General features: G+C 31.2%; 48 protein-coding genes and 1 pseudogene. 21 read left to right on the top strand and 28 right to left on the bottom strand.

Annotated elements, in window-relative coordinates:
• Positions 1–77 precede the first annotated feature (77 nt).
• On the bottom strand, positions 78–2,039 hold the full coding sequence (locus G0Q09_RS08770; RefSeq protein ID WP_219034598.1) for a B12-binding domain-containing radical SAM protein: 1,962 nt from the start codon (positions 2,037–2,039) through the stop codon (positions 78–80).
• A 59-nt stretch (positions 2,040–2,098) separates the two neighbouring features.
• Entirely contained in the window at positions 2,099–3,049 is a 951-nt protein-coding gene (locus tag G0Q09_RS08765) for a M20/M25/M40 family metallo-hydrolase (protein ID WP_219034597.1), read from the bottom strand.
• 176 nt (positions 3,050–3,225) lie between these two features.
• On the opposite strand from G0Q09_RS08765, the gene G0Q09_RS08760 reads away from it, so the two are divergent.
• The 5 genes from G0Q09_RS08760 (at position 3,226) to G0Q09_RS08740 (ending at position 6,769) form a co-directional block, all read left to right on the top strand.
• Positions 3,226–3,834: an RNA polymerase sigma factor gene (locus G0Q09_RS08760; protein WP_038330645.1), complete on the top strand. Its 609-nt coding sequence runs from the start codon at positions 3,226–3,228 to the stop codon at positions 3,832–3,834.
• The gene (locus tag G0Q09_RS08755; RefSeq protein WP_219034596.1) at positions 3,827–4,654 is read left to right on the top strand and encodes a hypothetical protein; all 828 of its coding nucleotides are present in this window, start codon (positions 3,827–3,829) and stop codon (positions 4,652–4,654) included. The genes G0Q09_RS08760 and G0Q09_RS08755 overlap by 8 nt, the downstream gene beginning before the upstream one ends.
• Before the next feature lie 22 nt (positions 4,655–4,676).
• Positions 4,677–5,486 carry a DUF4097 family beta strand repeat-containing protein gene (locus G0Q09_RS08750; RefSeq protein ID WP_038330640.1) on the top strand — a complete coding sequence of 270 codons (810 nt, stop codon included), beginning with the start codon at positions 4,677–4,679 and terminating at the stop codon, positions 5,484–5,486.
• A complete protein-coding gene (locus G0Q09_RS08745) occupies positions 5,483–6,208 on the top strand; it encodes a hypothetical protein (protein ID WP_219034595.1) in 726 nt (241 codons plus the stop codon). The genes G0Q09_RS08750 and G0Q09_RS08745 overlap by 4 nt, the downstream gene beginning before the upstream one ends.
• A 96-nt stretch (positions 6,209–6,304) precedes the next feature.
• Positions 6,305–6,769, top strand: a complete 465-nt coding sequence (locus G0Q09_RS08740) for an OsmC family protein (RefSeq protein WP_219034594.1) — start codon at positions 6,305–6,307, stop codon at positions 6,767–6,769.
• A gap of 41 nt (positions 6,770–6,810) precedes the next feature.
• Here G0Q09_RS08740 and uvrA read toward each other — a convergent pair whose 3' ends face one another.
• Together uvrA and G0Q09_RS08730 are read right to left on the bottom strand one after the other, a co-directional pair.
• Positions 6,811–9,612: an excinuclease ABC subunit UvrA gene (uvrA, locus tag G0Q09_RS08735; protein WP_125350351.1), complete on the bottom strand. Its 2,802-nt coding sequence runs from the start codon at positions 9,610–9,612 to the stop codon at positions 6,811–6,813.
• 151 nt (positions 9,613–9,763) lie between these two features.
• On the bottom strand, positions 9,764–10,102 hold the full coding sequence (locus tag G0Q09_RS08730) for a hypothetical protein (protein ID WP_219034593.1): 339 nt from the start codon (positions 10,100–10,102) through the stop codon (positions 9,764–9,766).
• 158 nt (positions 10,103–10,260) lie between these two features.
• Between G0Q09_RS08730 and G0Q09_RS08725 the strand changes: the two genes are divergently transcribed.
• Positions 10,261–11,235: a bile acid:sodium symporter family protein gene (locus G0Q09_RS08725; protein ID WP_115002064.1), complete on the top strand. Its 975-nt coding sequence runs from the start codon at positions 10,261–10,263 to the stop codon at positions 11,233–11,235.
• Positions 11,216–12,307, top strand: coding sequence for a DUF3810 family protein (locus G0Q09_RS08720; RefSeq protein WP_219034592.1), 1,092 nt, complete (start codon positions 11,216–11,218; stop codon positions 12,305–12,307). The genes G0Q09_RS08725 and G0Q09_RS08720 overlap by 20 nt, the downstream gene beginning before the upstream one ends.
• Before the next feature lie 33 nt (positions 12,308–12,340).
• Here G0Q09_RS08720 and G0Q09_RS08715 read toward each other — a convergent pair whose 3' ends face one another.
• On the bottom strand, positions 12,341–13,009 hold the full coding sequence (locus G0Q09_RS08715) for a head GIN domain-containing protein (protein WP_125350349.1): 669 nt from the start codon (positions 13,007–13,009) through the stop codon (positions 12,341–12,343).
• Between the two features lie 88 nt (positions 13,010–13,097).
• Positions 13,098–14,339, bottom strand: a complete 1,242-nt coding sequence (pepT, locus tag G0Q09_RS08710) for a peptidase T (protein ID WP_115000674.1) — start codon at positions 14,337–14,339, stop codon at positions 13,098–13,100.
• A 64-nt stretch (positions 14,340–14,403) separates the two neighbouring features.
• On the opposite strand from pepT, the gene G0Q09_RS08705 reads away from it, so the two are divergent.
• Both G0Q09_RS08705 and G0Q09_RS08700 read left to right on the top strand, forming a co-directional pair.
• Positions 14,404–15,270, top strand: coding sequence for a hydroxymethylglutaryl-CoA lyase-like TIM-barrel protein (locus tag G0Q09_RS08705; protein WP_115000675.1), 867 nt, complete (start codon positions 14,404–14,406; stop codon positions 15,268–15,270).
• Between the two features lie 136 nt (positions 15,271–15,406).
• A complete protein-coding gene (locus G0Q09_RS08700) occupies positions 15,407–16,777 on the top strand; it encodes a peptidylprolyl isomerase (protein ID WP_257468139.1) in 1,371 nt (456 codons plus the stop codon).
• A gap of 59 nt (positions 16,778–16,836) precedes the next feature.
• Here G0Q09_RS08700 and G0Q09_RS08695 read toward each other — a convergent pair whose 3' ends face one another.
• Complete coding sequence (locus tag G0Q09_RS08695) at positions 16,837–17,379, bottom strand: lipocalin family protein (RefSeq protein ID WP_219034590.1); 543 nt, start codon at positions 17,377–17,379, stop codon at positions 16,837–16,839.
• Positions 17,380–17,504: 125 nt separating this feature from the next.
• On the opposite strand from G0Q09_RS08695, the gene G0Q09_RS08690 reads away from it, so the two are divergent.
• From G0Q09_RS08690 to G0Q09_RS08675, 4 genes are read left to right on the top strand one after another with little or no spacing between them, the layout of a single operon-like run.
• The gene (locus G0Q09_RS08690; RefSeq protein WP_219034589.1) at positions 17,505–17,777 is read left to right on the top strand and encodes a DUF2089 family protein; all 273 of its coding nucleotides are present in this window, start codon (positions 17,505–17,507) and stop codon (positions 17,775–17,777) included.
• Complete coding sequence (locus G0Q09_RS08685) at positions 17,770–18,249, top strand: PH domain-containing protein (protein ID WP_219034588.1); 480 nt, start codon at positions 17,770–17,772, stop codon at positions 18,247–18,249. The genes G0Q09_RS08690 and G0Q09_RS08685 overlap by 8 nt, the downstream gene beginning before the upstream one ends.
• On the top strand, positions 18,230–18,826 hold the full coding sequence (locus G0Q09_RS08680) for a hypothetical protein (RefSeq protein WP_219034587.1): 597 nt from the start codon (positions 18,230–18,232) through the stop codon (positions 18,824–18,826). Before G0Q09_RS08685 ends, G0Q09_RS08680 begins: the two co-directional genes overlap by 20 nt.
• Positions 18,823–19,749, top strand: coding sequence for an alpha/beta hydrolase family protein (locus tag G0Q09_RS08675; protein ID WP_219034586.1), 927 nt, complete (start codon positions 18,823–18,825; stop codon positions 19,747–19,749). Before G0Q09_RS08680 ends, G0Q09_RS08675 begins: the two co-directional genes overlap by 4 nt.
• Before the next feature lie 373 nt (positions 19,750–20,122).
• Here the strand turns inward: G0Q09_RS08675 and G0Q09_RS08670 are convergent, their stop codons facing one another.
• The 12 genes and pseudogenes from G0Q09_RS08670 to G0Q09_RS08615 form a co-directional block, all read right to left on the bottom strand.
• A complete protein-coding gene (locus G0Q09_RS08670; RefSeq protein WP_219034585.1) occupies positions 20,123–20,974 on the bottom strand; it encodes a carboxylesterase family protein in 852 nt (283 codons plus the stop codon).
• A gap of 103 nt (positions 20,975–21,077) precedes the next feature.
• Positions 21,078–22,532: a glycoside hydrolase family 30 protein gene (locus G0Q09_RS08665; protein ID WP_219034584.1), complete on the bottom strand. Its 1,455-nt coding sequence runs from the start codon at positions 22,530–22,532 to the stop codon at positions 21,078–21,080.
• 5 nt (positions 22,533–22,537) lie between these two features.
• Entirely contained in the window at positions 22,538–22,894 is a 357-nt protein-coding gene (locus G0Q09_RS08660) for an endonuclease/exonuclease/phosphatase family protein (RefSeq protein WP_349676192.1), read from the bottom strand.
• 29 nt (positions 22,895–22,923) lie between these two features.
• Positions 22,924–23,376 (bottom strand): endonuclease/exonuclease/phosphatase family protein, encoded by a 453-nt coding sequence (locus G0Q09_RS08655; RefSeq protein ID WP_219034582.1) that lies wholly within the window; start codon positions 23,374–23,376, stop codon positions 22,924–22,926.
• 93 nt (positions 23,377–23,469) lie between these two features.
• The gene (gene bglX, locus G0Q09_RS08650; protein WP_219034581.1) at positions 23,470–25,716 is read right to left on the bottom strand and encodes a beta-glucosidase BglX; all 2,247 of its coding nucleotides are present in this window, start codon (positions 25,714–25,716) and stop codon (positions 23,470–23,472) included.
• A 10-nt stretch (positions 25,717–25,726) separates the two neighbouring features.
• Positions 25,727–27,067, bottom strand: a complete 1,341-nt coding sequence (locus G0Q09_RS08645; protein WP_219034580.1) for a glucoamylase family protein — start codon at positions 27,065–27,067, stop codon at positions 25,727–25,729.
• Positions 27,067–28,503, bottom strand: a complete 1,437-nt coding sequence (locus G0Q09_RS08640) for a RagB/SusD family nutrient uptake outer membrane protein (RefSeq protein ID WP_219034579.1) — start codon at positions 28,501–28,503, stop codon at positions 27,067–27,069. The genes G0Q09_RS08645 and G0Q09_RS08640 overlap by 1 nt, the downstream gene beginning before the upstream one ends.
• An 18-nt stretch (positions 28,504–28,521) precedes the next feature.
• Positions 28,522–30,078, bottom strand: a pseudogene (locus G0Q09_RS08635) (SusC/RagA family TonB-linked outer membrane protein); the annotation flags it as partial.
• Positions 30,079–30,093: 15 nt separating this feature from the next.
• Complete coding sequence (locus tag G0Q09_RS08630) at positions 30,094–31,446, bottom strand: TonB-dependent receptor plug domain-containing protein (protein ID WP_219034578.1); 1,353 nt, start codon at positions 31,444–31,446, stop codon at positions 30,094–30,096.
• Between the two features lie 178 nt (positions 31,447–31,624).
• Positions 31,625–34,342: a helix-turn-helix and ligand-binding sensor domain-containing protein gene (locus G0Q09_RS08625; RefSeq protein ID WP_219034577.1), complete on the bottom strand. Its 2,718-nt coding sequence runs from the start codon at positions 34,340–34,342 to the stop codon at positions 31,625–31,627.
• A 60-nt stretch (positions 34,343–34,402) separates the two neighbouring features.
• Complete coding sequence (gene lipB / locus G0Q09_RS08620; RefSeq protein WP_219034576.1) at positions 34,403–35,116, bottom strand: lipoyl(octanoyl) transferase LipB; 714 nt, start codon at positions 35,114–35,116, stop codon at positions 34,403–34,405.
• Positions 35,117–35,162: 46 nt separating this feature from the next.
• Positions 35,163–36,017 carry a hypothetical protein gene (locus G0Q09_RS08615; RefSeq protein WP_219034575.1) on the bottom strand — a complete coding sequence of 285 codons (855 nt, stop codon included), beginning with the start codon at positions 36,015–36,017 and terminating at the stop codon, positions 35,163–35,165.
• 142 nt (positions 36,018–36,159) lie between these two features.
• On the opposite strand from G0Q09_RS08615, the gene G0Q09_RS08610 reads away from it, so the two are divergent.
• The 3 genes from G0Q09_RS08610 (at position 36,160) to G0Q09_RS08600 (ending at position 40,087) form a co-directional block, all read left to right on the top strand.
• On the top strand, positions 36,160–38,328 hold the full coding sequence (locus tag G0Q09_RS08610; RefSeq protein WP_181816304.1) for a S46 family peptidase: 2,169 nt from the start codon (positions 36,160–36,162) through the stop codon (positions 38,326–38,328).
• A 145-nt stretch (positions 38,329–38,473) separates the two neighbouring features.
• The gene (locus tag G0Q09_RS08605; protein WP_219034574.1) at positions 38,474–39,622 is read left to right on the top strand and encodes an AI-2E family transporter; all 1,149 of its coding nucleotides are present in this window, start codon (positions 38,474–38,476) and stop codon (positions 39,620–39,622) included.
• A 33-nt stretch (positions 39,623–39,655) separates the two neighbouring features.
• A complete protein-coding gene (locus tag G0Q09_RS08600; RefSeq protein ID WP_219034573.1) occupies positions 39,656–40,087 on the top strand; it encodes a hypothetical protein in 432 nt (143 codons plus the stop codon).
• Positions 40,088–40,198: 111 nt separating this feature from the next.
• Here G0Q09_RS08600 and G0Q09_RS08595 read toward each other — a convergent pair whose 3' ends face one another.
• The 4 genes from G0Q09_RS08595 to G0Q09_RS08580 all read right to left on the bottom strand — a co-directional run bounded on the left by G0Q09_RS08595 (position 40,199) and on the right by G0Q09_RS08580 (position 45,306).
• Entirely contained in the window at positions 40,199–40,774 is a 576-nt protein-coding gene (locus G0Q09_RS08595) for a phosphatase PAP2 family protein (protein ID WP_219034572.1), read from the bottom strand.
• Positions 40,774–41,328 carry a twin-arginine translocase TatA/TatE family subunit gene (locus tag G0Q09_RS08590; protein ID WP_236688155.1) on the bottom strand — a complete coding sequence of 185 codons (555 nt, stop codon included), beginning with the start codon at positions 41,326–41,328 and terminating at the stop codon, positions 40,774–40,776. The genes G0Q09_RS08595 and G0Q09_RS08590 overlap by 1 nt, the downstream gene beginning before the upstream one ends.
• Before the next feature lie 92 nt (positions 41,329–41,420).
• On the bottom strand, positions 41,421–44,336 hold the full coding sequence (gene secD / locus G0Q09_RS08585; RefSeq protein ID WP_219034571.1) for a protein translocase subunit SecD: 2,916 nt from the start codon (positions 44,334–44,336) through the stop codon (positions 41,421–41,423).
• 121 nt (positions 44,337–44,457) lie between these two features.
• The gene (locus tag G0Q09_RS08580; RefSeq protein ID WP_219034570.1) at positions 44,458–45,306 is read right to left on the bottom strand and encodes a DUF6929 family protein; all 849 of its coding nucleotides are present in this window, start codon (positions 45,304–45,306) and stop codon (positions 44,458–44,460) included.
• 123 nt (positions 45,307–45,429) lie between these two features.
• Between G0Q09_RS08580 and G0Q09_RS08575 the strand changes: the two genes are divergently transcribed.
• From G0Q09_RS08575 to mnmE, 5 genes are all read left to right on the top strand, one after another.
• A complete protein-coding gene (locus G0Q09_RS08575) occupies positions 45,430–46,647 on the top strand; it encodes an MDR family MFS transporter (protein ID WP_219034569.1) in 1,218 nt (405 codons plus the stop codon).
• 37 nt (positions 46,648–46,684) lie between these two features.
• Positions 46,685–47,251, top strand: a complete 567-nt coding sequence (locus G0Q09_RS08570; RefSeq protein ID WP_125350685.1) for a cob(I)yrinic acid a,c-diamide adenosyltransferase — start codon at positions 46,685–46,687, stop codon at positions 47,249–47,251.
• Positions 47,244–47,876: a thiamine diphosphokinase gene (locus tag G0Q09_RS08565; RefSeq protein ID WP_219034568.1), complete on the top strand. Its 633-nt coding sequence runs from the start codon at positions 47,244–47,246 to the stop codon at positions 47,874–47,876. Before G0Q09_RS08570 ends, G0Q09_RS08565 begins: the two co-directional genes overlap by 8 nt.
• 65 nt (positions 47,877–47,941) lie before the next feature.
• On the top strand, positions 47,942–48,676 hold the full coding sequence (locus tag G0Q09_RS08560) for an SIMPL domain-containing protein (protein ID WP_115000467.1): 735 nt from the start codon (positions 47,942–47,944) through the stop codon (positions 48,674–48,676).
• A gap of 461 nt (positions 48,677–49,137) precedes the next feature.
• Complete coding sequence (mnmE, locus tag G0Q09_RS08555) at positions 49,138–50,535, top strand: tRNA uridine-5-carboxymethylaminomethyl(34) synthesis GTPase MnmE (RefSeq protein ID WP_125350830.1); 1,398 nt, start codon at positions 49,138–49,140, stop codon at positions 50,533–50,535.
• Positions 50,536–50,608: 73 nt separating this feature from the next.
• On the opposite strand, the gene G0Q09_RS08550 is transcribed toward mnmE, so the two are convergent.
• The 5 genes from G0Q09_RS08550 to G0Q09_RS15200 form a co-directional block, all read right to left on the bottom strand.
• Positions 50,609–50,788, bottom strand: a complete 180-nt coding sequence (locus G0Q09_RS08550) for a hypothetical protein (RefSeq protein WP_115002051.1) — start codon at positions 50,786–50,788, stop codon at positions 50,609–50,611.
• A 275-nt stretch (positions 50,789–51,063) separates the two neighbouring features.
• Entirely contained in the window at positions 51,064–51,291 is a 228-nt protein-coding gene (locus G0Q09_RS08545; RefSeq protein ID WP_115000470.1) for a hypothetical protein, read from the bottom strand.
• The gene (locus tag G0Q09_RS08540; RefSeq protein WP_306822320.1) at positions 51,278–51,694 is read right to left on the bottom strand and encodes a DUF5675 family protein; all 417 of its coding nucleotides are present in this window, start codon (positions 51,692–51,694) and stop codon (positions 51,278–51,280) included. Before G0Q09_RS08540 ends, G0Q09_RS08545 begins: the two co-directional genes overlap by 14 nt.
• Positions 51,691–52,446 carry a hypothetical protein gene (locus G0Q09_RS08535; RefSeq protein WP_219034567.1) on the bottom strand — a complete coding sequence of 252 codons (756 nt, stop codon included), beginning with the start codon at positions 52,444–52,446 and terminating at the stop codon, positions 51,691–51,693. Before G0Q09_RS08535 ends, G0Q09_RS08540 begins: the two co-directional genes overlap by 4 nt.
• A gap of 132 nt (positions 52,447–52,578) precedes the next feature.
• Positions 52,579–52,860, bottom strand: coding sequence for a helix-turn-helix domain-containing protein (locus G0Q09_RS15200; RefSeq protein WP_371875735.1), 282 nt, complete (start codon positions 52,858–52,860; stop codon positions 52,579–52,581).
• Positions 52,861–53,042 lie beyond the last annotated feature (182 nt).

Here is a 53,042-nt window from a genome sequence, read left to right as displayed (position 1 = left end):
TATTGAAATATGGTAAGGTCAAAAATCCTAATGATTTTCCTACATTTCAAATTAATCAAAATAATAATACAATAATATTAAATAAAAACTCTACTTTTAAGTGTTCTTAACAAGGGGAAGATTACACCTCCTAACCAAACCACTTTTTGCGTTGGTTTATACGTTACAAAAGTTTCATTATTCAAAACTGTTTCGATATAATTTGGTTGAATTGACGTTCTCGGAACTTTAAAATCAAACCACTCATTCAGCGACAACTCAAAACCAACACCGTGCATATAATTAAACAATGATTTCTTTAATCCATACGAGAACTGATCATGAATTAAACCTGATTTTTCTTCGTGAATCATATCATTATTCGCAAAAGTTCCTAATTCAGTACTATGGTTAATTACTTCATATTTTTCTGGGTTCAACCCAACTGGGCTATGCGCTGTCATCGCAAATTGATGCCAAAATCCTGATTGAAGAATTCCTAATTCGAACATTTGACGCACCATTTCCAAACTATCAATCGTTTCTTGCTTTGTTTGTGTCGGAAAACCATACATCAAATACGCATGTACCATAATTCCGGCTTCGGTAAAATTTCGATTTACAACCGCAACTTGCTCCACTGTTACACCTTTATCAATCAATTTCAACAATCGATCCGAAGCGACTTCCAAACCTCCAGAAACCGCAATACAGCCCGAAGCTTTCAATAATCGACACAAATCATATGTAAAACTTTTCTCGAATCTTATATTTGTCCACCATGTTACAGTCAATTTTCTTCGAAGAATTTCTAACGCAACTTCTCGCATTAATGCTGGCGGAGCAGCTTCGTCCACAAAATGAAAACCTGTATTTTGAGTTGTTTCAATCAACTCTTCCATTCTATCCACAATTTGTTTTGCAGCAATTGGTTCATAAATTTTGATATAATCTAACGAAATATCGCAAAACGTACATTTCCCCCAATAACAACCATGCGCCATTGTCAGCTTATTCCAACGCCCATCACTCCACAAACGATGCATTGGATTAACCACTTCGATGACAGAAATATATTGATATAATTTGATATCCGTATAATCTGGTGTTCCCACTTCGCTAAATTTATAATCGCGAACAGTTTGATTATTGATATAAGAAACTTGATTATTTTGAAGTGTAAAAGTTCTTTTTAACTCTGAAACTTCAACTTCATTGTTGATATATTTTAACAATTGCTCAGTTGGTGCTTCACCATCATCTAATGTAATAAAATCGAAGAACTCAAATACTCGTGAATCGCTTAAAGAGCGCAATTCTGTATTTGGAAAACCTCCACCCATGTCCACAACAATTTCAGGATAATTTGCTTTAATATATTGCGCACAACGGAAAGCCGAATATAAATTTCCTGGAAAAGGAACCGAAAAACCAATCATTTTTGGAATCGTTTTCTGAATTAATTTCTCTAATTCCGAAAGTGTAATTTTATCAATATAAGTTGGGTCTTTCTGTAATTCTTGATACAATTCATCAAAAGAATTTGCCGATCTTCCTAAACGTTCAGCATAACGAGAAAAACCAAAATTTTCATCAACAGCTTCAATGATTAAATCCGATAAATCTTCTAAATATAGCGTTGCCAAATGCTTCGCTTTATCTTGAAAAGACATCGAACCAAAAGCCCATTCCAAATCTTCAACTTCTGCAAAACGAGAAGCTTCTGGTAAATATCCATCTTGAATAATTGAATCAGCTAAGGTCGAATTTTTTCCTTGTAAAAATCGGATAACAGGATCAATAGTTGCGATATATTCGTCGCTTAACATCACCATTCTTTTACTATTATCACCTAATTCAATCTCTTGATTTTGAATAAATTCAAATAAATCAATTAAACCTTTTCTTGAAAATAATTGTAAGATAACATCTAAACCTAAATCAGCTTGAAAAGTTGAATATGAAAGTGTGTTTAGAAATCCTTTTAAATAAACTGTTCCAGGATATGGTGTATTTAATTGCGTAAAAGGTGGTGTGATTAATAAAAGATCCGTTTTCAATCGTTGAAATTTGTTGCAAAAATACGGATTGAAAAAAAATAATTTTAGATTTTTATCAATTATTTTTCAGTTTTATCAGTGCTTCTAAACGGCATCGTTTCAATTTTGAAACTTCCTTCAATCACAGCTTTTTCGAGATTAAGAATTCCTTTCAACGATTCATAATCTACTTTATCTGCATCGTCAGTTGGTTTATGATAATCGTCGTGACCGCCTGTATGGAAAAATAAAACTGGAATATCTTTCTCATAAAACGAAGTTTGATCCGAACCGCCTCTACCTTCATAACCTGTATAAAATTTAACAAAATCAGTCGGATTAATTTCATTAAAAATTGTTTCGAAAGTTGGAGAAGTTCCATAACCTATAATTGAAACGCCAGATTCTTTGTTCAAACGACCAATCATATCCATGTTTAACATCCAATGCACTTTCGATAAATCATACGTTGGATGTTTCACAAAATAACGTGACCCTACCAAACCTAATTCCTCTGCACCAAAAGCAATGAATAGAAAATTAACAGGTTCTGTCATTTTATTTTTACTGTAAAATCTTGCCAATTCTAACAAACCAGCAACGCCAGAAGCGTTATCATCAGCACCATTGTGAATCATTCCATAACTATCTTTCGCCAAAGAACTTCCTTGCTTTCCTTCTCCCAAATGGTCGTAATGTGCACCAATCACAATCGTTTTCTCCGCTTTATTATCTAAAAAAGCAATCACATTTTTTGCAGAACGAATACTGTCAACAACTTTTACTTTTTTTACCTTCGCCTCAAATCCTTGAAAATATCCATCTTCTCCTAAAGGTTGAAGTTTATATTTTTTGAATTCTTTTGCAATATATTTTGCAGCTTTCAAATTTTCTTCACTTCCAGTTCCTCTTCCTTTCATTTTGTCATCAGCCAAAAAATAAACGTGTTTTTTAAGATTTTTGACTTCAATTTCTTGCGCAAAAGACTTGGCTCCTACAACCAAAGATAAGATGATAACTATTTTTTTCATATTCAATTTCGACTAACTATGTGTCTAACAAAAATAGAAAAATAATCAAGAATATAGATGAATAGGATAATTTTAGAAATTTAATTTTACTTATTATCACTGAAAATCAGGGTGAATAATTCAATAATTGTTAAATTTCAAAAACTTTTTTAAAAATTGATGCAACATTCAAAAACTTGCTGCGTCTATACAATAGAAACAACAATGAAACCTTGAAAATTTTGGAGAAAGAAAATTTTTCAATAAATGATAAACAACTATTAGATTGGTGCGAATCTGGTGTAGAGGCTGGCTATACTCAGCTCTATCATCGCTATTCGAAATCAGTTTACAATTCTGTTTATCGTTTGGTCACAGAAGTTTCTGATGCGGAAGATTTGACACAAGAAATTTTTATTTCACTTTTCTCTGATATTCAAAAGTTGAAAAACATCGAAAATTTGGGTGCTTGGTTCAGTAGAGTTGCGATTAATAAATCAATTTCACATTTACGAAAAAACAAAGTTTATTTTTCTGATGTTGCTGGAGCAAATATTATTGATGACAGCGAAGAAAGCATGGAAGAAAAACAAATGTTGGATGGTAAAATTGAAGAATTGCAACAAGCAATTGAAGAATTACCAACGGATACAAGAACAATTGTGAATCTATTTCTGTTCGAAGACATGCCGCAAGAAGACATTGCTCAACTTTTGGGATTGAGCCACAACACGGTGAGAAGTAAATATCATCGTGCAAAAAAGAAAATTTACGAAACCTTACAACAAACCGTTTGCAATGAATGATTCTTTAAAAAAACATATCGAAAAAAACAGAGAAGCCTTTGAAAACAAAGAACCTTCTGCAGAATTATGGAAAAGAATTCAGGCTGAGATTCCTAAACAGGAAGAAAAAACTTTGGTAATTGAACAGCCTAAGAAATGGAGAATTCAAAATTGGAGTATTGCTGCTTCTGCGCTTGTTTTATTGAGTGTTGGTGGATATTTTTTATTAAAAAATGATCAAGTAAATTCACCAAAAACAATTGAAATTGTAAAAGAAAAGCAGGTTAAAAAAGTAGAAGAAATTCAACCAGAAATTGTTCATCCAACTGAAATTAAAACTGAACAAAATAAAAAAGAAATTCAGTTTGTAACAATTCAGAAAGAGAAAAAAGTTGAAAAAATTGTTCAACCAAAAGAAGAACTAATTGGTATAGATGAAGCACTTAAAAATGAAATTTTAAGTTCATTAAATGATCAAGAATCAACAAGTAATCGTATTGATGCAATTGCAAAAATAACTGATTTACCAAGTATTGATCACAATTTGAAAGAGAGTTTATACCACTTAGCTTTAAATGACAACAATACAATTGTGCGACTAAATGCACTCGAAGCGCTTGCTTCAAAATTACCTAAATCGGACGTTTCAAAAGAGTTAACAGACATTTTTATGAAACAAGATGATCCGATGGTACAAATGGAATTAATAGGAATGATTGCGCATATCAATAACGATCAAATCGATTTGAAATTAACAAATAAATTACAAGAAATGGTGTTGGATCCTACAACAAAACCGTTTGTGAAAGACGAAGCGTACGCGGTTCTTTTTAGAAAATAATAATTAACAAAAAAATCAAAAAATGATAAGAAAAATATTTTTGGTAGCTGCATCTTTTATGATGATGTCTACGTACACTTTTGCACAAAATGAATCGAAAAGTGCGAATGAAGATAATTCGAAAACGTACAAATTAGCTGTAAGTAAAGGAAAAATGAACCTTGATCTTGGACGAGTAACAGTAGAAGGTTACAACGGAAACGAAATTGTTTTTTCTACAAAAACAAGATCGCGAGATAATGACGAAAGAGCAAAAGGATTGCGCTCGATCAACTCATTAGGACTTGAGGACAACACTGATTTAGGAATAAATGTTGTAGAAAAAAATGGTATAATCGAGGTAAAACAACTACAACAAATGACACCTCCAAATATCAAAATTTTAGTTCCAAAAGGTGTAACAATTTCATTTAATCATCAATCTCAATTTGGAAGTACCATTACATTCAAAAATATCGAAAACGAAGTTGAAGCAACTGCAAGTTACAACAATGTAGTGTTAGAAAATGTAACAGGACCTGCAACAATCAACACGATTTATGGTTCTATCGATGCTAAATTTAGTCAAAATGTAAAAGGTCCTTTGTCGCTTGTATCTATCTATGGTCACGTGGATGCTTCAATTCCGAAATCATCTAAAGCAAATGTAAAATTAACAACTTCGTTTGGTGATATTTTGATTGCACCTGAATTATCGTTAAAATTAGAAACAGTTGATAAATCATCTGAAATGATAAAAATTAACAATCAAGCAACAGGAACATTAAATGGCGGAGGAACAAGTTTCCTTTTCAGATCAGATTATAGTAAAATATATTTGAGAGCGTTATGAGAACAGTAATTTTATCTTTAGCAGTGGGCTTATTGACAAATTTATCAATCGCTCAAACAAAAATTCAGAAGAATTTCTCAGTTGAAAAAGGTCAAGAATTAACATTAAAATTTGATTATCCACAAATCGTTAAAATCACAACATGGAAACAAAACGAAGTGAGTATCTCTGGAAATGTTAATATCAATAATGGTAAAAATGACTCGAATTTCAACTTAACTGAAAGCAAAAACAGTCAAGGAAAAACCATCGAAGGTAAAGTTGTAAAACTAGAAGATATTCCACATCAGGTGACAGCGACTTTTGGTAGTGAGAAAAAACAATTTCAAACCAAAGAGGACTATCAAAAATATATTGATGCAAATGACATTAAATCCTCTTCGGTTTCTACAGGAGTACAAATGGATATTACATTGGAAATCAAAGTTCCTGAACATATGAAAACGACTATCGAGTCAACGTATGGAACAATTGAAGTCATCAATTTTGATGCACCGATTATTGCACAATCAACATATGGAAGTGTAGATGCAACAATGAATGCAAAACAAATTGGAGAAATAAAAGTGGAAACTTTTTTTGGGAAGATGTACACGAATCTAGATTTTGCAATCAAAACTATAAAATCAGATAATTTTCATTCTGTAATTGCAGCAAACGTAGGTAAACAGCCATTGCAAGAATTTTCTTCGAAATATGGAAATGTCTATTTAAGAAAGTAAATAGTAAATAAATTATAACATTTTTTGAAAACACAATTGAGGATTCTCAGTTGTGTTTTTCTTTTAGAAAAGATTATTTTTGATAAAAATTAAGCCTTGAATCATTTATTTAAAGTTGCCCTAAATTGGATTAAGAAAGAGCCTCAAACAGATTCTTCAACCAGAATTTATACAAAAAGTCATTACATTTCGATTGAAGGAAAACCTGATTTAGAAGTTTCTGCGGCGAAAACTTTCAAAGGTGATCCAAATTTATACAATCCAGAAGATTTGCTTTTGAGTAGTTTGACTTCTTGTCACATGATGTCGTATTTATATTGTTGTACACAACATAAAATCGAAGTAATTTCTTACCAAGATCATTCGGAGGCCACATTGCAAATAAATCCTGATGGAAGTGGAAAAATTATAAAAGTAGATTTATTTCCTGAAATCATTATTTCTAATTCATCACAAATCGAGTTGGCGCTTTCACTTCATAAAAAAGCAAACGAATTGTGTTTTATTGCGAATTCGTGCAATTTCCCTGTTTATCATCACCCAAAATGTAACGCAAAATAAAACCGAACTAAACTCGGTTTTAATAATTTATTTTATTTCTGTTATAATTTCTCTTTTAAGAATTGAGCTGTGTAGGACTCTTTTACTTTGACAATCTCTTCTGGCGTACCTTCGGCAACCAAATAACCGCCTTTCTTCCCTCCTTCTGGACCAAGATCAATCACCCAATCGGCAACTTTGATAATATCCATATTATGTTCGATTACAAAAACCGAATGTCCCAAATCAATCAAAGCACGTAATGCTTTAATCAACTTCTGAATATCATGGAAATGCAGACCTGTAGAAGGCTCATCAAAAATAAACAAGGTTTTATTTGTCGTTTCTCCTTTCGTCAAGAAAAAAGCCAGCTTCACACGTTGTGCCTCTCCACCAGAAAGCGTATTCGACGATTGCCCAAGTTTTACATAACCCAAACCAACATCTTGTAATGGTTTCAGCTTTTCGACAATTTTATTTTGCTGATGAGTTGCAAAAAAGTCAATTGCTTCATCAATTGTTAGATTTAAAATATCTGAAATCGATTTTCCTTCGAATTTAACTTCTAAGATTTCTTTCTTGAAACGTTCGCCATGGCAATCTTCACAAACCAGCTCTACATCAGCCATAAACTGCATTTCGATGGTAATTGTCCCTTCTCCTTTACATGCATCACAACGTCCGCCATCTACATTAAACGAAAAATGTTTTGGTTGAAATCCCATCACTTTACTTGCTTTCTGATTGGCAAATAAATTTCGGATATCATCGTAAGCTTTTACATACGTCACAGGATTAGAACGCGAAGATTTCCCGATTGGATTTTGATCGATTAACTCAATTCCTTCCAATTGTTTCAGATCTCCAACTAACTCATCAAAATCACCGATTTTATTTCCAAAAATCTCGAAATGACGCTGAACAGCTGGTGCTAAAATATCTTTCATTAAGGTAGATTTCCCTGAACCCGAAACACCTGTAATAACGGTTAATTCGTTCAGAGGAAATTTAACATCAATATTTTTTAGATTATTTTCTCTTGCTCCAATAATTTTCAAATAATTAGGAGATTTTAGACGTTTTTTAGGAACTTCAATTTCTAATTTTCCGTTCAAATATTTAGATGTTAATGTATCACCTTTTAATAATTCATCATAGGTTCCTTCAAAAACTACTTCACCTCCATTTGTTCCTGCTTCTGGACCAATATCGATGATATAATCAGCAGCTTTCATGATATCTTCATCATGCTCTACCACAATCACTGTATTGCCTAAATCGCGTAAACGATGTAAAATTGTAATAAATTTAGCTGTATCACGCGAATGTAAACCAATCGAAGGCTCGTCTAACACATACATCGAACCAACCAAACTACTTCCCAAAGAAGTTGCTAAATTGATACGTTGCGATTCTCCTCCAGACAACGTATTCGAAGCACGATTTAGCGTTAAATATTCTAAACCAACATCTAACAAAAACGTTAAACGCGACTTAATTTCGTATATAATTCGACCCGCAATTTGCTGATCATATTCGTTAAATGTAATACTTGTAAAGAAATCATTCAACTCATTCAAAGGTAAATCAACCAAATCATTAATCGATTTATCCGCAATTTTCACGTAATTCGTTTCCTTACGCAAACGCTTTCCTTTACAAGTTGGACAAGTTGTTTTACCACGATAACGAGACAACATTACACGATATTGAATTTTGTATGTATTCTCCTCAACCATTTTGAAAAAGCCGTCCAATCCTTCCCAGTCGTTATCTCCGTGCCACAAATAGTCTTTTTGCTCTTCGGATAATTCAAAATAAGGTTTATGAATTGGAAAATCTACTTTTTGAGAAAGTTTGATAAAATGATTTTTCCACTCGCCCATTTTCTCGCCTTTCCAAGCTACAACCGCATCTTCGTAGATTGACAACGATTTATTTGGAACGACAAGATTTTCCTCAACTCCAATTACTTTCCCGTAACCTTCGCAAGTTGGACAAGCTCCATAAGGATTATTGAAACTAAAGAAATGAATAGTTGGTTCATTAAAAATCAAACCATCTGATTCAAATTTATTTGAGAAATATTTTACCGTATTATCTTCTACATTTACAATCGCTATTTCTCCTTTTCCTTCGAAAAAAGCCGTCTCGATAGAATCTGCCAAACGATGATAAAAAGATTCTTCGTCCTCTGTTGGCAAAGCGATACGATCAATGACAAGATGAATATCATTTTCGGGTTGAGGTTCAAAATTAAATGAAATTAAATCTTCAATTTTCACTTGATTTCCATCGACACTCAAACGTGTAAACCCTTGCTGTTGAAGAATATTCAAATGTTCTGCAAACGAACGCTCTTCTGGCACAACCAATTTTATTTGAAGAATAAATTTAGTTTCAGCCACAAAAGTTTTTAGATAATCAATCGCATCCGTTACCGAATCTTTTTGAACTAATTCTCCTGTAATCGGTGAATATGTTTTTCCAATTCGTGCGTACAACAACTTTAGATAATCATAGACTTCTGTCGTTGTTCCAACTGTAGAACGCGGATTTGTAGAATTTACTTTTTGCTGAATCGCTATTGCTGGCGCTATTCCTTTGATATAATCAACTTGAGGCTTATCCAATTTTCCTAAAAACTGACGTGCATAAGACGATAAACTTTCGACATAACGACGCTGACCTTCCGCATACAACGTATCAAAAGCCAAAGTAGATTTCCCAGAACCAGACATCCCAGTAATCACGACTAATTTATTTTTTGGAATCGCTAAATCAATGTTTTTTAAGTTGTGCAATTTTGCACCTTTAATCAGAATAAATTCTTTCGGATCAAGTTGATTGATATCTTTTTTCATCTTGGCACAAAGTTAAGTTATTTTAGAAAGTTAAACTTAATCGCAACAAAAATTAGTCATAAAATATAACGTATAAAAAAGAACAGATTTAGTTAAAATATAAAAGCGCATCAACATGTTGACGCGCTTTTTTCAATAAAAAAATAAAAATTTATTCCTGAAATAATAAATAATTTTCTTCGTTTAACTCTTGATATCCAACATCGTACACATAATAAATTGTGCCATTTTTTGATTCATCTACATTTGTAATGTACTTAAAATCAAAGTTTCTCAAACTCAATTCGTTTTTATTTACCGAACGAGCTCCTTCTTCTAATAAAGTTTTTAAGATACGATTATTTTTTCTTAATCTGTTGTTAATATTTCGTACAATTTCTACTTTATCACGATTAAGATTATTATTATAAGAATTTCGACAAAAATCGTTACAAAACTTTTTGTCTTTTCGACCAAATAAAGTTTGGTTACATTGAAGACACGTATTCATAAGATAGATTTTAGGTTATTTAAATACAAATATAAAAAAAAGTTAATCAATTTACAAATACTTAACATTATACCCTTTTCTACTTTAAAACGAAAGTATTAAATATTTAGTAAATGTTTATCATCTTATTTATTATTTTTGTTTAAATTTTATTGATTTTGAAAATTCTAAATAAATTACCCGACCCTTTTATTCTGTTTTTATTCGTTGCCATTGTTGTCGCATATTTTTTCCCAGATATTAGTTTGTGGTCTTACAAGGATTTCAATCTGAATACAATAATTGATATTGGAGTTATCTTAGTATTCTTTTTTTATGGATTAAAACTTAATTGGAAAGAAGTTTTTAAAGATTTAGCAAATTGGAAAATGCATGTCTTGATTCAATCCATCACATTTATATTTTTTCCATTATTAGTCTTGTGTTTCTATCCTTTCATAAAAAATTACCCAATTTATTTTACTCTGTATGTCGCAATATTTTATTTAGCCGCGTTACCAAGTACAGTTTCTTCGTCAGTTGTAATGGTTTCTATTGCGAAAGGAAATATACCAAGTGCTATCTTTAACGCAAGTATTTCTGGACTAATAGGTATTGTTGTTACACCGCTTTGGATGAGTTTGTTTTTATCAAAAAGTAATGGTGAATTTGATTTATTAGGAACTTTTTTGGATTTAGTTCTTAAAATTATTTTACCTGTTTTTATCGGAGCTCTTCTTCAACCTTATTTAGGGTTCTTTTACAATAAATATAAAAAGCAATTCGGTAATTTAGATAAACTAACCATTGTACTTATTGTTTACAACAGTTTTAGTCATACTTTTTTGGATGGATTATTTACAAAATTAGGCGTTCTTCCGTTGTTGGCAGTTTTCATAATTGTAGTTGCGTTATTCTTTTTCTTTTTCAAACTTTCAAAATGGATTGGTAAGAAAATGAATTTTAATCGAGAAGATGATATCACAATTCAATTTTGTTCGACTAAAAAATCATTGGTTCATGGCTCGGTAATTGCAGCAGTTATTTTTACGGGAGATATCGGTATTTATTTGATTCCGGTTATGCTTTACCACACTTTTCAGTTAATTTATATCAGTTATATCGCTAATCAATATGCTAAAGAAGTTGAATAAAACTTATCGAAGTATCCTTATTTTTCTATTTCAAATTATTTTATTTTCGATACTATTTTCAATCGAAAGCGTTGATGATTTCATCGTCAATCATCTTACATTTCCAATTTCAGGATTTATTGCAAAAATTACGAATTCAGTTCATTTTCCTGTTGGAGAATTGTTTTATTTAATCATTGGAATAATCGGTTTTGTATTGATTTTTAAATTGATTCGAAGTTTTTTCAAATCGAAAGAAAAAGTTTCGCATTCAATTTATTGCATTATGATTTTTGTAAACTGTATCTATTTTATTTACACGTTTGCTTGGAGCGTGATGTACAAAAAACAAACGTTAACTATTGACAAAGAAAAAATCGTTATTCAACCTAAAATTCTGAAAGAAATCTATTGCTACGAACTTGATAAAGCAATATCAGCAAGAAATTTAATCGAACACAATGATTCAACAACAACGATAAAATTCAAATCTAATTTAAAAGATTATAATCAAGAATTTTTTGCTTTACAACACCAAGTAAATAATGTAAAATGGTTAAAAAATTATCGATTATTAAAAGATACACAATACAAATTATCTTGGATTTCGGAAATGCAAAATTATATGGGTATTTTGGGATACTATAACCCTTTTACGGCAGAAGCAAATCTGAACAGATACAATACAAATTTGAAACAACCTGCAACACTTTTCCACGAATATGGACACCAAATGGGATTTGCATCAGAAAGTGAAGCTAATTTTTTAGCTTATTATTTAGGTACAAAATCTAGAAATCCTGAAATTAATTATTCGTTTTATTATAAAAGTATTTATACGCTTTTAGGTGCTATTTACAAATCTGATCCGTATTTTGTGAAAATGGAATTGGATAATATGCATTCTAAAATAAAGCAAGACAGAAAAGCCGAATTAAAACATTATTTGAAATATGAAGGTGTTACGAGCGATACTTTTTCTGAGTTAAATAATCAGTTTTTGAAGGCTAATAATCAAGAAGGAACTATAAGTTATAGCAAATATGTCGAATTGATTTATTTGTTATATCAGACAAAAAAAGCAACGAATTAATCGTTGCTTTTATATTATTGTTAAAGTTCTAAATCATTTAAAATTAATTTTTCCACCAGCTAATTTTTTCTGATTACGTTGCGTTGGATTACCATAAATATCAATCACTCCTCCTGCTCTAGTTTTTGCATCTACAGATTTCTCCGCTCTCGCTTCTATTACTCCTCCTGCATTTGTTGTTAAACTTGCTGTATCAGAATTTAATGTTTTCGAATAATATTTCCCTCCAGAATTTGCAATTACAGTCTGAAATTCAGTATCACCAGTTAAAATTACTTCAGCACCAGAATTTATTTTGACTTCTAATTTTGATGTTTCGATTGGTAATTTGATAGATGAACCTTCGTTAGATGTCAAATACAATGCTTGTGATTTTACAACATCATCAGAATAAATGCGAGAACCTTGACTTGCCTGAATTTCGTATAATGATTTGTAATAAACCTTAACCGTTGCTTCTCCTCCTTGCATCAATTTGGTTCCTGTCATTTTCAATTTCAGTTCACCTTTGTTATTTTCAACTTGAACATCGCTCGCATTAACTCCATCTACTTTCACTAGGTTTTCGTTTGATGAAATTAATTCAACTGGAATTTTATCATAAACTTTTAAGATATTAAAATCTCCAACATTTATCTCTTCTTGCGCAAATGCAAAAGTTGAACAAAATATAGCGGCTGCTGATAATACGATATTTTTCATAAAAAAAGTTTTCTAATTTGATTTGAAATTACACAAAATTTAAACCAAAAAAGAAAACTTAAGTTATTTTTAAGATATATTGTAAGAATTATTTCGCTCCTTCAGCTGTTAATTCTGCAATACGTACAATAATTTCTGTTGCTTTTTCCATAGATTCTACCGGAACATATTCGTAAGGTCCGTGGAAATTATGACCTCCAGCAAAGATATTAGGACAAGGTAATCCCATAAAAGATAAACGAGCACCATCTGTACCTCCACGAATTGGTTTGATGTTTGGCGTAACTCCACAATCTTTCAAAGCTTGTTCAGCAATTTCAACAGATTGGAATTTCTCTTTTACTTTCTCAATCATATTAAAATATTGATCAGAAACTTCTGCTGTAATTACTTCATGATCAAAACGCTCTTGAATATCAGCAGCAATTTGTAAAAATAAAGCTTTACGCGCTTCATATTGCTCCATATCGTGATCACGGATAATGTAAACCATTTTTGCTTCAGATACATTTCCTGTAATTTTAGCTAAATGAAAGAATCCTTCGCGACCATCAGTTAATTCAGGAACTTCGTCGTTTGGTAATTGTGCAGCAAACTCCATTGCAATATTAGATGCATTAATCATCTTATCTTTTGCATAACCTGGGTGAACAGATTTACCTTTGATTGTCACAATTCCAGATGCAGCATTAAAGTTTTCGTACTCTAATTCTCCAATTTCAGAACCATCCATTGTGTAACCCCATTCAGCACCAAATTTCTCTACATTAAAGAAATCTGCACCACGACCAACCTCTTCGTCAGGTGTAAATCCAATAGCGATACGTCCATGTTTAATTTCTGGATGAGCAATCAAATATTCTGCAGCTGTTACAATTTCAGCAACACCAGCTTTATCATCAGCACCTAATAATGTTGTACCATCAGTTGTAATGATTGTTTGACCTTTATATTGAGATAATTCAGGGAACTCGTTTGGTGATAAAATCATTGATTCGTTCAATTTGATATCTCCACCATCGTAATTTTCCCAAATTTGAGGTTGTACATTTTCTCCAGAAAAATCTGGCGATGTATCCATATGAGAAACAAACCCAATTGTAGGCACTTCGTGATCAACTGTAGAAGGAACATATCCAAAAACATACCCGTTTTCATCTATTGAAACATCTTCTAAACCGATTTGTTTTAACTCTTCAACCAAATAATTTGCTAAATCCCATTGACGGTCTGTACTTGGAAATTTATCTAAAAAAGCTTCACTTTCAGTGTAAGTTTTAACATATTTCAAAAAGCGTGTTACCAACTTTTCTCTCCATTCTGTTTGCATTGCGTTTTAATTTTTGTCAAAATTACTAAATTATCTACCTTTAAGGCGCAAATAAACCAAAAAAATGAGTGAGCTAACTTTTAAAATTATTGAATGTCCTCGTGATGCAATGCAAGGACGCAAAGATTTTATACCAACTGACAAGAAAATTGATTACTTAAATCGTTTATTGACTGTTGGTTTTGAAGCGATAGATTGTGGAAGTTTTGTTTCGCCAAAAGCGATTCCACAGATGGCGGATACGAAAGAAGTTTTAGATAATATTGATAAAACCAATTCAAAATCGAAATTATCTGTTGTTGTTGCCAATAAAAGTGGAGCAATAAAAGCTGCTGAGCACGAAAAAGTGGATATTATTGGATTTCCTTTTTCTATTTCAGAGAATTTTCAGCAATTCAACACGAATAAAAGTCGTGAAGAAGCATTTGAAATGGTGAAAGAAATCAACCAAATTGCAAATGATAATGGTAAACATATGTTGATTTATTTATCGATGGCGTTTGGAAATCCTTATGGAGAAACTTGGAATGAAGAAATCGTAAAAGAATGGTCAAAAAAAATGGCTGATATTGGAATTTCTTCAATCAATTTATCAGATACAATTGGTGTTGCTGACGAAAAAACAATTGTTGATCTGTTCCAAAATTTGATTCCTCATTATCCAGAAATTGAATTTGGCGCACATTTTCATACCGTTTATACCGAATGGCATTCCAAAGTACAAGCCGCTTATGATAATGGTTGTCGTCGTTTTGATGGCGCTATAAAAGGTTTGGGCGGATGTCCAATGTCAAAAAGTGATATGGTCGGAAATATGCCAACCGAGAAATTAATTAGTTTCGCAAATGAGCACAAAGAAAAACATGGTTTGAATCTTTTTGATTTCGAATCTGCTTGGAATGTTTCTTTGCGTACATTTGGCTTAGTTTAATCTTAACAATAAACTAAAAAATCAATTCTTTTGTTAAAGGAAATTAAAATATGTTGGACTTTAACAAAAAAAGTTAAATTTGCTCATCGGTAAGTTTTTTTATCGAGCTTAGAATATTAAAATGAAATTAAAGTATATGAAATTTAAATCGAGTATGATGTTGCTAATTGCAGCATTATTTACGGTAAATACTTTTGCACAAACAGCAAAACCAACACCAAAACGTCTTGCTAAAGTAGATGGTATAGCTGCTGTTGTCGGAGATCAGATTGTTTTAGAGTCTGATGTAGATCGAGATTATTTAATGTCAAAACAACAAGGGATGCAAGTCGAAGACAAATGTGATTTCCTAAATGACATTATGTTAGACAAAATGTTGGTTGATCGTGCAAAACAAGATACTTTAATCAAAGTGACACAAGATGAGGTAACTCGTCAATTAAACAACCAAATCGAAGGTTTGATTGCTCAAGCTGGAGGAGAAAAACAAATTTTAGACTATTTCGGATTCCGTACAATGGCGGAAATGAAAAACGAAACTAAATATATCGTAGAAGATAATATTTATGCACGTAACAAAAGAGAAATGGTTGTAAAAGGTGCTGATGCTACGCCAGAAGAAGTTCGTTTGTTTTTCGAAAAACACCAAGGTGAGTTACCAGACGTAAAAGACGAAGTTTCGATTAGCCATATTGTAACTTATCCTGAAGTTTCGCAAGAAAATCAACAAAAGATTATAGATCAATTAAAAGAAATCAAAAAAGAAATTGAAGAAGGTGCTTCTTTTGCAACGAAAGCAATTTTATATTCAGAAGATCCAGGTTCTGCAAGTAACGGAGGTGAATACAAAAAAGTTTCTCGTGGTAAAATGGTAAAAGAGTTTGATGCGGTGGCGTTTAACTTACAAGAAGGTGAAATTTCTGATCCATTCAAAACTGATTTTGGATATCATATTATTAAGTTAGAAAAACGTCGTGGACAAGAATTAGATTTGCGCCATATCTTGATTACGTTGAAACCAACAGAAGACGAAATAAAAAAGGCTTATAATAAATTAGATTCAATTCGAGTTTTAATTAACGACGGAAAAATGACATTTAAAGATGCTGCATTAAGATTTTCTGATGATAAATACACAAAATTTAACTCAGGAAATATCATGAACCAAAATTCTGGTGACGATCGTTTCGAGAAAATGGCTTTGCCTCTACCAATGTTTACAGCAATTGCAACATTAAATGAAGGAGATATTTCTCAAGTTTTCGAAGATGATTTTGATAACAGAAAAGCTTTAAGAATCTTAAAAATCAATAAATTTTATCCAGAGCATAAAATCAATTATCAAGATGATTACTATAGAATTCAGAAATTTGCGGTTCAAGATAAAGAACGTACATTGTTGATGGATTGGGTAAAACGTCAAGTTGGTGATGCTTACATTAAAATTGGAAAAGAATACCAAAGTTGTAATTTCCCGATCGATTGGGAAAAGAAAAACCAAAAATAATAAAACAAAAAACCTCGAGAAATTCTCGAGGTTTTTTTATGTCTTAAAAATAAATAATCTTATTTCGCAATCGGAACTTGAGAAGGCCAAATTAACTTACTTGGATCAAATCCTACTTTCTTTGCCGAATCAAAAAATCTGTCTTTTACCTTATCCGAAATCTCTTTCTTACGCGATAGAATCCATAACTTTTTATAATCTTCACTTGCAACTAATACATTATTGTAATCTTTATCAAAATCGATTACATATAATTTTTTTGCTAAAATTGGTAAAAACGTTGTCGAGAACAACCCAACATTTTCGATATCTTGTGCTGCAATTCCTTCAATCTTTTCCCACCCTTTTTTCTTCGCATTGTAGCCGCGCACAATCACTTCCAATTGCCCATTTTCTTCGTTCAAATTAAAACGATGCGTCACATTTGTTTGTCCTTTTTGTGCTTTATTTTCCAAACGTGCAATCTCGTACCAACGTCCTAAAAATCCACCTAAATCAAAATTTTGAGCAGGTTTATATTTTACATTTTTCTTATTGTGATTAACGATATATGCTGTTGTCCCTAACGCCAATGCTGCAAGGGCTAATTTCTTAAAATTCATTTTACTAAAACTTAGGTTGCAAATGTATCAATAATATTAAAGTTGAAAAAATATGATTTCACATTTTGAATTAATTAAACTTTTATTTAATTTTATTAAAACTAATTTTAATATTATTTAATCCAATGAAAAAACTTCCTGTTATATGTCCCAGTTGTGCCGAAGAATTAGCGGTCGAAAAATTAATTTGCAACCATTGCGAAACACAAGTTGTAGGAAACTATGAACTTCCTTTATTTCTGAAGCTTACAAATGAAGAACAAGCATTTATTATGCAATTCTTTGTCAACTCAGGAAGTTTAAAAGACATGGCAAAAGAATTTGAAGTCAGCTATCCAACCATGCGAAATAAAGTAGATGATTTGATTAATAAAATAAAAATAATGTCCGATGAATAAAGAATTTTCAGTATCGATGTCGCTATTTTTTAAGGTTACAACTGCTATTTTAATTGTATTATTAATCTTAATTGGAGGAATATTGTTTAAAGAAACAGAAGTATATGTTGCGGTGATTTATGCAATCATTATTTATCCGTTGTTTGCGTATTATTATTTAATCTCTTTAAATAAAATTAAAGTTGATTTGAACAATATTTATCTTATTTCAAAAGTCAAAACGAGTATTATTCCGATAAATGAAGTGAAAATTATTACAAGAAAATCTCAAAACAATTTGATAATCGTTGGATGCAGAGGATTTATGGGTTTGATAGGAAGATCTATGGACAATTATCGATGTAATATAAAAAATCGTACAAAACTTGTTGCTATTGAATTAGAAAATGTAAAATATTTGGTGAGCTGCGATCAGCCAGATGAATTTGTTAACACAATAAATACACTAAAAAATGATAAAGAAACTCCTTAATCCATTTGCATATTTCGATGAAAAAATATTATTCATTATTGGGCTATTTTCGCATTTCTTTTTCACTTATATTGCCAAAATTACAGAATCTTTTTTCCCTGATTTTTTGAGTATTAAGAAAAATGGAATTCCTTATTCTTATCTCGATTTGTTGTATCAAAATACGAGAAATTTAGCAATTGCTATTCTCCTATTTTATATTTTAGGAAAAATCATCAATAACAGAACGCGAATTATAGACATTTTAAACGTCGTTTTAATCTCTAGAATCGCCTATTACATTGTATTCATCACCGATTTTATTCCAATTGTCAACAAAAGTATGGACAAAGTTCTAAAAGGAATTACAACAAATAATCTCGAAGTTTTATATGAAGCCCCAACAATGATTGTACTTGTAATTGTAGCTTTTATCGCAATATTTTTTCTATGCGTAATGTTCTATTATTTATACATCGGTTTCAAAACGGTTACAAATATGAAAAGCATCAAACAAGTTCTTGCTTTTATTGCTGTCTTGTTATTTATCATTGTTTCAACTTCAATATTATCATTATTAATACCACAAAAAACATGAAAAAAGTTTTATTTTTCTTTATACTTATTTGTTCTACAGTTTTTGGTCAATCAACAAATAATTTCACAGAATCAGATATTCAACTTAACGAAAATCAAGTTAAATTATTTGGAACATTATGTTTACCTCAAAATGCAAAATCTAAAATACCAATTGTTTTATTAATTTCTGGTTCTGGACCGACAGATAGAAATGGGAACAATAATATGATGATTAATAACTCTTTGAAATATTTAGCTCATGGTTTAGCTGAAAAAGGAATTGCATCTATTCGTTATGACAAAAGAGGAATCGGAGAAAGTTCTATTGCTAATTTGGACGAGTCTAAACTTACATTTGATGATTACGTTGAAGACGCAAGTAATTGGGTAACTTTCATAAAAAAAGATAAAAGATTTGGTTCTATTTCAATAACTGGACACAGCGAAGGTTCATTAATTGGAATGCTTGCATCTTCAAAAAATGTCGACAAATTCATCTCGATTTCTGGTTCAGGAGAATCTATTGACCAAATACTTAAGAAACAATTAAATCAACTTCCTGAACAATTAAAAACCGAATCGTATGCTATTATAGATTCTTTAAAAAATGGAAATACTGTAAATAATATTAATCCTAATTTATCTTCATTATTTCGTAAAAGTGTACAACCTTATTTAATTTCTTGGATTAAATATAATCCTGTAAATGAAATCAATAAATTAACTATTCCTTTTTTAGTGATTCAAGGTGATATGGATATACAAGTTGATACGGAGAATGCTAAAAACCTATCTCCTAAATCTGCTGTTATTATTAAAGGGATGAATCACGTTTTAAAAAATACTACTTCAAAAGATGATTTATCTTCTTACAATAACCCAGAACTTCCAATAAATATAGAATTAGTAGAAGTCATTTCTAATTTTATCCTCAAAAACTAACTATAAAAGACAAAGCAAATTGCTTTGTCTTTTTATTTAAGAATTAACAAGCTGTTCCTCCTTCAAAATTTATCACTGTAGTTTTTTTTATCAGATTTTCGAGTGATTGTCATTGTTCCATTAGCTAAAACTGAATCAGATTCTACATTTTGTTTAATTATTATTTCTTGATCTACATCAATTTAAAACAATAATTGTATTTCTAAATTTACAATTCTTATTTGTGATTCGTAACAAAGGAGTTTAAAGATTATACAGATTTTTCATAGTATAAAGTTGGTTAGGTTATTTAACAAAGAGCAGAAGAAATTTTGCTCTTTGTTTGTTTTATATTTATAATCATTAAATAATTTATCATGTACTTATATTTTTATTAGTCAACAATTATTCGATTATTTACTTTTTTATTTCCAATTATTGATTGATTAATAAAATTGAAAACTTCGTCTAAATATTGCTTTCTTAATCCAGACCATTCATGTTTTCCTGAATTAGAGAAAATAGCAAAAGATGCCTGACTATATTTTCTATTCAAATCTTCTAAAGTAGCAGAACCATTTAAAGGAAAAAACCCTTGTTGATTATCCAAACAACTTCTGTGTGGCGCATTGTAAGCTGGTACAACATCATCGCTTAAACCATGTACATAAACTGTTGGCAAAACACTCGATTTTGTAACATAACGATTGTCTACAATCGCTCCTGCATAACTTACTAATCCATCAATTTTAACTTGATTGAATTGATTTCCGTACCATAAATCTCTCAAATAATAAGCATTTAGAATAGTCTCCGCTCCTGCACTACTTCCTCCTAAAATTAATTTATTAATCGAGAATTTAAGTTCTTTTGAATTATTTTGAATAAAATTTAGCGCAGTTAAAACATCAAAAGAGGCTTCTTTAAAAATCATCAACTTTTCTTGTTTTGGCAAATCACACCCAAAACCAGCCGAAGAATTTGCCAATAATCTATACGAGATAGAAACAGCTACGAAACCTCTTTCTTGAGCATCTTTCATTCGTTCAATTTCTTCTTTATCCGCTCTTGTTCCTCCTGAAAATCCGCCTCCGTGTACCCAAGCAAATACATTATAGGTTTGATTCTCTTTATAGTTTTTCGGATAATAAATATCAAACGCTAAATTATTTTTTTTATCATATACTATCGTTTTCTGCGCATATGTATAACTTATCATTAAAAATAAGGCAACTAAATATTTCATTTTCTTCTATTTTAAATAAAAATTGCTTGACTTTAACTTCTTACGTTGTCAATTTGTCAAGCAATTTACTATAAATAATTTTCCCTTTAATTATTCTATTTTTTTACGAAATAATGATTGTGCTAATCGAATGTTCTTGCGAATTCACCTCAACAGCTTCTCCTTCTATCCATAAATTATATTGATAAGGTTTATCTGTTTGATTCATCACAACCACCACAACTTTTCCGTCTTTGTTTACAAAAGAAGTCGTCATTAAATCTGAACGATTAGACGATGCTGCAATTCTTTGCGCACCTGGACGAATAAATTTTGAGAATTGACCAATGTAGTAAAACGAATTTGTATACGTAACTTGTCCATTTCTAGTATCACCATGAATTGGTGCAAAACAGAAATTTCCTACGTGATTTGGTCCTCCTTTTTCATCCAACAAAACATTCCAATCTGTCCAAGCAACTGTTCCGGAGTTAAAATCGTTGATCATATTGTAACCATATTTTTCACCCAATGCCCAATTTCCCATTTGATTGTAATCAAATTGTTCTTTACAACCTTCTGTAAAAATTAGATTAACATTCGGGAAAGCTTCGTGAGTTAACGCTACATTATTGAATAAATTCACGCTTCCGTTCCATGTTTCGTACCAGTGAAAACCAACTCCCCAAACATATTTAGCAGCTTCAGGATCATTCAAAATAGTTGAAGCACGCTGGTAAATTAAATCACGGTTATGATCCCACACAATAATTTTTTTGTCTTTTAATCCTTTTTGGTGAAAAGTCGGACCTAAATTATTTTTCAAGAAATCACGTTCTTCTTCAGCTGTATAAATACACGATTCCCATGTTTGCGTTGCCATTGGTTCGTTCTGAATAGAAACTCCCCAAATTGGTAAACCAATTTTCTCATAATTCTCGATAAATTTCACAAAATAGTTAGCCCAAGTTTGGTAATATTCAGGTTTCAAAGAACCTCCTTTTAACATACTGTTATTCGTTTTCATCCAAGCTGGCGGACTCCAAGGACTTGCATATAAACGATAAGCATCTTTCATTTCTGCTTTTGCCATTTTAATCATCGGAATTTTATAATTCAAATCATGTGCAATGTCAAAAGTTTTTAACTCATTATCATTATCTTTTACATACGTGTAACTATCGCTCGAAAAATCACTCGAATTTATTGTTGTTCTAATCAACGAATAACCAATTCCTTCTTTTTCGCTATAATAAGCTTTGATAATTTCTTGTTGCGCTTTCTTTGGCAATTTTGCTAAAACTTCTGCTGAAGCATCTGTGATAGCTCCTCCAATTCCTTCAAATTTTTGGAATTTACGTTTTGGATCAATAAAAATTGCAATATCTGTTTCTTTTGGTTGTGGAAACTTTTTTACAGCTAACTTATCTGTCCATTTTGCGATACGTTGATTCGTATTTTTAGCAGTTGTATATATTTCGATTTTCTTGTTCGAAAGTTTAAAATCTTGCGCATTTACGGCAAAATAATTTAACAATAAAGCTGCAATAAGAGGATATTTCAAATGTGATTTTGTCATAATTATTATTGAATTAAAAATTTGGCTAAAATTGGTAAATGATCTGATGGATATTTGAAATCGTAGAAATCATCAATCGTATTGAAACTTTTACACGTTACTTTTGAATTCTTTTTGTAAAAAATGTAATCTAAAATTTCTGTTCCTTTTACATTGAATTTAAAATCTTCCCATGTAAAATCTGGTCCATAAACCATTTGCGCATTTAGACGAGTATCTAAATATTTGTTTTGAATATATTTAACAGATTCATCGTTTTGATTCATATTAAAATCTCCCATAAAAAATGCTGGAACGTTTTTCTTTTCAGTTAACTTTTGAATTAAATTATCAATCATTTCTAACGATTTTTGACGCGCAATTTTTCCATCATTATCAAAATGTGTATTGATTATCCAAAATGTATTTTCGTTTTTTTATCTTGAAATAATCCGTAAGTGATAATTCTATAATAAGAAGCATCCCAACCTTTCGACATTTTTTCTGGCGTTTCTGATAACCAAAAAGTATGTTGTTCTAAAACTTTATATTGATCTTTTTTGTAGAAAATAGCAGAATATTCAGCGTTTTTATCATCATTTCGAGGAGATCCAATAAAATCTAAACTCGAATTATTTTGTTTGATAAAATCTAACTGAGGAACTTGCGCTTCTTGTACACCAACAAAATCAGCATCATAATACTTGATTAAATCAACCAATTTTTGTTTGCGAATATTCCAATGATTTGCGCCATCATCAACAGACGCTAATCTAATATTGTAAGACATAATTGATAAATTTTGTTGTGCAAAACCTATCATTGTCATGATTAAAACTAAACTTAAACTAATATATTTTTTCATGTGTGTGATGTTAAAAAATTCCAAGTAAGCACAACAATACTTACTTGGATGAGAAATAAATTAAATTTCTAACTTAAACTATAAATGAGGAATTTAATCAACTAAAGTAAAACTTGTTTTAAGCGTTGCGTCTGAATTTCCTCCAACAAAAATGTCGAAATCTCCAGCTTCAGCAACATAATTCATATTGATATCGTGGAATTTTAAATATTCTGGAGTTAATGTAAACGTAATTGTTTTTGTTTCTCCTTTCTTAATCATCACTTTATCAAAACCTTTCAATTCTCGAACTGGACGCGTCACACTTCCTACTAAATCGCGAACATATAATTGTACTACTTCTTCTCCATCGTAGTTTCCTGTATTTTTAACATTTACAGTGACTTTTATTTCATCTTTTCCATTCTTCATCGTTGATTTGTTCAACTTTAAGTTACTATAATCAAACGTTGTATAACTTAAACCATAACCAAATGGATATAAAGGCGAATTCGGAGAATCTGTATAACGAGATTTATATTTTTGCTCCGCATCACTCGCTCCTAAATAAGGTCTACCTGTATTTTTTTGATTGTAATGAATTGGAATTTGACCTACAGAACGAGGAAATGTCATCGGTGTTTTGGCCGAAGGATTGTATTTTCCATACAACACATCTGTAATCGCTAAACCTCCCATTGTTCCTGGATACCATGCGTATAAAATTGCATCCATATTATCATTTTCCCACGAAATTGTCATTGGACGACCAGCCATTAAAACTAAAACAATTGGCTTACCAAGTTTCTTTAATTCTTTTAATAATTCTTTCTGATTTCCTGGTAAATCTATATTTGTTTGAGAAGCAGCTTCACCTGTTTGATTCTCGTTTTCTCCCATAACCGCAACAATTACATCCGAGTTTTTCGCTATATTAATTGCTTCTTGAAAACCATCAGTTTTAAACGAATTAAGTTCTGTTCCTTGTGCGTAAGTAATTTTTGCGTTTTTACCTAAAACATCATTCAAACCTTCCCAAACAGACCACGCTTTTCCATAACGATCTCCACGTGCAGCCCAGTTTCCGATGATATTTTTCTCATCTTTAACTAAAGGTCCAATAACTGCAACTTTTTGAGATTCTTTTAATGGTAAAATTTGTTTATCATTCTTTAATAAAACCATTGATTTACGCGCAACATCACGAGCTTCATTTAAAAACTCTTGTTTCATTACCGTTTCTTTCTCTCGTTTTGCATTTGAATAACGATATGGATCTTCGAAAAGACCTAAATCATATTTAGCTTCTAAAATTCTACGAACCGCAGTATCAATCACATCTTGCTTTACTTTTCCTTCTTTTACCAATTTTGATAAATGATTAAGAAAAGCACCACTCATCATATCCATTTCAATTCCTGCTTCAACCGATTTTAGAGTTGCTTCTTCCAAATCTTTTGCAATTCCATGAGGAACTAATTCCTGAATCGCCGTATAATCTGTTACAACAAACCCTTTATAATTCCACTCTTTACGCAAAATTTGATCGTACAAATATTTACTTGCTGTAGAAGGAACTCCTCCAATTTCGTTGAAAGACGTCATGAAAGATCCAGCACCTGCATCAACAGTCGCTTTGAAAGGCGGCAAAATATAATCTCTTAAGAAACGATCAGAAATTTCTACCGAACCATAATCGCGACCAGCCTGCGCTAAAGCATATCCTGCAAAGTGTTTTGTACACGCTAAAACGGTATTTAAATCATATAAACTTTTACCTTGAAAACCATTAACACGCGCTATTGCAATTTTACTTCCTAAGAAAGTGTCTTCACCTGCACCTTCAGAAACACGTCCCCAACGAGGATCAAAACCGATATCAACCATCGGAGCAAAAGTCCAATGAACTCCACCTGCAGCTGTTTCTTCAGCAGCAATTCGAGCCGATTTTTCAATTGCTTTTAAATCCCAAGAAGAAGCTTCACCAAGTGGAATTGGGAAAATAGTTTCGTAACCATGAATTACATCGTATCCAAAAATTAATGGAATTCCAAGACGTGTTTCTTCAACAGCTATTTTTTGTAATTTTTTAGTAATATCTGTTGTCGTTGCGTTAAACACAGACCCCATCATACCTTGTTTCGTGTATTTTATATAATTTTTATCAATTGCAGATCCTGTAACATCACCTCCGTCATAGGTATATTGTACCATCTGACCTACTTTGTCATCAATCGTCATTTGACTCATCACATAATCAATAAATTCTGATTTCGATTTTGATTTATCAAACTTTATTTTTTGCGCATAAGTATTGAATGCTAATCCTAAGAAAGCAATTGAATAAATTAGTTTTTTCATTTTTTTGATTTTAATTCGAGGCTGTTGTTTTGAATTTCAATTTATCTAAACCTCTTTGTACATCTTCATTTTGCATAAACAATTTCCACAATAATCCAGAGCGATAATTCTCTATCATTGGTGTAATTGTTCCTTGATCTATCGCCAAATATTTTGTAATCACTCGATCATTTTTTACATCAACCGCATCATACGGACCTGCTACTCCAATCAAGCTTTTGTTTTGTTTTTCGTAAATAAACTTCAAGAAATCCATAGATTCTTTCGGTGTATATGGGAAAGACGATAACGCAGCTGTAGGCGTAATTACATTATTGTCATTTAATGGAGAATGTGCTGTATAACCTTCTGTTCCATCTGGATTGAAGGTATAACTTGCCGTTAATCCCCACATATTTTTTTTGTACTTCTTGAAACTTTCCTTTTTTTGTTGATTGTAGATGTAATGAATCTTTGCTTGATTTTTCACTACTTTTCCATAATCAATACCAATTCCATCTATTAAATTGTTTGGATTAAGTCCAATAAATGAATATTGTGCCCAAAATAAAGGTCCAACATTTTTATTAGCTCCGTTATGCTTTACAATTAATGGAACTCCGTATGCAGAATCATTTGATTTTATATCACCATTTCTCGTCCAACCGCTGTAATAAACTTCTGAATTGATAGAATGTTTTGGAGAAGCCGCAGCAATAACATACGTAATCATGGTTTCATCAAATCCTTTTAAAGGAAAATTGATTTTCCATTCGTAATTTGGAGACCAATGCCAGTACAACACATTTTCTCCTCGTGTATAAAAATTGAAATCGATTTCTTTCCAAAGTTGATCAGCTAATTGCGAAATCTCTATTTCTTTCTCATTTTTAGAATCTTTGAAATACTCTTTCAAACAAATTAACCCCTGAGCAAGAAATGCAGTTTCTACCAAATCACCTCCGTTATCGTATGTACTAAAAGCTTTTACTTTTCCTGTTTCGCCATTTAACCAATGTGGCCAAGCTCCATGAAAACGATCTGCATTTTGTAAAAATTTCAACCCTGTTAAAATTCGTTCAGTTGCTTCTTTTCTTGGAATAAATTCGCGATCAATACCAACAATTAAACTCATTAATCCAAATCCTGTTCCTCCTGTTGTAATGATATTTGAATCATTTTCTGGATAAAAACCATCAGGATGAAAACGTTCACGAGCTAATTTTGAATGAGGTTCAGCGTAATCCCAAAAATATTGAATCGTCTGTTTTTGAACTTTATCTAACAGCTTATTTTCTTGTTTTGTTTGAGCAAAAGCACTTGCGCCACATAAAAAAGCGCAAGTAACTATTGTTTTATTTAATTTAATCATTACCAACCTGGGTTTTGAGTCATTGTTGGAGTTTGAATTAATTGAGCATTTGGAATTGGGAATAACTCATGTTTACCTGTAACAAATGTTTTTCCATCAAGAGCCATCATGTCTTTAGCTTGTCCTGTACGAACTAAATCAAACCAACGATCGTGCTCGAATGCTAACTCCAAACGTCTTTCATTCCAAATTTTTAATCGTAATTGATCTTTAGACATACTTGCTATTGGAGCTAATTTTACACGTGTTCTAACACGATTAAGAGGTGTTAAAGCATCTTGCCCAATTTCATTTGCTGCTTCAGCTTGAATTAATAAAACTTCAGAAAAACGAATTACACGAATGTTTTTGTCTCCATCCGCAGAACCAAGATTCGCACTTGAATACGCTTTTTCGTTATACATCGGGTTTTCTACAGAAGTTGGAACTAAACGACCGTCATATAAAGTTTCACCTCTAAAAATGATTGTTGCATCACGACGAATAGCATCTCCTTCAGCATTAAAAGCATCTAATAAATTTTGAGAAGGAACATTGAATCCCCATCCCCAACCTCCAGTACCACGAGCTCCTTGAGTTTCTGAATATTGTTGAACGCCATGCGCAACAGCATCTCCACGAGCTTGGATTTCAAATAAAGACTCTTTACCATTCTCAGTTTCTTTTCTCCAAGTTGTTGCGTAATCACTTTCTAAATCATAAATACCAGAATTAACAACGGTTGTAGCCATATCGTACGCTTGTTGATTTTTTCCTTGGTATAAATATACCTTTGCCAATAAAGCTTGAGCAGCTCCTTTTGTTGCACGTCCTAAATCTTTTGCAGCATATTCATTTTTAGTAGGAAGTTTTGATATTGCATCTAATAAATCTGCTTCAATGTATGCATAAACTTCTGCTTTTGGTTTACGTACTGAATAAGACGCCGGAACATCTAACTCCTGTATCACAGTATCTCCAAACATACGAACCAAATAGAAATAAGAAACAGCTCTTAAAAATTTAGCCTCTCCTATATACTGATTCTTTTTTGCAGCTTCTAAATCTGTTTGTCCTTCTGTAAAATCTATAGATAAAGATGCACGACCAATTGTCTTATAAAATCTTGTCCACATGGCCTCTATAGACCCTGTTGTACTGTTATGCACCAATTGATCTAAGTCTCGTTTATCACCTCCATTATCAGAAGCAGAACTTCCTTTGTCTGCATTATCAAATATCATTTCTGTAACGCCTAACCAAGAAAATGCATAATCCCATTCGGTGAACATTCCGTAAATTCCATTTACAAATTTCTCTGGATCAACACTTTCTTGGTCTTCAATAGCTATATTTTCTTGTGATTTTACATCTAAAAATTCATCAGAACAAGAAGAGATCAAACCAAAAGATAATAAAACTGCAACTGTTGATATTTTGAATATATTTTTTTTCATTGTTTTAAAATTTTAAGATTAGAATTCAACATTTAATCCAACCAAGAAAGTTCTCATATTAGGATATGCAGAAAAATCTACACCAGTAGTACCATATGGATCCCCTTCATTATTATATGCGTTTAACTCTGGTGTAAATCCTGAATATTTTGTAATGATAAATAAATTTTGAGCACTCGCATAGATTCTCAGATTTTTAATAAAATCTATTTTATCACGAAAATTATATCCTAATGTTACGTTACTTAAACGGAAGTAGTCTCCTTTTTCTAAATAATATGAAGACGCTTCTTGACCTCTTTCTGCTCCTGGGTTAGTATTGGAAGTTCCTGCACCTGTCCAACGATCGTTAAACATATCAACTGTTATATTTTCCCCTCCTAAACGTGTATTTTTGATACCATTGTAAATCTTGTTACCTCCAGCTCCGTAACCGCTAATCGTTAAATCGAAATTTTTATATTCTAAACTAACATTGATTCCGTAGTTATATTTTGGAATATAAGTTCCCATGAATTTTTTATCTAAATCATTGATGATTCCATCACCATTTTGATCTTTGTATCGTAAGTGTCCTGGTTTAGCATTTGAAATATGTGCATTGTTATTAATTTCGTCTTGTGTTTGCCAAACACCCTCGACCTCATACAACCAAAAAGATCCTAATGCTTGACCTGCTTCTAAGCGTTTAACAATTTGTCCATTTCCTAATGAACCTCCTGTCATACCTGCATAAGCATCTTCTACATTTAATACTTCATTCTTATTGTAATTGAAGTTACCTCCTATAGAATATCTAAACCCTGAAGGAGTTGTGTTTTGCCAATTTAAAGCAATTTCAAATCCTTTATTCTCTATCTCAGCTGCATGATCATAAAATTTATCACTATATGCACTATTTAGAAGTGGTTTCACATTTAGAATAGCATTCTTTGTATTTTTTTTGTAATAATCTACATTACCAGACAATTTATTATTAAATAATGTGAAATCAATTCCTACGCTTAATTCCTCTACAATTTCCCAAGAAATATTTTTTGCTGGTGTTCCAATGTAAGCTCCAAAAATTAAATCTTGCCCTGGTCCAAATACATAGTTATAATTTGTACTTCCATTGCCTTGATAAATATTTGTTTGATTGAATGGAACTTCATCATTTCCTAAACGACCCCAACCTCCTCTTAATTTTAAGAAATTAATTGTTTGAGAATCTTTCAAGAAATCTTCATTTGAAATGTTCCATGCAACAGACACAGAAGGGAAAGTACCCCAGAATTCTTTGTTTTGTTTGAAAGCACTTGATCCATCGCGTCTAATAATACCCGTAACATAATATTTATTGTCAAAATTATATTGAACACGACCAAAATAAGAAGCTAAGGCTCTTGGTGTATAATTCTTTTGTTCATAATTTCTATCGTATGAACCTGTAGCATGATTTTCAGCCCAATATTGTTCTTTATCAGGAACATCATATACAGTGACATTACTATAAGTACCTATACCTTTTTTTTCTGCTGAAACTCCTGCAACTGCGTTAATTGAATGATTCCCAAATTTACGTTCAAATGTTACAAAATTCTCCCAAGACTATCTAAACGTTTCGATTTCATTAAATGCTAATGAATTATCTGCCCAAGTCGTAACACCTACATTTGTAGATTTTATTTTTTCTATTTCAAACTGTGCAGCCGTTCTTGTAGGATCAGCAGCTAACCAAGTTTGTTTATTTGGTGTAAAAGTTCTTTTCTTATACCAATATTTAGTTGCACCTGCACGAGATGTAAAGTCTAATCCTTTAGTAAGATTCAATACTGCATCAATACTCCCTTGAAGAATTGTAGCATTTATTTTTTGATTATCATAATATGCTCCCGCAACTGGATTACCATGCGAATTTAATTTTCCAGAACCATCTCCAGGATTTAAAAGATAAGTTACCTCTCCAGTCGTTTTATTCCAAAAAGGTTGTCCCCATTTTCCATCATCATATCTAACAGGAACTAATGGTGATTGACGAAATGCAGTATCAAAAGCACCATAAGATTTCGGAATTTCACGTGTAAAAGTAGCACTTACATTTTGTTTAATTTTAAGTTTTCCATCAAACAATTTATAATCATTGTTATTACGAACTGTTGTGCGTTTATAATTGTTTCCATCTAAAATTCCTTTTTCTTCAAAATTATTAAGACTGAACAAGTAATTAATATTTTCACCTGCACCAGACAAACTAACGTTATTACTAATTAGTTGACCTGTTTTCATAATTTCATCAAACCAATCTGTGTTATAACGTTGATTTTCACTCAAAAAACTCTTTTCGTTATTTGCCCTTTGTTGCTCATTAAAGTAAGTAATATATTGATCTGCATCAGCCATATCTACCATATTCATAGTATTTCTTACTCCAATATATGAATCATAGTTAACTCTTATCTTTCCTGTTTTACCACGTTTAGTTGTTACAACAACAACACCGTTTGCACCACGAACTCCATAAATAGCTGAAGATGCTGCATCTTTTAAAACATCAATTTTTTCAATGTCATTTGGATTAATATTATTAATATTTGGAACAATTAATCCATCCACAACATACAATGGTGCTTTACCTCCCAAAGCTGTACCCATACCACGAATAACTACAGTTGGTGGTGTACCAGGTGCATCAGAGTTTATGATGTTAACCCCTGCTAATTTACCCTGCAAAGACTGCATGGCAGTTGTACTTGCAATTTGCGTAATGTCTTTAGCATTAGCTGATGAAACAGCTGATGTAAGATCTGATTTCTTAACAGTACCATATCCAACCACAACGGCTTGATCTAGTATAATAGAATCACTTTCAAAAGGATCTCCTATCTGTATAGAATCGTTAGTAACTTGGGCATTTACACAGAAAGACCCGAGAATAAATAATGGAAGAAAATATTTTTTCATTCTATTTCAATAAATGGTTATTTCAAAAATAGAATGTTTTAACACTTGATTAACAAGTAATAATTTTAGTTAGAATAATTTTCTAAAAAAATAAAACATATCAAACTAAATATCAAATAATTACAAAATATTACATTTACAACATGATGTAGTTATGATGTAATTTATTTTCCGATATTTAAAAATTAATCATATACTTATTTAGGTTTATCTCAGAAGGAATTTGCATTTTTTTGCGTAATCTATATCGTTGTAGTTCTACTGATCGATAATTAAGGTGCATTAAAGGAGCAATCTCTTTGGTTGATAAATTCATTCGAAGGAAAACACACAGTTTTAAGTCTTTCGCAGTTAAATTAGAATACTTGTCAGCTAATCTCTTAATAAAATCTTGGTGAATTTCCTGAATATTTAATTCGAAATTTTGCCATTCATTTCTGTTGTAACTATATTCCGAAAACGTTTTCTCAAATTTCTTTTTTAATTTTTTATTGATTTCATTCATTTCCAATTGAGAAAACAATTGATTAATTTCTAGGATCATAGCACGTTGATTAGCTAATTTCAAAGCTTGTCCTGCCAATTCTGTAGATTTCGTTTGTAAAGAAGTTTCTAAATGTTGTTTTTCTTTATGATGATTTAATTCTTTCAACTCTTGTTGATGTTTCATTTCCATCAAATTCAATTCATATTCAAATTGCTTTTGTTTAATTCTGAAACTTTGTTTCAACTTCATTCTGTTATACTTATAAATAGCCAGAATCGATCCAACAATTAATAAAATATAAAATAATATCATCAAATTTGATAAATACCAAATCTTTTTAACCCTAAAATCAAAATGATTCAACTCAACAAAATTTCCATCTTTTAAAGCATAAATTGACAATTGATATGAACCACTTTCTAATTGTTTATAATTAATTATTGGCTGATTAAGTGGTTGAATTTTAGAGTTATTTAATTGATAATATAATTGATAATTCGCAAAATCATCATTCACAATTGAAACATAAAAATCTATATAATTATTTGAATACTCAATATTAGGCTCATTATTCAAAACCGTTTGATTGATTTTTGCTTTAATTTTAATCTTTGGTAATTCACGACGTATAGATTTTAAATCATATTTCAATAATCCGTTTTCGAGGTTAATATATAAAAACTGATCGTTGATTTTAGCCGTTAAATTGTCATCAACCAATTTTCCATCATACAATTTTTTGGGAATTAAATAATGAATCAATTTATTCTGTTCCACTTTAGAATAATACAGAATATTATCCGCTTCAACTAAATAACGATTCTCTTTTAAATAACGAATTCGATTAATATTCTTTAATTTTGAATCTAAATTCTCGTCAGAAAATAAATTTTTATTTATATCATAACGGACTAAATGTTGATCATCAATCAATACAAAAACCTTGTTATCTTCGAGAATAGTTTGCGGATTAACTAATTTTTTATGTTGGTAAAATATCTCCTTACCTGTTCTATTTTTAAGATCAAATAAATATAAACCACCATTTTTTCCAGTTCCTAAAATTTTATTTTCGACAATAACAAAATCAATAATAGGAATAGTTAAACTAGAAACTTTAGTAGATTCTTTATGAGAACCTTGTATATATTCATTGATTCCCGTAAAAGATGATTGATATAATTTATTTCCATTTTTGATCAATTTAAAACCTCCATTTGTAGAAGAAATCTTATTCAATAGTCCTGAATAAATGTAAGTTCCCCAACTATCCGAAACATAAATTGTATTATCAATATTTGTTATATTCCAAATTAAACCTTTTTCGAGAACTGAATTTGTTTGGTTTGAAGTATTTGAATAATTATAAAATCCATGATTTGTTCCCAGCAAAATATTATCCTTATAAAAGTCGAACGAAAAAACATTTCCTAAATGACCATTGTAATCATATAAAAGTTGAGTTTTGTTTTTCAATTCTATTTTCGAAATACCTTTGTCCGTTCCAAGCCAAGCATTTCCTTTAGAATCTATTCTTATATTTTGGATTGTATTACTGATTAACCCAGAGTTTTGATTGTAATTTTTGTAAGAATTAGTTTTTAAATCATATACATAAATCCCATTATTTGATGTTCCAATGATTAATTTATCTTCTAATCGAATCATTTTTAACACTAAATAATTCTTTAGCATTTTATTGAATTCCACATTGAACTCTTGTAAACCAGCTGTTTTGTTGTACTTGAAAATTCCTTCTGTTAATGTACCAACTAAATAATCATTATCATATTTTTCTATTCCATGAATGACAATTGATTTACCTTTTTCAATTTCAAATAACGGCTCAAAATGTCCATTATTAAATTCGAAAATACCTTTAGAAATAGTCGCTACTAACATTTTACCTTTCACCAGATAAACGTAAGAAGAAAGCGCAGGTAATTTGTATCGTTTAACTGTTTTACCATCAAATTGAAAAAGATAATTGAACGATTGAAAATAAATAGAACGATTATGATAAAATATTTTCCAGATTTCTTCTTGTTCTAATCCTTCAAAACTTTTGAATTTATCTGAAATTGAAATGTAAACTTTCTTTCCTTCAATCGTTTTCCAATATCCAAAATTATTTAATGCACCTGAATACAATACATTATTCATTGTAAAAACAGAACGTATAATTGTTAAGCTATTTGGCGAATATTTTTCCCAAAAATTACCGTCATATTCTAAGATATTTCTATTGTTCGCAAAATATACTTTTCCTTGCTTGTTATTTTCTGTAATATCCCAAATAGGCGATTCGCCCAAATATTCGCTTTTAGAATAATTCGAAATAATTGGCGCAAACGATTGAGATTTGCTATAAGTGGAAACAAGTAAAAATAGAATAAATAAGCTTCTCATTGTGCAATAAAAAAGACCGTAAAAACGGTCTTTAAAAATAGATTATATTTTTGAATTATCTTATTTAAATTCTACATCAAAAACTTCTGCAAAATGTTTTTTTGTAAACGCTTTCACTTCGTTCATATCTACCTGATGTCCAAGTTCTCTTTCCAATGAAGCTACAGCTTTATCCTGAATTCCGCATGGAACAATGTATTCAAAATAACGCAAATCTGTATTCACATTTAGCGCAAAACCATGCATCGTTACCCAACGGGAAGCCTTAACGCCCATTGCACAAATTTTTCGAGCAAAAGGTCGACCAACATCCAACCAAACACCAGTTTCTCCTTGAGAACGCTCACCTTTTAATCCATATTCGGCAATAGTTTTAATAATCACTTCTTCCAAATTGCGCATATACAAATGAATATCTGGCTTGAAAGTATCCAAATCAATAATAGGATAACCAACTAATTGTTGTGGTCCATGATAAGTAATATCTCCGCCACGATTCGTTTTCACAAAAGTTGCATTTATTTCGTTTAATTTATCACTCGAAGCTAACATATTTTCTAAATGTCCACTTTTTCCAAGTGTATAAACATGCGGATGTTCTACAAAAAGTAAATGATTTTTAGTGTTTTTAAAATCTGAACTTCCCTCCTTTTCTTGCGCTCTATTATATTGTTTTACGGCTATATTTTCTGCTAAAAGACTTTCTTGATAATCCCAAATTTCTTGGTAATCTCTGTTAATTCCTAAATCTTGGAATTCGACAATTTGTTTCATTTCACAATGTTTTTCGAATGTCAAATTTACGAATTTTTAAAAGAAATTAATCCTCTAATTCTACTGTGAAATTATTTAATTCAGGCTCATTTAGTAATTCAATAAGTGAATATTCTTTCGAAAAAGTTTTTCGATCAGCTGAAAATAAAGCATCTTTAATAGAAATATTTTTAATTGGAGCTGCAAAAGTATATTTAAAATTAACTTTGTATTGGCTTAACATTGTCATTAATAAGTTTCTATTTTCTTCATCAAGTTCAGCAGGTAAATAACTTTCTTTAAATTGATTAACATCTATTGTCTTTTTAAAGATATTCTTATCAAAAGAATATTTAATATTACCGAAACTTATTAATGTTGATTTATTCTGCGATCTCATTAAATTGACTAACGGACTATTACGTTCCTTTTTCTTTAACTTCTTTAAATCTGCATCAAATTGTGCTTGTTTTTTAGCATTAATCTTTTCAGAAACGACTTGGATCTTACTAATATTATTATTCAAATCTAAAATAGAATTTGCCTTATTGATAATTAAAAATTTAAAATCCTTTTCGTTATAATCAATTCTATAAAACATAAAATCTAAAGAATTTAATTCTTCTTGAACTTTATACAAATCTTCGAACTTATCATTTTGTCTATTTCCATTCAAATCAAGTGTTTTTAGAAATGTAATAAATTCATTGAATGTTAAATCTTTATTTGCATTATTCTTTAAGATTTCTAAATTTTTCTCAGAAGTTTTATCCTTTAATTTTTCAATTAAATGTTTCATTCCCTTTAAATCTGTTTCATTAGAATATCTTATTTCATTAGGATTAGATAAATCTACAACTTCGTTTATGGCACAAGATGTAAAAGTAAAAGCTATTAAAAGATAAAGTAAAATTTTTGGCATAATATATTTTTTAACAAAAGTAATTAAAATCGATTAGCAACACCACTAATAATAATGGTTTTAAGCAATTCATTAACGATTGAATAAAAATCTTTATCTTTGGAATTCTAAGAAATCGGTAGAATAAAATAATCAAATAAAAATGAAGAAACTATTCGTTAAAGGATCTATTTTAATGGCTTTGTTTGCAAACTTTAGCGTTTTTGCACAACAAAGTGGTGGAATGTGGATTCCGACAGAATTGAATGAAAAGGAAATGAAAGACATGGGATTGAAAATCTCATCAAAAGACATTTTCAGTACAGGAGATAAAAGTATCAACAATGCAGTTGCTCACTTTGGTGGCGGTTGTACTTCTGAAGTTATTTCTCCAAATGGTTTATTATTAACGAATCATCACTGTGGTTATGGAGAAATCCAAGCACATTCATCTTTAGAAAATGATTATTTAACAGATGGTTTTTGGGCTAAAGAGTTGAAAGACGAATTACCAAACGAAGGTTTAACAGCGACTTTTATTGTAGACATTAAAGATGTAACTACTGCAATTTTAGCTGGTGTTAACGATAATATGTCGGAGGAAGATCGTAACAAAATCATCAAGAAAAATATTGAAGATTTTAATGCAAAAACTAAAACAGAAGCTTATCGTTCAGTATTTATCAAACCTTTTTACAAAGGAAATAAATATTACCAATTTACGACAGAAACATACAAAGATGTTCGTTTAGTTGGTGCGCCACCTTCTGCAATTGGAAAATATGGAAATGATACAGACAACTGGGTTTGGCCACGTCATACAGGAGATTTCTCGATGTTTAGAATTTATGCAGATAAAAACAACAAACCTGCAGATTATTCACCAGACAATGTTCCGTACAAACCAAAACATTTCTTACCAATTAATATTTCGGGAATTAGTGAGGACGATTTCACGTTTGTATATGGTTTCCCAGGTACGACGGACGAATATTTACCAGCTTCTTCTATCCAGCAAATAAAAGATGTAATTGATCCTGCGCGTATCAATGTGCGTACAATTGCATTATCTCATATTGATAAAAAAATGCGTGAAGACGATGCAACTCGTATCGCTTATGCGTCTAAACAAGCGCGTATTTCGAATGCACATAAAAAATGGATTGGCGAAGTTTTAGGATTAAACCGTTCGAAAGCTGTAGAAAAACGTCAACAATATGAACAAGAATTCATGAATCGTATTGCGAAAAATCCGAAATTAAAAGGTGAATATTCGAATATTATTTCTGAATTAAATCAAGTTAATAAAGCAAATCAAGATTACAATTTAGCGTACACAATGTATTCTGAAACGTTTTTCTCAAATTCAGAAACATTCAGAATGGCGTTAACATTGAACAATATTTTGAATGCGGTTGGACAAAAAAATTACGCAGAAACAAAAGCTAAAGCGTTGAATACAGTTGCGTCTATGCACAAGGATTATAATCCAGAATTGGATAAAACAATTTCTTCTGATTTAGCAGATAATTATTTCAAAGTTGTTCCTCAAAATTTATTACCAACTACAACTGCTGCAAATATCAAAACAGCTTTAGGAAATTCGGTAATCAACGGAACGAAAAAAATTAATGGTCAATCTGTTTTAGGAAATATCAAAACTTTGGCTGAAAATGATGCTGAGTTTATCAAAGCCTTAAAAGAAGATGCCTTAATTGCTCAAATTCGTTTAATTTTAGATGCAAATCAAACGAAAGTAACGCCTACATATTTAGCGAATCAAGATAAAATCAACAAGTTGATGCGTACGTATATGAAAGCGCAAATGGATGTATTTACAGACAAGAAAATCTTCCCAGATGCAAATTCAACTTTACGTGTAACTTACGGAAAAGTTGATGGTTACCAACCTCGCGATGCGGTTTATTACGAACCTGTAACGCACATGGAAGGTGTAATGGAAAAATATATTCCGGGAGATTATGAGTATGATTTACCAAAACAAATGTTAAGTTTATACGATAAAAAAGATTACGGAAAATACGCCGATAAAAACGGAAAATTACCTGTAAACTTTATTGCAACAAACCATACAACTGGTGGTAATTCTGGTTCTCCTGCATTGAATGCAAAAGGAGAATTAATCGGATTGAATTTTGACCGTGTTTGGGAAGGAACAATGTCAGATTTAAATTATGATCCAGAGATTTGTCGTAATATTATGGTGGACTCTCGTTATATTTTGTGGGTAGTTGACAAGTATGCTAATGCGCAACGTTTGATTGATGAAATGACTATCGTTGACGAAAGCAAAAATGCAAAGAAAAAATAATATTTTTCACTATATTCTGAAAACCACGTTTTTATAACGTGGTTTTTTTATTGAAATAAACGTAAGATTCAAATAAAGTCTTAAGAAATAAAACTATATTTATACAACTTATCTAAAAAATTGTCAAAATAAAACACTCATAATTATGGAAGTCATTAGAAAATGGCCTTTTTATTTAAAACTAACTTGCACATTATTGTCAATCATTTGTTTAACATTTATTTCAATAATAGGTAAAGGAATTTTAGTTCCATTAATATTAGGCTTCTTAATTTCAATATTATTAGCACCCGTTTGTTCATTTTTCGAAAGATATTTACGCATTCCACGTGTTATTTCAAGTATCATTACCACCTTGCTTTTTGCAGCATTTATCTTAGGAATTTTCTATTTGATTGCTATACAAATGGCTGAAATAGCAAATGAATGGCCTACGTTTCAGAAACAAATCATAGAAGCATTTATGAATTTGCAAGATTGGATTCACCATACCTTTGGTGTTAATTCGCATGCGCAAATGGAATATTTGACAAAGAATGTCAAAACGACTATCGAAACGAGTACAATTGTAATCGAAAAAGTAATTTCTATTGTTTCATCGATGACTGTTACAGTCTTGTTCACTTTTTTATACATTGTTTTCTTGTTAATTTATCGTCGTCATTTAGTAAAATTCTTATATTACGCATTCAATTCAAATACACACGACCAGGTTTATAACGTCATTACATCTATTCAAAAAATGGTCAAACAATATTTGATTGGCTTATTTTTACAAATGTTAGTCGTATCAATTTTATCTTTTATTGCATTTTCTATCCTTGGACTTAAATACAAATTTGTTTTAGCTATTTTAACTGGTGTTCTAAATGTTGTTCCCTATGTAGGAATTGTTATTTCATTAATTATAACGCTAATAATCACATTTGCCACAATGTCAGCTTCAAAATTGTTCTTTGTTTTAATTGCATTTATTGCAATTCATGCAATTGATGGAAATGTAGTGATGCCAAAAATTGTAGGTTCTAAAGTAAAAATTAATTCTTTGATTGTGATTATTGGATTAGTAATTGGAGAAATGACGTGGGGAATTATGGGCATGCTATTATCGATTCCAATACTTGCGTTGATGAAAATTGTTTTTGATAATGTGACTGAATTAAAACCTTGGGGTTATCTTTTGGGTGATGAAGATTCTACAGAAATTGATGATGATTTAAATACATTTTTAGCCAAAAAGAAAGCTAAAAAATCAAAGAAAAAAACAAAGATGTTGGACGAGAATTTGGAATAGTCTGATTTCTATTTTACATAATTATCGCTATTTATGAAATATAATTTATTGTTCATTTTTAGTTTATTGATTTTCAGTATTTCTTGCGAAAAGAAGTTAGAAAAAGAAGTAAATAAAAAATATATGTATAATACGATGTCAATTGATGATAGAAATTTATCTATAAGAATTTATGATTACTCTGATTCAATAGAATTTATAACATGGAAGAATATCAATGATTACACAACAAAATCATTCAAAATTTCTAAGAACGATAAAAAAGCATTGGAAGAGAATATTTATAAAATAGTTACAACTCCATATGAAAATGAAATATTTTGCACAGACTATGTGGGGAAAATAAATATTAGTATGTCCAATCATAATAGCACTTATTCTATTAATCTAAATTCTGTTTGTGATTGGAAAACATTTAATGAAGAAACTAAGAATATTTCTAAAATAATAGATCGTTATAAATAAAATTTTATTTTATCAAATAGGATGAGAAACTGAAATAAATTCAGTTTGACAATACAAAAAAAGTCTATAACAAATTGTTATAGACTTTTTTTGTATTTATTTATTATGAATCTAATTCTTCTTCAAATATTTTTTTTCTAAGAAATAATACAATTTCAAGAAAAGAATCGAGAAAAATATTCCGATTAGTGTTCCGAAAAATATATCTCCTGTGAAATGTACCCCGACATAAACTCTACTGTAAGCAACCATTAACGCCCAAACAATTAAGATATAAAGTAACCATTTGTAATAGCGTCTCAAAAGTATTCCAATAAAAATTGCAATCGCCATATGATTAGATGCATGCGCCGAAGTAAAACCGTATTTACCTCTACCCTCGCAATCTATCGGGCGAAATAATCCTTGAATCGATTCGGTGTAACATGGGCGAAAACGTTGAAAAGAATTTTTCAAGATATTTGTAAATTGATCTGCACACGCTATCATCAGTGCAATACAAACTCCAGCCAATAAGGTTTTTTTCCAACCAAGTTTTACATAAAGTAAGATGAGAAAGATGACATACAACGGAATCCATGTTTTTTTATCGGTTACTAATAACCAAAACCAATCCCATTTTTCATTCCCTAAATTATTGAAATACAAAAATATTTGTACGTCCCAATCAAAATAATCTTGTATCATTACCTACTTACTGATCCGCCTAAACCTAATGCTTCGTCTACAGATTTTGGTTCTACAACAACCGCAGGTTCTTCCACAATTGGCTCAACCACATTTTCTATAACGGGTTCTGTTGTTTCTTGCACATCCAATTCCAAATCCTGTACAGGATCTACAGCTTTCATAGTTGGTGCATCATCTTTCAACGCTGCATTTACTGTATTGTCTTGATGAATAGCTTGATGCATTTCATCTACTGGATTACGGACTTCGTCAAATGATTTCTGAAAATCTTCCATTGGATTAATTTTCGCAAAAGAATCTTTGACTTCGTTCATTGGATTTAACTCTTTTATGGTATTCTGAATCTCTTTTGTAGGATCAACATCCTGAACAGGATTCATAATCTCTTGCTTGATATCTTCAGATGCTTCTTTTAATTTGCGCACAGCAGTTCCCAAACCACGAGCAATTTCTGGAATTTTATCTGGTCCAAAAATCACTACAGCAACCACCATAATAATCACGACTTCCTGGAAGTCTAAAAACGCTGGGTATATTACTAAACTATTCACTAAACAAATGTATAAAATCTAAATTTAGTAGAAGAAAAAAAGCCATCAAATTTCTTTGATGGCTTTCTTAAAATTTATTTAAAATTTGAATCTTATTTATTCATTTGACCTTTTTTAGTAAAGTCGTACAATAAAGGAGATGCAACGAAAATAGACGAGAATGTACCAATTACGATACCGATTAATTTCGCAAACATAAATCCTTTGATTGATTCTCCACCAAATGCAAAAATGATTAATACGATTAAGAACGTTGATAAAGACGTATTAATTGTACGTGATAATGTTTCTGAAGTAGAAATATTAATAATATCGTACAAGTTGTGGTTTTTCTCAACTGTTAAATTCTCACGAATACGATCCAAGATAATAATCGAGTCATTCATCGAATAACCAATTACCGTCAAAATCGCCGCGATAAACGCTTGGTCGATCTCCATGTTGAAAGGTAAAATTCCTTTGAATAAAGAGAAAACTCCTAACACAATAACCACGTCATGCGCTAAAGCAATGATAGTTGATAATGAGAATTGCCAACGTTTGAACATCACGATTAAGTAGAAGAAAATTGCAACTAATGCTAAAGAAACCGCTATGTAAGAAGCTCTTGTTGTATCATCGGCAATTGTAGGACCTACTTTTGCAGAAGACATTAAACCAATTGTAGCATTATCTTCAGAGAAATCTTTTTCAGACATATTCGCTGGTAAATAAGATTTAAGACCTGCATATAATTTGTCTTTAATCTCATCATCTACATTTGTTCCATCTTCGTCAGCCTTGTATGCTGTTGTAATTTTTACTTGATTTTGACCACCATACGTTTTCACCTGTGGTATCATTTTTTCACCATCTAACACGAAAACATCACCCAAACTTTCAGAAATTTGTTGAGGATCTACATGTTTATCAAAACGAACTGTATATGTACGTCCACCTTGGAATTCGATACCCATATCAAATCCTTTTGTGAAAATAGAAATTAAAGCAACTACTGTTAAAACAATTGAAATCGCATAAGAGATTTTTCTTGTTTTTAATAAGTCAACTTTAATGTTTTGTAACCAGTGCGCTGTAAATGATGTATAAAAAGGAACAGATTTTCCTTTTACTAAACGTCCTTCTACAAAGTAACGTGTAATAAAAATCGCTGTAAATGTTGATGTAAAAATACCAATCATAAACGTTGTTGCGAAACCTACAACAGGACCTTTACCAAAGAAGAATAAAATTAATGCTGTGATAAATGATGTCGAGTTGGCATCAATAATTGCAGAGAAAGCACCTTTCCATGAATAAGCGAAATCTACTGCTTGACGTAATGATTTTCCTTTTCTTAATTCTTCTTTTACACGTTCGTAAATCAAGATATTCGCATCCATTCCTGTTACCAATGTCAAGATAATCCCGGCAATACCTGGTAAAGATAATGTAGCTTTAAGTGATACTAAAAATCCTAATAAGAATAATAAGTTAACGATTAATGCAACGTTAGCATAAATACCTGCACGGCTGTAGTAGAACAACATCCAGATTAATACTAATGCAAATGCACAACCAAAAGCGATTAACGAACTGTTGATTGCTTCTTGTCCTAATGATGGACCAACAACCTCAGCAGAAACGATTTTAGATGAAGCTGGTAAAGAACCTGCTTGTAAAATGTTTGCTAAATCTTTTGCTTCGTCAATTGTAAAGTTTCCAGAAATAACTGAGTTACCTCCTGTAATTTGATTACTGATGTTTGGTGCAGAATATACCATATTGTCTAACACAATTGCAACACCTTGACCTGGTTGTCCAGGACCTGCAGGTTTCAACTCGTCTGTAATACGAGACCACTCTTGTGCTCCGACTTGATTCATTTGCATTGTAACAACAGGCTCATTTGTAATAGAACCAGGATTACGTTCACCAGCAGCAGAAACTACTTTATCTCCTTCGATTAATGGTTCTTGCGTTCCATTTTTACCTTTTAAGACATAAAACTCTAATAATTTAGGAGCAGATTTATCATTTGCTTGTTTACCTAAATTCATTGGCTTATTCGCCCAAGAGTATTTATATCCTCTAATGTTTGCTGGTAATCCAGGTACAAAACCTTTGTCTTGCATCACACGATTTACAACAGCTGTATCTTTTACATTAACAACAAAACTTGCGTTAGAACCAGCCGGTTGCATAACTTCTGCTAAAGTTTTGATTGTTTCTCCTTTCTCATTTTTTACATTATATTTTTCTGTATTAACGCTAGAAAAGTATTGTAAAACAGTAGGATCTTGACGAACAACTTGCCAAAACTCTAATTTTGCTGTAGATTGTAATAATTTTTTTACACGGTCAGTGTCAGAAACACCTGGTAATTCTACCAAGATACGTCCATCACCTTTATCACCTAAACGTTGAATTACTGGCTCAACAACACCAAATTGATTAATACGAGAGCTAATTACATCATAAGCTGTTGCAACTTTAGCTTCGATATCTTTACGGATTACTTCTTTTACCTGATCGTCAGAAGCATTGTACGCAATTTTATCCGCATTGTTTTTGTTTCCAAACAAATCTGCAGCTGCGTATTTTGTTCCTCCTTTTATTTTATCAAATTCTTGAAAAAATAATTCTACATAAGGTACGTTACCGTTTGTTTTTTGAGCTTTATCTGTCGCATCCAAAGCCGTTGCCAACATAGGGTTTTGACTTTTCGCTGATAAATTCTCGATTAAATCTCTTTCAGAAACTTGTAAAATTACGTTGATACCACCTTTCAAATCTAATCCTAAATTGATTTCATTGTTTTTGGCATACCCATAATCGTACTTAATAATTCCCAAATCAAGAGGATGCTGAGCCAAGCTATCTAAAATTCTTGGTTCGTCTTCTGGCTTACTCGCCAAGCGCGCCGCCTCATGCTCCACTTTAGTTGTGTACCAAGTATAACTTAGTTGTCTGATACACAAGAGACTTAAAATAATTGCAAATGCTGCAATGAGCCATCTTCCTCGCATAATGTTTAATTGATAAATAAATTTTGACGGACAAATATAATAGTCTTGAAAATACTTTCACAATTTTTTAAGAATAAATCGAAAATCGATGTCCGTATTTCGAAATTCTTTATTCAAAAAATTAGATTTCCTTTTGGTATTTGTAGATGTAAATTGACGCTTTATTGGAGTCATCATCATTATCTTCGCACAAATACAAGGTATAATTCTTTCCAGATTCTTTATACAACGCTAAACCTTCGATTTTCTTATCATCCGAAATTTTTTGCCAACGCGTAACTTCCATCTCAGCCAAATCTAATTCGCCAATAATAGAACCTTTTATTTCTCCATTAAACTGAGTTGTACTTTTAGATTCCACAGTTGCAGTAAACAAAACTTTTCCATCTACCAAAATAGCATCAGAAAAAGTAGTCGTTTCATTGTTGATTTTAGGTAAAGTGATTGGAAAAAAGTCAATTGATTTTCCTCTCAAATCATTTATCTTGCCTCCCACTCTATAAATTCCGTTTATGCCAGCAGGACCATTTCCTCTGTTGAAAAAATATGTACAATGTCCATCTGTAATAATTCCTTCGATGTTAAAATCTTTTTTAGATAAATTCGAAACTTTTAAAAATTCATCCAAAAGAAAACTATAATTATCGTTTTGTACCTCTTTAGTTTTGATGTTATATGAAATCAAATCGAAACGATTTTCTTTAGAGCCCGATCCAAGAATGTACAAATGATTGTCAAATTTTGTAATCGCTTCAAAATCTGGTTTATCTTTTTTGGTGATATGTTTTGATTTTACTTCTGGATTCAAATCAACTTTATCCACTTCTTTTTTCTTTTTATTGTAAACGTACAAATGTGCTTTATCATCGGAAATCGTGTAAACATAGTGTTTATCAACCACTAATCCAGACGCCGCTCCAAGCCCATTTATGACAATTAAAACCTTAAGAATGAAATTGTAAAACAACATAGATGTAAGATTTATTTTTAAGAGGTTTCAAAAGTAATCAAAGAATAACAGAAACCTTGATAAATAACCATTTTTTTGTAAAAAAAGAATTTAACTTTGTAGCACTTAAAAGAAAATTGAGAGATGAAAAAAATTCTAAAAATTTACATTGACGCTTACAGCGGACTTTCGAAAGAATCTTGGATGTTAGCCATCGTAATGTTGTTGAACCGAATGGGTTCGATGGTTTTACCATTTTTAGGAATTTATATGATCTCCGAATTAGGATTTTCTTTAGAAAACTCGGGAATAGTTTTGAGTTGTTTTGGAGTTGGTTCTGTAATTGGTTCTTGGCTTGGAGGTTGGATAACAGATAAAATCGGAAACTTTAAAGTACAAGCCATCAGTTTATTTCTGAGTGCTCCGATGTTTTTGATTTTACCTTATTTTAAAACGGTAGAATCTTTTGCTGTTATTATGCTTGTTTTGAGTATTATTAGCGAAATGTTTCGTCCTGCAAATTCAGTTGCCATCACGCGTTATGCTAAGAAAGAAAATATCACTCGTGCTTTTTCGTTGAATAGAATGGCGGTTAATTTAGGTTTCTCAATTGGTCCATCAATGGGAGGTTTTTTATCTAATTATTCGTACGATTTATTATTCTATTGCAATGCAGGAGCTGCCTTGGTTGCAGGAATTGTATTCTTTGTCTTTTTCAATGGACGAAAAGAACGAAATGCTGCTACAGAAAATATTTCTGATAAAACAGTTGTCGAAAAAGAACGTAATGCATACACTGATACACCTTTCTTAGTATTCAATTTATTTTGTGTATTATTCTCTATTGCATTTTTCCAAATCCTAAATACACTTCCATTATTTTACAAAGATGTAGTTCATTTAACACAAACAGAGATTGGGTTATTAATGGGATTCAGTGGAATAATCATTGTTGTATTCGAAATGTTATTGATCCATTACACCGAAAAACGATTTTCAGTTACTCAACTTTTAGTTTTTGGTTCATTTGTCACAGCAATTAGTTATTTTATCTTCACATTTAGTCACACATTAGGTATGTTATATTTAGCAATTGGACTAATGTCTATTGGAGAAATGCTTGTTTTACCTTTGATGTCAACGGTAACAGCTTTTCGTTCGCAAAAAAATAACCGAGGAGCTTACATGGGATTGAACGGAATGACAGCTGCAATTGCCTTTATTGTTTCGCCATTTTTAGGAACTCACATTGCTACCGATTATGGTTTTAATATACTTTGGATAATCACCACAGTTATTTTAGTTATCGTAGCTATCGGATATCACTTTTTTACTAAACCACTTTTACCAAAAAATATTTAAGATTTTCTTATCTTCGATAATTATAAGTTGAAATCACATGAAAGTATATACAAAAACAGGAGACAAAGGAACAACAGGTTTATATGGAGGAACACGTGTCTCTAAAAATAGTTTAAAGATTGATTCTTACGGAACAGTTGACGAATTAAATTCTTATTTAGGATTAATTCGTTCATATGAAATTGATCCAGCATTAGAGGAAGAAATTATCATCATCCAAAAAGGTTTATTCAATCTTGGTGCTGAATTAGCAACGCCAGTCGATAAATTATACTTGGCAAATGGTAAACCTCGTATTCCGAAAACCGTTACTGAAGAAGATATTGTTCAATTGGAAGAATGGATTGATGATTTGGAAGGACAATTAGAACAATTGACACATTTTATTCTTCCAGGTGGAAATCAAGCAGCTTCTCATGCACATGTTGCGCGTTGTATTTGTCGTCGTGCAGAACGCTTAACAGTTGGTTTAGCTGAAGAAGAAGAAATCCGCCCAGAATTACAAAAATACTTGAATCGTCTTTCTGATTATTTATTTGTTTTAGGTCGAAAAATTGCCACAGACAATAATCACGAAGAAGTAAAATGGATTCCAGGTGAATAAAAAAGCACTTTTATTTTTGAATGGCGAAATCCCTACTATTCTGCCTGATACATCAAATTATGATATGATTTTTTGTACAGATGGTGCATTTCGTTATTTACAAAAATTACATATAACGCCCGATGTTATTTCGGGCGATTTTGATTCTTTTGAAATCAGTCAGTTTCCACCTGAAACAGAAGTTATTTCTACTCCAGATCAAAATGACACAGATTTTGCAAAAGCCTTACAAATCATTTTGGATAAAGGTTTTGAACAGGTTGATGTTTTTGGAGCAAGTGGTCGTCAACAAGATCATTTTATTGGAAATTTGAATGCGGCTTATCGTTTCAAAGATCAAATCAATATTTTATTTTACGATAATTATAGTCAATATTTTTTCGCAGAAAAAGAAACAAAGTTAGAAGGCTATTTTGGACGAACAATTTCGCTACTCCCCTTTCCTGAATGTAAAAACATTGTCACAAAAGGCTTGGAATATCCGTTGAATAACGAAGATTTAAATTTACTTTCTCGTATAGGAACTCGCAACAAAGCCAATGAAGATGTGGTTACAATTGATTATTCAGAAGGTAATTTAATCATCTTTATCATCGATCAAGAATTTCCTATTTTGATTGCTTAATTTCACTATTTTCAGTGAAATACATCTTTAGTATTTTTTGTACATTTACTGAAAACCAAATTACTATGAATAAATTTTCAGTTATTGTAGCATCTATTTTAGCCGTTGGGTTAATTGCTGCAACATGTATATTAGGAAACGCTTACAAATACAAATTCAGAAGTTCTGAATCGATCAATGTTACTGGAAATGCTTTGAAAGATTTTAATGCTGATTTAGTCAAATGGCGTGCAACTTTTAGTCGCAAAGATTATGATTTGCGCATTGCTTCGGATCAATTAAAAGCTGATCAAACGGTTGTCAAAAACTTTTTGATTTCGCAAGGAATCAATCCAAAAGAAATTGTTTTTGAAGCGGTAAATATTTCAAAAGATTTTCAGTACGGAACAGATGCAAACGGAAATTCGATTAGTCAATTTACTGGTTATAATCTATCTCAAGACGCAACAATCGAATCGAAAGAATTGGATAAAATAGAGAAAGCTTCGCGGGAAATATCAACTTTAATTAGCCAAGGCATCGAATTGAGTTCATCTAATCCAAATTATTATTACTCGAAATTAGAAGATTTGAAACTTGAGTTGATTGCGCAAGCTTCTGAAAATGCAAAACAACGTGCAGAAAATATTGCTACAAAATCTGGCACTAGTTTAGGAAAATTAAAACAAGCCGATTTGGGTATTTTTCAGATAACAGGTAAAAATGATAATGAAGAGTATTCTGCTGGTGGATCATTTAATACAACATCACGTCAGAAAACAGCTCAAATTACAGTGAGAGCAAGTTATAATTCAAATTAAAAAATAAAAAAAAGCTTCTTAATTTATAAGAAGCTTTTTTTTTATTTAAATACTACTACAAGTAATACCAAAATAGATATTACAATAAGTACATCTACAAATTTAATTCTAAAATTACCAATTCCAAAACCTCTTTTTGTAGCATAATTTTTCTTTGATGACATTATAAATTCCAATTTCTAAAAGAAATACTAAAAGTGTGCCAATTATCTATCAAAATCTAATTTTTTATAAGTTGATGATAATTTAGAATCATAGGATTAAAACCATTTGACTAAAAATTTTAATTTCATGATCCTCAAATTCTTTCCCAATAGCATCAGATGTAGCAGTAATTAGTTCAGGTTAAAAAACATCCCTTTTTAAGTATTAATATATTAACAGTAAATATTTTTACATTTTAAAAAATTATCATATAAATTATAATTTTCCAACAACTTATTATGTTGTAAATTTGCCTTATGCTAAACAACGATACAATTTGTGCATTGGCAACTGCCAATGGAATGGGCGCTATAGCGGTTATTCGTATTTCTGGACCAGAATCAATTTCTAAAGTTGCTCAGATTTATCAATCAAAATTTAATTCAACTAAATCTTTGAATGACGCTTCTTCTCATACCATACATTTGGGTTATGTGATGGATGGAGATACCATTGTTGACGAAGCATTATTCTCAATATTTAAAAATCCTCATTCATATACAGGTGAAGATGTCGTAGAAATTTCGACACATGGATCGATTTATATTCAGCAAAAGGTATTGGAATTATTAAATAAAATTGGCATTCGAAATGCCAATCCAGGTGAATATACTTTCAGAGCCTTTTGGAATGGTAAAATGGATTTAACACAAGCAGAAGCTGTTGCTGATCTTATTTCTTCGGATTCTAAGGCTTCGCACGAAATTGCTATCAAACAAATGCGTGGAGGATTCTCTAATCAAATCAAAGATTTAAGAGAACAAATGATCAATTTTGCAGCTTTGATGGAATTAGAATTGGATTTTTCTGAAGAAGATGTTGAATTTGCAGATCGTACACAATTTTATGATTTATTGAATAAATTACAATCCATCTTAAAACGTTTAGCTGATTCTTTTGCTTTTGGAAATGTTATCAAAAATGGAGTACCAGTAGCTATTGTAGGTGCGCCAAATGCAGGTAAATCTACTTTATTAAATGCATTATTAAACGAAGAACGTGCTATTGTTTCGGATATCGAAGGAACAACTCGTGATACCATTGAAGAAACCATTTATATTGACGGTGTTGGGTTCCGTTTTATTGACACAGCTGGTATTCGTGAAGCTGGAGATACAATAGAGCGTATTGGAATCGAAAAAACGTTCGAAAAAATCGACAATGCTTCTATTATTATTTATCTATATGATGCTAATATTACTGCTGATAATCAAATCGCCAATCAGTTAGATGATCTACAACGTAGAGGAAAAATCTTGTTTAATGTTGCCAATAAAATTGATGTAACGAATAATGAATCTGCTATCTCAGCTGCAATCAAACAAGAATTTAAAGATGTTGTTCATTTAGAAATCTCTGCTAAAGATCAGTTTAATATTGATGCTTTGAAAGAAAATCTAATTCATCAAATCAAATTAAAAGGAACAAATCAGGATGACACAATCGTTACAAATTCTCGTCACTTAGAAGCATTGCAAAACACACTTTCTCAAATTGGAAAAATCAAACAAGGAATGGACATGGCACTTCCTGGAGATTTATTAGCCATGGATATCCGTGAAGCCTTAACCTATTTGGGGCATATTACAGGTGAAATAGATGTGGATCAAGATATATTAGGGACGATATTTGGCAAGTTTTGCATCGGGAAATAATACTTATTAAAAATTATGTTATATAGAAAAAGGTTTTCAATTAAAAAATTGAGAACCTTTTTCATTTTTGGTTTTACGATTTCATCTTAAAAGCAATCAAAAATTCGTCAAAAGTTAGGAAGTCATTTTTATCTTTTCCGATTAATTGCTTGGCTCTATTGAGTAATCGAAGACTTTGCCTATATCCTTTCCCCGTAATAATTGATACATCTTTCGGATAAATCACCATTCTTTGTAATTCGTTATTTTTCATTTCTGTAATAATTAGCATTACCTCAATGAAACTTAAATGAATGTTGTTAAAATTTACATCAATAAAATAAGATTTCCAAATCTTACTTGTAATCAAACACTTAGTCTTCGTCGTAAGGGTTGTTTTTCTTATGCAGTAAGTATGATGTTCCATAACTGCATATTGCTCCTACTATTCCCATACAAATCGTATAAACAAGTTGTTCCCATTGAATGGTCGCTACCAAACTTGTCATTGTTCCTCCTATTGTTCCAACAATTAACGATGTATTACTATTATTCATCATCATTACTTTGGTTCTTGTCGTTTACCGTCAATTGACTGACAGCTGATATTACTCCTCCTGCTACGGTCAAATAACCTCCTATGGTCACTAATGTTGCTGGTAATGCTATAGGAGCAGCAATTAATACACCTCCAATTGCAGCTAAGGTTAATCCTATATTTCGTAGTTGTTGGAATAATTTAGGTGTAGGTGCTGTAAAGCGATTAATAATTGTCATGTTGTTTACTTTTAATCCTTAAACTTACTTTTTGATCACGATCAAGTTTATCATTTACTAGAGTTTTAAGTTTTGTAAATGCTTTTCTTGATAACTCTCCTCTCCCTTCACCTGTTAATATGGTTACTGGAGCTATACATCCTTGTAATTCAGTTTTTGCATGATTGGCAGGATGAATCAAAATCAATGAACGATTGGGTACATTTGTAATCAGAAAATGTTGACCAAATTTTGGTGAGCTTCTCTTTTGGATTGCATAACATCCTTCTGGTATACATGAATTGCGGGGTTCGTTCTCCTTCCATGGTAACTCGATCGTATAACAAATAAACTTATCGTTGATGAATAAGCTACCATTTGTACCATTCGGATAATACATTCGTTCTACTACAATTGTCATCATGGTAAATTGATTTCGATTAAATGTGCTGCATTAAAACTTCCATTTTTTAATGGATACAAAACGGTATTCACCTCTTGGTAGAATTCGATTCCAATTGCTAAAGCGATTGTATGCTCTGAATTTGGAGAAAGATTGTTCAACAATTCTACATCATTCACTTCAACCTCATCGTATGGATAATAATCGGTATACGATGTTTTGGTAATGTATTCGTTCTTCACAAAATCAATTTCTGTAGAAGCTGCTACAAATCGGTAATTGGTAGCTCCTTGTGGTGCTATTATCACATCTAAGGGTTTGTATGCTTCTAATGTAAATTTTGTTTCACCAGAAGTACGTTCTATATCTACTTGTACAGGAATTAAGACCGTTTTTAACCATGATGCCCCTGCATTAAAATCAAAGCCTTTCATCAGTAATTGATTTCCTTTGTGTACATTTCTTTGCCCACGAGCATTTGTAGTATCTTCTTTTAGGATACCATGCATTACTTTTGTGAGACGACTTGATAATTTGCTGTCTTTTGCATTTTTTATGATCGCATTGAATGCGTTTCGTAGTGTTTTTCCAGCAGTACCTGCATTCTTAAATTCTTGCATATTTTCTCTGGTACGCTGAAATCGCGGATCACTCATTATGGTATTACGGTCTATAGAACTTTTTTCTCTTACCATATAACCATCTTTTGATTTGTAGAAGTTTAAATCTCCGATTGAACCTCTAAGTTTTAAAAAGCCTTTTTGCTTTGCCATTTTTTTAAATTTTTAATTAAACATTGATCTCCATTGCGCAATGGTTTTGTAAAGTTGCAACAGCAATATGTTTAAAGCAATAGCTAAGTCCTTTTTAATACCTGTATGTCAATAAATTACATTAATAAGCCATTATATACTCTCTATATTTTTTTGCTTTTGAATTTTAATAAAATCTAAAGGTCTTAAACCTGTTTCACTGTAAAATACATTTGAAAATTGTCTGGGATTCATATAACCTACTATTTCTCCTAATGCCCCTACACTATAATTAAGGTATTGTGGCTGTTCTTGCAATAAATCAGTAATAAATTTTATTCTCAACCGATTGATGTACGATGAAAAATTAATTCCTTTGTACTGATTGACACATTTTGATAAATAAGTGGTATTCGTTGAAAAAGATTTTGCTATGTAATCTTCCCCTTGTTAAGAACACTTAAAAGTAGAGTTTTTATTTAATATTATTGTGTAATCTTCCCCTTGTTAAGAACACTTAAAAGTAGAGTTTTTATTTAATATTATTGTATTATTATTTTGATTAATTTGAAATGTAGGAAAATCATTAGGATTTTTGACCTTACCATATTTCAATA

The sequence above is a fragment of the Empedobacter falsenii genome (assembly GCF_019308355.1).
GTDB classification, from domain to species: domain Bacteria; phylum Bacteroidota; class Bacteroidia; order Flavobacteriales; family Weeksellaceae; genus Empedobacter; species Empedobacter falsenii_B.
This window is presented reverse-complemented; position numbering and strand designations above follow the sequence as displayed.

Bases quoted from the DNA above. Each gene is read 5' to 3' on its own strand.
- G0Q09_RS08765 (WP_219034597.1), bottom strand. From the start codon at position 3,049: ATGAAAAAAATAGTTATCATCTTATCTTTGGTTGTAGGAGCCAAGTCT.
- G0Q09_RS08755 (WP_219034596.1), top strand. From the start codon at position 3,827: ATGAATGATTCTTTAAAAAAACATATCGAAAAAAACAGAGAAGCCTTT.
- G0Q09_RS08750 (WP_038330640.1), top strand. From the start codon at position 4,677: ATGATAAGAAAAATATTTTTGGTAGCTGCATCTTTTATGATGATGTCT.
- G0Q09_RS08745 (WP_219034595.1), top strand. From the start codon at position 5,483: ATGAGAACAGTAATTTTATCTTTAGCAGTGGGCTTATTGACAAATTTA.
- uvrA (WP_125350351.1), bottom strand. From the start codon at position 9,612: ATGAAAAAAGATATCAATCAACTTGATCCGAAAGAATTTATTCTGATT.
- G0Q09_RS08730 (WP_219034593.1), bottom strand. From the start codon at position 10,102: ATGAATACGTGTCTTCAATGTAACCAAACTTTATTTGGTCGAAAAGAC.
- G0Q09_RS08720 (WP_219034592.1), top strand. From the start codon at position 11,216: ATGCTAAAGAAGTTGAATAAAACTTATCGAAGTATCCTTATTTTTCTA.
- G0Q09_RS08715 (WP_125350349.1), bottom strand. From the start codon at position 13,009: ATGAAAAATATCGTATTATCAGCAGCCGCTATATTTTGTTCAACTTTT.
- pepT (WP_115000674.1), bottom strand. From the start codon at position 14,339: ATGCAAACAGAATGGAGAGAAAAGTTGGTAACACGCTTTTTGAAATAT.
- G0Q09_RS08705 (WP_115000675.1), top strand. From the start codon at position 14,404: ATGAGTGAGCTAACTTTTAAAATTATTGAATGTCCTCGTGATGCAATG.
- G0Q09_RS08700 (WP_257468139.1), top strand. From the start codon at position 15,407: ATGAAATTTAAATCGAGTATGATGTTGCTAATTGCAGCATTATTTACG.
- G0Q09_RS08695 (WP_219034590.1), bottom strand. From the start codon at position 17,379: ATGAATTTTAAGAAATTAGCCCTTGCAGCATTGGCGTTAGGGACAACA.
- G0Q09_RS08690 (WP_219034589.1), top strand. From the start codon at position 17,505: ATGAAAAAACTTCCTGTTATATGTCCCAGTTGTGCCGAAGAATTAGCG.
- G0Q09_RS08685 (WP_219034588.1), top strand. From the start codon at position 17,770: ATGAATAAAGAATTTTCAGTATCGATGTCGCTATTTTTTAAGGTTACA.
- G0Q09_RS08680 (WP_219034587.1), top strand. From the start codon at position 18,230: ATGATAAAGAAACTCCTTAATCCATTTGCATATTTCGATGAAAAAATA.
- G0Q09_RS08675 (WP_219034586.1), top strand. From the start codon at position 18,823: ATGAAAAAAGTTTTATTTTTCTTTATACTTATTTGTTCTACAGTTTTT.
- G0Q09_RS08670 (WP_219034585.1), bottom strand. From the start codon at position 20,974: ATGAAATATTTAGTTGCCTTATTTTTAATGATAAGTTATACATATGCG.
- G0Q09_RS08665 (WP_219034584.1), bottom strand. From the start codon at position 22,532: ATGACAAAATCACATTTGAAATATCCTCTTATTGCAGCTTTATTGTTA.
- G0Q09_RS08655 (WP_219034582.1), bottom strand. From the start codon at position 23,376: ATGAAAAAATATATTAGTTTAAGTTTAGTTTTAATCATGACAATGATA.
- bglX (WP_219034581.1), bottom strand. From the start codon at position 25,716: ATGAAAAAACTAATTTATTCAATTGCTTTCTTAGGATTAGCATTCAAT.
- G0Q09_RS08645 (WP_219034580.1), bottom strand. From the start codon at position 27,067: ATGATTAAATTAAATAAAACAATAGTTACTTGCGCTTTTTTATGTGGC.
- G0Q09_RS08640 (WP_219034579.1), bottom strand. From the start codon at position 28,503: ATGAAAAAAAATATATTCAAAATATCAACAGTTGCAGTTTTATTATCT.
- G0Q09_RS08630 (WP_219034578.1), bottom strand. From the start codon at position 31,446: ATGAAAAAATATTTTCTTCCATTATTTATTCTCGGGTCTTTCTGTGTA.
- G0Q09_RS08625 (WP_219034577.1), bottom strand. From the start codon at position 34,342: ATGAGAAGCTTATTTATTCTATTTTTACTTGTTTCCACTTATAGCAAA.
- lipB (WP_219034576.1), bottom strand. From the start codon at position 35,116: ATGAAACAAATTGTCGAATTCCAAGATTTAGGAATTAACAGAGATTAC.
- G0Q09_RS08615 (WP_219034575.1), bottom strand. From the start codon at position 36,017: ATGCCAAAAATTTTACTTTATCTTTTAATAGCTTTTACTTTTACATCT.
- G0Q09_RS08610 (WP_181816304.1), top strand. From the start codon at position 36,160: ATGAAGAAACTATTCGTTAAAGGATCTATTTTAATGGCTTTGTTTGCA.
- G0Q09_RS08605 (WP_219034574.1), top strand. From the start codon at position 38,474: ATGGAAGTCATTAGAAAATGGCCTTTTTATTTAAAACTAACTTGCACA.
- G0Q09_RS08600 (WP_219034573.1), top strand. From the start codon at position 39,656: ATGAAATATAATTTATTGTTCATTTTTAGTTTATTGATTTTCAGTATT.
- G0Q09_RS08595 (WP_219034572.1), bottom strand. From the start codon at position 40,774: ATGATACAAGATTATTTTGATTGGGACGTACAAATATTTTTGTATTTC.
- secD (WP_219034571.1), bottom strand. From the start codon at position 44,336: ATGCGAGGAAGATGGCTCATTGCAGCATTTGCAATTATTTTAAGTCTC.
- G0Q09_RS08580 (WP_219034570.1), bottom strand. From the start codon at position 45,306: ATGTTGTTTTACAATTTCATTCTTAAGGTTTTAATTGTCATAAATGGG.
- G0Q09_RS08575 (WP_219034569.1), top strand. From the start codon at position 45,430: ATGAAAAAAATTCTAAAAATTTACATTGACGCTTACAGCGGACTTTCG.
- G0Q09_RS08570 (WP_125350685.1), top strand. From the start codon at position 46,685: ATGAAAGTATATACAAAAACAGGAGACAAAGGAACAACAGGTTTATAT.
- G0Q09_RS08560 (WP_115000467.1), top strand. From the start codon at position 47,942: ATGAATAAATTTTCAGTTATTGTAGCATCTATTTTAGCCGTTGGGTTA.
- mnmE (WP_125350830.1), top strand. From the start codon at position 49,138: ATGCTAAACAACGATACAATTTGTGCATTGGCAACTGCCAATGGAATG.
- G0Q09_RS08550 (WP_115002051.1), bottom strand. From the start codon at position 50,788: ATGAAAAATAACGAATTACAAAGAATGGTGATTTATCCGAAAGATGTA.
- G0Q09_RS08545 (WP_115000470.1), bottom strand. From the start codon at position 51,291: ATGACAATTATTAATCGCTTTACAGCACCTACACCTAAATTATTCCAA.
- G0Q09_RS08540 (WP_306822320.1), bottom strand. From the start codon at position 51,694: ATGATGACAATTGTAGTAGAACGAATGTATTATCCGAATGGTACAAAT.
- G0Q09_RS08535 (WP_219034567.1), bottom strand. From the start codon at position 52,446: ATGGCAAAGCAAAAAGGCTTTTTAAAACTTAGAGGTTCAATCGGAGAT.